54 protein-coding genes, 1 tRNA gene, 2 pseudogenes and 1 riboswitch (1 of these 58 running past the window's edge) are annotated in these 54,911 nt (G+C 68.1%); of the genes and pseudogenes, 27 read left to right on the top strand and 30 right to left on the bottom strand.

Annotated features, from left to right (window positions below; genetic code table 11):
• A protein-coding gene (gene pcp / locus Q0632_RS06900; protein ID WP_298926250.1) for a pyroglutamyl-peptidase I crosses the window boundary here: on the top strand, positions 1–447 show its 3' portion. 225 nt of this gene lie to the left of the window's left edge; only the last 447 of its 672 coding nucleotides appear in the window; its start codon lies off the left edge, out of view; its stop codon occupies positions 445–447.
• Positions 448–452: 5 nt separating this feature from the next.
• Here the strand turns inward: pcp and Q0632_RS06895 are convergent, their stop codons facing one another.
• Positions 453–1,124: a glutathione S-transferase gene (locus Q0632_RS06895; RefSeq protein ID WP_298926247.1), complete on the bottom strand. Its 672-nt coding sequence runs from the start codon at positions 1,122–1,124 to the stop codon at positions 453–455.
• Between the two features lie 93 nt (positions 1,125–1,217).
• Between Q0632_RS06895 and Q0632_RS06890 the strand changes: the two genes are divergently transcribed.
• The 6 genes from Q0632_RS06890 (at position 1,218) to Q0632_RS06865 (ending at position 6,275) form a co-directional block, all read left to right on the top strand.
• Entirely contained in the window at positions 1,218–2,069 is an 852-nt protein-coding gene (locus Q0632_RS06890; protein ID WP_298926244.1) for a 3',5'-nucleoside bisphosphate phosphatase, read from the top strand.
• Entirely contained in the window at positions 2,066–2,959 is an 894-nt protein-coding gene (locus Q0632_RS06885) for a DMT family transporter (RefSeq protein ID WP_298926241.1), read from the top strand. The genes Q0632_RS06890 and Q0632_RS06885 overlap by 4 nt, the downstream gene beginning before the upstream one ends.
• A gap of 12 nt (positions 2,960–2,971) precedes the next feature.
• Positions 2,972–3,607: an L-threonylcarbamoyladenylate synthase gene (locus tag Q0632_RS06880; protein WP_298926238.1), complete on the top strand. Its 636-nt coding sequence runs from the start codon at positions 2,972–2,974 to the stop codon at positions 3,605–3,607.
• 23 nt (positions 3,608–3,630) lie between these two features.
• Positions 3,631–4,299 (top strand): site-2 protease family protein, encoded by a 669-nt coding sequence (locus tag Q0632_RS06875; protein ID WP_298926235.1) that lies wholly within the window; start codon positions 3,631–3,633, stop codon positions 4,297–4,299.
• A 12-nt stretch (positions 4,300–4,311) separates the two neighbouring features.
• Positions 4,312–5,607, top strand: a complete 1,296-nt coding sequence (locus tag Q0632_RS06870) for a tryptophan--tRNA ligase (RefSeq protein WP_298926232.1) — start codon at positions 4,312–4,314, stop codon at positions 5,605–5,607.
• A gap of 74 nt (positions 5,608–5,681) precedes the next feature.
• Entirely contained in the window at positions 5,682–6,275 is a 594-nt protein-coding gene (locus Q0632_RS06865) for a LuxR C-terminal-related transcriptional regulator (protein WP_298926229.1), read from the top strand.
• On the opposite strand, the gene Q0632_RS06860 is transcribed toward Q0632_RS06865, so the two are convergent.
• Positions 6,254–7,672 (bottom strand): HAMP domain-containing sensor histidine kinase, encoded by a 1,419-nt coding sequence (locus Q0632_RS06860; RefSeq protein WP_298926226.1) that lies wholly within the window; start codon positions 7,670–7,672, stop codon positions 6,254–6,256. The genes Q0632_RS06865 and Q0632_RS06860 overlap by 22 nt on opposite strands.
• A 122-nt stretch (positions 7,673–7,794) precedes the next feature.
• On the opposite strand from Q0632_RS06860, the gene Q0632_RS06855 reads away from it, so the two are divergent.
• The 3 genes from Q0632_RS06855 (at position 7,795) to Q0632_RS06845 (ending at position 9,441) form a co-directional block, all read left to right on the top strand.
• The gene (locus tag Q0632_RS06855) at positions 7,795–8,019 is read left to right on the top strand and encodes a KGG domain-containing protein (protein ID WP_298926223.1); all 225 of its coding nucleotides are present in this window, start codon (positions 7,795–7,797) and stop codon (positions 8,017–8,019) included.
• Between the two features lie 154 nt (positions 8,020–8,173).
• Positions 8,174–8,494, top strand: a complete 321-nt coding sequence (locus Q0632_RS06850) for a hypothetical protein (protein WP_298926220.1) — start codon at positions 8,174–8,176, stop codon at positions 8,492–8,494.
• A gap of 8 nt (positions 8,495–8,502) precedes the next feature.
• The gene (locus tag Q0632_RS06845; RefSeq protein WP_298926217.1) at positions 8,503–9,441 is read left to right on the top strand and encodes a Ku protein; all 939 of its coding nucleotides are present in this window, start codon (positions 8,503–8,505) and stop codon (positions 9,439–9,441) included.
• Here Q0632_RS06845 and Q0632_RS06840 read toward each other — a convergent pair.
• The 3 genes from Q0632_RS06840 to serS form a co-directional block, all read right to left on the bottom strand.
• A complete protein-coding gene (locus Q0632_RS06840; protein WP_298926214.1) occupies positions 9,438–9,686 on the bottom strand; it encodes a hypothetical protein in 249 nt (82 codons plus the stop codon). The two genes, Q0632_RS06845 and Q0632_RS06840, sit on opposite strands and share 4 nt — an antisense overlap.
• A 113-nt stretch (positions 9,687–9,799) precedes the next feature.
• Positions 9,800–9,890, bottom strand: a tRNA-Ser gene (locus Q0632_RS06835).
• Positions 9,891–9,931: 41 nt separating this feature from the next.
• A complete protein-coding gene (gene serS, locus Q0632_RS06830; RefSeq protein WP_298926211.1) occupies positions 9,932–11,242 on the bottom strand; it encodes a serine--tRNA ligase in 1,311 nt (436 codons plus the stop codon).
• Between the two features lie 121 nt (positions 11,243–11,363).
• Here serS and Q0632_RS06825 point away from each other — a divergent pair, with 121 nt between their 5' ends.
• A complete protein-coding gene (locus Q0632_RS06825) occupies positions 11,364–11,663 on the top strand; it encodes a hypothetical protein (protein ID WP_298926207.1) in 300 nt (99 codons plus the stop codon).
• Between the two features lie 3 nt (positions 11,664–11,666).
• Here the strand turns inward: Q0632_RS06825 and Q0632_RS06820 are convergent, their stop codons facing one another.
• From Q0632_RS06820 to Q0632_RS06810, 3 genes are read right to left on the bottom strand one after another with little or no spacing between them, the layout of a single operon-like run.
• Positions 11,667–12,605, bottom strand: coding sequence for a threonine/serine dehydratase (locus Q0632_RS06820; RefSeq protein WP_298926204.1), 939 nt, complete (start codon positions 12,603–12,605; stop codon positions 11,667–11,669).
• The gene (gene ispH / locus Q0632_RS06815; protein ID WP_298926201.1) at positions 12,605–13,597 is read right to left on the bottom strand and encodes a 4-hydroxy-3-methylbut-2-enyl diphosphate reductase; all 993 of its coding nucleotides are present in this window, start codon (positions 13,595–13,597) and stop codon (positions 12,605–12,607) included. Before ispH ends, Q0632_RS06820 begins: the two co-directional genes overlap by 1 nt.
• Positions 13,594–14,082, bottom strand: a complete 489-nt coding sequence (locus Q0632_RS06810) for an FKBP-type peptidyl-prolyl cis-trans isomerase (RefSeq protein WP_298926198.1) — start codon at positions 14,080–14,082, stop codon at positions 13,594–13,596. The genes ispH and Q0632_RS06810 overlap by 4 nt, the downstream gene beginning before the upstream one ends.
• A 66-nt stretch (positions 14,083–14,148) precedes the next feature.
• Between Q0632_RS06810 and radC the strand changes: the two genes are divergently transcribed.
• Together radC and Q0632_RS06800 are read left to right on the top strand one after the other, a co-directional pair.
• Positions 14,149–14,826 (top strand): DNA repair protein RadC, encoded by a 678-nt coding sequence (radC, locus tag Q0632_RS06805; protein WP_298926195.1) that lies wholly within the window; start codon positions 14,149–14,151, stop codon positions 14,824–14,826.
• Between the two features lie 29 nt (positions 14,827–14,855).
• On the top strand, positions 14,856–15,470 hold the full coding sequence (locus tag Q0632_RS06800) for a Smr/MutS family protein (RefSeq protein WP_298926259.1): 615 nt from the start codon (positions 14,856–14,858) through the stop codon (positions 15,468–15,470).
• Here the strand turns inward: Q0632_RS06800 and Q0632_RS06795 are convergent.
• From Q0632_RS06795 to Q0632_RS06785, 3 genes are read right to left on the bottom strand one after another with little or no spacing between them, the layout of a single operon-like run.
• A complete protein-coding gene (locus tag Q0632_RS06795) occupies positions 15,445–16,446 on the bottom strand; it encodes a M48 family metalloprotease (RefSeq protein WP_298926192.1) in 1,002 nt (333 codons plus the stop codon). The genes Q0632_RS06800 and Q0632_RS06795 overlap by 26 nt on opposite strands.
• 24 nt (positions 16,447–16,470) lie before the next feature.
• The gene (locus Q0632_RS06790; protein ID WP_298926189.1) at positions 16,471–17,064 is read right to left on the bottom strand and encodes a LemA family protein; all 594 of its coding nucleotides are present in this window, start codon (positions 17,062–17,064) and stop codon (positions 16,471–16,473) included.
• Positions 17,065–17,117: 53 nt separating this feature from the next.
• Positions 17,118–17,522: a group II truncated hemoglobin gene (locus tag Q0632_RS06785; protein ID WP_298926186.1), complete on the bottom strand. Its 405-nt coding sequence runs from the start codon at positions 17,520–17,522 to the stop codon at positions 17,118–17,120.
• Between the two features lie 79 nt (positions 17,523–17,601).
• On the opposite strand from Q0632_RS06785, the gene Q0632_RS06780 reads away from it, so the two are divergent.
• Positions 17,602–19,557 carry a hypothetical protein gene (locus Q0632_RS06780; RefSeq protein ID WP_298926183.1) on the top strand — a complete coding sequence of 652 codons (1,956 nt, stop codon included), beginning with the start codon at positions 17,602–17,604 and terminating at the stop codon, positions 19,555–19,557.
• Here the strand turns inward: Q0632_RS06780 and mnmH are convergent.
• The 18 genes from mnmH to apbC form a co-directional block, all read right to left on the bottom strand.
• Complete coding sequence (gene mnmH / locus Q0632_RS06775) at positions 19,538–20,593, bottom strand: tRNA 2-selenouridine(34) synthase MnmH (RefSeq protein ID WP_298926179.1); 1,056 nt, start codon at positions 20,591–20,593, stop codon at positions 19,538–19,540. The two genes, Q0632_RS06780 and mnmH, sit on opposite strands and share 20 nt — an antisense overlap.
• On the bottom strand, positions 20,590–21,660 hold the full coding sequence (gene selD / locus Q0632_RS06770; RefSeq protein WP_298926176.1) for a selenide, water dikinase SelD: 1,071 nt from the start codon (positions 21,658–21,660) through the stop codon (positions 20,590–20,592). The genes mnmH and selD overlap by 4 nt, the downstream gene beginning before the upstream one ends.
• 33 nt (positions 21,661–21,693) lie before the next feature.
• On the bottom strand, positions 21,694–24,225 hold the full coding sequence (locus Q0632_RS06765) for an FtsX-like permease family protein (protein ID WP_298926173.1): 2,532 nt from the start codon (positions 24,223–24,225) through the stop codon (positions 21,694–21,696).
• Positions 24,225–25,262, bottom strand: a complete 1,038-nt coding sequence (locus Q0632_RS06760; RefSeq protein WP_298926170.1) for an MBL fold metallo-hydrolase — start codon at positions 25,260–25,262, stop codon at positions 24,225–24,227. The genes Q0632_RS06765 and Q0632_RS06760 overlap by 1 nt, the downstream gene beginning before the upstream one ends.
• Before the next feature lie 47 nt (positions 25,263–25,309).
• Positions 25,310–26,710: a C13 family peptidase gene (locus Q0632_RS06755; RefSeq protein ID WP_298926167.1), complete on the bottom strand. Its 1,401-nt coding sequence runs from the start codon at positions 26,708–26,710 to the stop codon at positions 25,310–25,312.
• A 35-nt stretch (positions 26,711–26,745) separates the two neighbouring features.
• Positions 26,746–27,597 carry a formate dehydrogenase accessory sulfurtransferase FdhD gene (locus tag Q0632_RS06750; RefSeq protein WP_298926164.1) on the bottom strand — a complete coding sequence of 284 codons (852 nt, stop codon included), beginning with the start codon at positions 27,595–27,597 and terminating at the stop codon, positions 26,746–26,748.
• 70 nt (positions 27,598–27,667) lie between these two features.
• Entirely contained in the window at positions 27,668–28,138 is a 471-nt protein-coding gene (locus Q0632_RS06745; protein WP_298926161.1) for a hypothetical protein, read from the bottom strand.
• A gap of 13 nt (positions 28,139–28,151) precedes the next feature.
• Positions 28,152–29,384 carry a formate dehydrogenase subunit gamma gene (locus tag Q0632_RS06740; protein WP_298926154.1) on the bottom strand — a complete coding sequence of 411 codons (1,233 nt, stop codon included), beginning with the start codon at positions 29,382–29,384 and terminating at the stop codon, positions 28,152–28,154.
• Positions 29,368–29,592 carry a hypothetical protein gene (locus Q0632_RS06735; protein ID WP_298926152.1) on the bottom strand — a complete coding sequence of 75 codons (225 nt, stop codon included), beginning with the start codon at positions 29,590–29,592 and terminating at the stop codon, positions 29,368–29,370. Before Q0632_RS06735 ends, Q0632_RS06740 begins: the two co-directional genes overlap by 17 nt.
• On the bottom strand, positions 29,589–30,206 hold the full coding sequence (fdh3B, locus tag Q0632_RS06730) for a formate dehydrogenase FDH3 subunit beta (protein ID WP_298926149.1): 618 nt from the start codon (positions 30,204–30,206) through the stop codon (positions 29,589–29,591). Before fdh3B ends, Q0632_RS06735 begins: the two co-directional genes overlap by 4 nt.
• A 12-nt stretch (positions 30,207–30,218) precedes the next feature.
• Entirely contained in the window at positions 30,219–33,212 is a 2,994-nt protein-coding gene (locus Q0632_RS06725) for a formate dehydrogenase subunit alpha (RefSeq protein ID WP_298926146.1), read from the bottom strand.
• Positions 33,213–33,236: 24 nt separating this feature from the next.
• A complete protein-coding gene (locus Q0632_RS06720; RefSeq protein ID WP_298926143.1) occupies positions 33,237–33,443 on the bottom strand; it encodes a twin-arginine translocation signal domain-containing protein in 207 nt (68 codons plus the stop codon).
• A gap of 122 nt (positions 33,444–33,565) precedes the next feature.
• Positions 33,566–34,183, bottom strand: coding sequence for a molecular chaperone TorD family protein (locus Q0632_RS06715; RefSeq protein ID WP_298926140.1), 618 nt, complete (start codon positions 34,181–34,183; stop codon positions 33,566–33,568).
• Positions 34,180–36,249 (bottom strand): 4Fe-4S binding protein, encoded by a 2,070-nt coding sequence (locus Q0632_RS06710; RefSeq protein ID WP_298926137.1) that lies wholly within the window; start codon positions 36,247–36,249, stop codon positions 34,180–34,182. Before Q0632_RS06710 ends, Q0632_RS06715 begins: the two co-directional genes overlap by 4 nt.
• Positions 36,176–36,793 carry a DUF3306 domain-containing protein gene (locus Q0632_RS06705; RefSeq protein ID WP_298926132.1) on the bottom strand — a complete coding sequence of 206 codons (618 nt, stop codon included), beginning with the start codon at positions 36,791–36,793 and terminating at the stop codon, positions 36,176–36,178. Before Q0632_RS06705 ends, Q0632_RS06710 begins: the two co-directional genes overlap by 74 nt.
• Positions 36,786–37,379 carry a DUF3305 domain-containing protein gene (locus Q0632_RS06700; protein ID WP_298926129.1) on the bottom strand — a complete coding sequence of 198 codons (594 nt, stop codon included), beginning with the start codon at positions 37,377–37,379 and terminating at the stop codon, positions 36,786–36,788. The genes Q0632_RS06705 and Q0632_RS06700 overlap by 8 nt, the downstream gene beginning before the upstream one ends.
• Before the next feature lie 21 nt (positions 37,380–37,400).
• Positions 37,401–38,624, bottom strand: coding sequence for a TolC family protein (locus Q0632_RS06695; RefSeq protein ID WP_298926126.1), 1,224 nt, complete (start codon positions 38,622–38,624; stop codon positions 37,401–37,403).
• 117 nt (positions 38,625–38,741) lie between these two features.
• The gene (gene apbC / locus Q0632_RS06690) at positions 38,742–39,830 is read right to left on the bottom strand and encodes an iron-sulfur cluster carrier protein ApbC (RefSeq protein ID WP_298926124.1); all 1,089 of its coding nucleotides are present in this window, start codon (positions 39,828–39,830) and stop codon (positions 38,742–38,744) included.
• Positions 39,831–39,903: 73 nt separating this feature from the next.
• On the opposite strand from apbC, the gene metG reads away from it, so the two are divergent.
• From metG to nadB, 6 genes are all read left to right on the top strand, one after another.
• Positions 39,904–41,940: a methionine--tRNA ligase gene (metG, locus tag Q0632_RS06685; protein WP_298926122.1), complete on the top strand. Its 2,037-nt coding sequence runs from the start codon at positions 39,904–39,906 to the stop codon at positions 41,938–41,940.
• Positions 41,940–42,140 (top strand): hypothetical protein, encoded by a 201-nt coding sequence (locus Q0632_RS06680; RefSeq protein WP_298926120.1) that lies wholly within the window; start codon positions 41,940–41,942, stop codon positions 42,138–42,140. The genes metG and Q0632_RS06680 overlap by 1 nt, the downstream gene beginning before the upstream one ends.
• Positions 42,141–42,156: 16 nt before the next feature.
• The gene (locus Q0632_RS06675) at positions 42,157–43,821 is read left to right on the top strand and encodes a SulP family inorganic anion transporter (RefSeq protein WP_298926117.1); all 1,665 of its coding nucleotides are present in this window, start codon (positions 42,157–42,159) and stop codon (positions 43,819–43,821) included.
• 44 nt (positions 43,822–43,865) lie between these two features.
• Positions 43,866–44,081 carry a DUF3460 family protein gene (locus Q0632_RS06670; RefSeq protein ID WP_298926111.1) on the top strand — a complete coding sequence of 72 codons (216 nt, stop codon included), beginning with the start codon at positions 43,866–43,868 and terminating at the stop codon, positions 44,079–44,081.
• A gap of 75 nt (positions 44,082–44,156) precedes the next feature.
• Positions 44,157–45,011, top strand: a complete 855-nt coding sequence (locus tag Q0632_RS06665; RefSeq protein WP_298926108.1) for a ScpA family protein — start codon at positions 44,157–44,159, stop codon at positions 45,009–45,011.
• 34 nt (positions 45,012–45,045) lie between these two features.
• Positions 45,046–46,665 carry an L-aspartate oxidase gene (nadB, locus tag Q0632_RS06660; protein ID WP_298926105.1) on the top strand — a complete coding sequence of 540 codons (1,620 nt, stop codon included), beginning with the start codon at positions 45,046–45,048 and terminating at the stop codon, positions 46,663–46,665.
• 36 nt (positions 46,666–46,701) lie between these two features.
• Here nadB and Q0632_RS06655 read toward each other — a convergent pair whose 3' ends face one another.
• Entirely contained in the window at positions 46,702–47,718 is a 1,017-nt protein-coding gene (locus Q0632_RS06655; protein WP_298926256.1) for a LacI family DNA-binding transcriptional regulator, read from the bottom strand.
• A 160-nt stretch (positions 47,719–47,878) separates the two neighbouring features.
• On the opposite strand from Q0632_RS06655, the gene Q0632_RS06650 reads away from it, so the two are divergent.
• The 7 genes and pseudogenes from Q0632_RS06650 to Q0632_RS06620 form a co-directional block, all read left to right on the top strand.
• On the top strand, positions 47,879–48,904 hold the full coding sequence (locus Q0632_RS06650) for a TRAP transporter substrate-binding protein (protein ID WP_298926102.1): 1,026 nt from the start codon (positions 47,879–47,881) through the stop codon (positions 48,902–48,904).
• 17 nt (positions 48,905–48,921) lie between these two features.
• Positions 48,922–50,811 (top strand): TRAP transporter large permease subunit, encoded by a 1,890-nt coding sequence (locus Q0632_RS06645; RefSeq protein WP_298926099.1) that lies wholly within the window; start codon positions 48,922–48,924, stop codon positions 50,809–50,811.
• An 11-nt stretch (positions 50,812–50,822) separates the two neighbouring features.
• Complete coding sequence (locus tag Q0632_RS06640; protein WP_298926097.1) at positions 50,823–51,374, top strand: VOC family protein; 552 nt, start codon at positions 50,823–50,825, stop codon at positions 51,372–51,374.
• Positions 51,375–51,377: 3 nt separating this feature from the next.
• Positions 51,378–52,655, top strand: a complete 1,278-nt coding sequence (locus Q0632_RS06635) for a ribulose-bisphosphate carboxylase large subunit family protein (RefSeq protein WP_298926095.1) — start codon at positions 51,378–51,380, stop codon at positions 52,653–52,655.
• A complete protein-coding gene (locus Q0632_RS06630; protein ID WP_298926092.1) occupies positions 52,655–53,986 on the top strand; it encodes a four-carbon acid sugar kinase family protein in 1,332 nt (443 codons plus the stop codon). Before Q0632_RS06635 ends, Q0632_RS06630 begins: the two co-directional genes overlap by 1 nt.
• 81 nt (positions 53,987–54,067) lie before the next feature.
• A riboswitch (TPP riboswitch) is annotated at positions 54,068–54,179 on the top strand.
• Between the two features lie 74 nt (positions 54,180–54,253).
• Positions 54,254–54,475 (top strand): annotated as a pseudogene (locus tag Q0632_RS06625) (phosphomethylpyrimidine synthase ThiC); the annotation flags it as partial.
• A 100-nt stretch (positions 54,476–54,575) separates the two neighbouring features.
• Positions 54,576–54,680, top strand: a pseudogene (locus tag Q0632_RS06620) (DNA-binding response regulator); the annotation flags it as partial.
• Between the last annotated feature and the right edge of the window lie 231 nt (positions 54,681–54,911).

Here is a 54,911-nt window from a genome sequence, read left to right as displayed (position 1 = left end):
GTGCTGGCCACCGGCCAGGCCGGCGGCCGCGCCGCGCTGTCGCTGGAGCGCGTGGCCATCAATGTCAACGACGCGCGCATCGCCGACAACGCCCTGGCCCAGCCGGTGGACACGCCGGTGGTCGATGGCGCTCCGGCCGCCTACTTCAGCAGCCTGCCGATCAAGGCCATGCTGGCGGCACTACAGCGGGAGGGCATCCGCTCGGAGGTCTCACAGACTGCCGGCACCTTTGTCTGCAACCACGTGTTCTACGGCCTGATGCACGAACTGGCCACCCAGCCGGCTCTGCGCGGCACGCGCGGCGGCTTCATGCACGTGCCCTGGCTGCCGCAGCAGGGCCAGCCATCGATGCGGCTGGAAGAAATCGTGCAGGGCTTGAAGCTGGCGATCGCCTGCGCGCTGGACACCATGGTCGACGTGCGCAAGCAGGCCGGCGCGCTCAACTAACCCAACTATCCGGTGATGCCGAACTCGCCGCCGCGCTCGATGGCGCGCTGGTAGGCCGGGCGACCGTGAATGCGGGCCAGGAAGTCCATCAGCCGGGGGCGGCTGTTGTTGAGGCCGCCGCGGGCGGCAGCCGCTTCCACCGGAAAACTCATCTGGATGTCGGCGGCGCTGAATTCGCTGCCGGCGAACCAGGCTGCGCCGGCGAGTTCGCCTTCCAGGTAGTCCAGGTGGCGCTCGATCTGCGGCTGGATGAAGCTCGCCTTGGCCTTGCCGGCAATGGCGTTGGCAATGGGCTTGACGAAGAAGGGCATTTTGGCCTTGCCGATCTGGTCGAACACCAGTTTGAGCAGCAGCGGCGGCATCAGCGAACCTTCGGCGTAATGCAGCCAGTAGCGGTAGCGCAGGCGCTCGGGCATGCCGGCCACGGGCGCGAGGCGGCCCTGGCCATAGCGATCGACGAGGTACTCGATGATGGCGCCGGACTCGGCCAGGGTCAGCTCGCCATCGCTGACGACCGGTGACTTGCCCAGCGGATGCACGGCCATCAGTTCGGGCGGCGCGAGCATGGTCTTGGGGTCGCGCTGGTAGAACTTGATCTCGTAAGGCAGACCCAGTTCCTCCAGCAGCCACAGCACCCGTTGCGAGCGCGAGTTGTTCAGGTGGTGCACGACGAGCATGGCGGTTCCTTTGCGGGTTTGCGCCGCATCGTAGCGGTAAGGACAAGCGGCCGCTGGCCCACGCCAAAAGGGCGGGCGGCCTAGAATCGGCCTGTGTCCATCCTCAACGCCGACCTGCACTGCCACTCCATCGTCTCCGACGGCACGCTCACGCCGGAAGAACTGGCCTCGCGCGCAGCGGCCAATGGCGTCGAGCTGTGGGCACTGACCGACCATGACGAGATCGGCGGCCAGCACCGGGCGGCGGCGGCGGCCCATGCCAACGGCATGCAGTACCTGACCGGTACGGAAATCTCGGTGACGTTCGCCAGCGAGACGGTGCACATCGTCGGCCTGGGCTTCGATCCCGACGACGCCGCCATGCTCCAAGGCCTGGACGACACGCGCGGTGGCCGCGGCGCCCGCGCCCGCGAGATGGCCGAGCAGTTGGCCAAGGTGGGCATCAAGGACGCCTACGAAGGCGCGCTCAAGTTCGTGGGCAATCCCAAACTGATCTCGCGCACCCATTTCGCCCGTTTCCTGGTGGAAGCCGGCCACTGCAAGGACACCAGCGAGGTCTTTCGCCGCTACCTCACCGAGGGCAAGCCCGGCTACGTGGAGCACCGCTGGGCCTCGTTGAAGGACGCGGTGCAATGGATCACGCGCGCCGGCGGCGTGGCCGTGATCGCCCACCCCGGCCGCTACAAGTTCAGCGCCAACGAGGAGTTCGCGCTGTTCAGCGAGTTCAAGGCCCATGGCGGGCGCGGCGTCGAAGTGGTGACCGGCAGCCACACGGCGGCCGAGTACGTGCGCTATGCCGAAACCGCCAAGGAATTTGGCCTGGCCGCCTCGCGCGGCAGCGACTTCCACAGCCCCGGCGAAAGCCACACCGACCTGGGCCGGCTGCCCTATCTGCCCGGCGGACTCACGCCGGTGTGGGACCTGCTGGCCGACCGCATCCTGTGAGCCGCGCCCCAGCGGCGCTGGCCGGCATCGTCCTGGTGGTCGCGGCCTGCGCCTGCTTTGGCGCGCTGGACACCACGACCAAGTTCGTCAGCAGCTTCGTGCCGCTGGTGATGGCCCTGTGGTGCCGCTATTTCTTCCAGGCCATGGCCACGACGGTGCTGGTGCTGCCGTCGCGCGGCATGGGCGTGTGGCGCACCAGGCACCCGAAGTTCCAGGTGCTGCGCGGTGTGCTGCTTCTGTCCAGCAGCCTGTTCGCCTTCGCCAGCCTGAAGTACATGCCGGTGGGCGAGTTCACCGCCATCGTCATGGTCACCCCCCTGGTCATCACCGTCCTGGCCGCCACCGTGCTCAAGGAAAAGGTCTCGGCCCTGCGTTGGTTGCTGGTGGCCGGAGGCTTCATCGGCACGGTGGTCATCATCCGGCCCGGCGGCGAGGCCTTCACCTGGGCCAGCCTGCTGCCCATCGGCCTGGTCGCCACCAACGCCTGGTTCCAGGTCATCACCAGCCGGATGGCGCGCACCGAGGACCCGGTGACCATGCACCTGTACACCGGCTGGGTGGGCACGCTGCTGGCCTCGATGGCCCTGCCCTTCGTCTGGACCAGCCTGCCGCACTGGTGGCTGTGGCTGGCCCTGGGCTTCATGGGCGCAATGGGCACCATCGGCCACTTCATGCTGATCCTGGCCTACCAGCGCACGCCCGCGGCCACCCTCACGCCCTTTCTCTACAGCCAGATCGGCTTTGCCATGCTGGGCGGCTGGCTGGTGTTTGCCCATGTGCCCGACGCCTGGTCGCTGGCCGGCATCGCCTTGATCGCGGTCTGCGGCGCCGCCGGCGCCTGGTTGACCGTGCGCGAGAGCCGGATGCGCGTGGAACCGCTGGAACCTTGATACTCACAGCCCATGGCCCAGTTCTTCGACGTCCACCCCGACAACCCGCAGGTGCGGCTCCTCAAGCAGGCGGTCGCCCTGCTGGCGGGCGGCGGCATCCTCGCCGTGCCCACCGACTCCAGCTACGCCCTGGCCTGCCACCTGGACGACAAGGCCGCGGCCGACCGGCTGCGCCAGATCCGAGGCTTCGACGACAAGCACCACCTGACCCTGCTGTGCCGCGACCTGAGCGAGCTTGCCAACTACGCGCGGGTGGACAACCGCCAGTACCGCATGCTCAAGGCCGCCACGCCCGGGCCCTACACCTTCATCCTGGAAGCCACACGCGAGGTGCCGCGCCGGCTCAGCCACCCGCAGCGCAAGACCATCGGGCTGCGGGTGCCCGACCACAAGGTGCTGCAGGAACTGCTGGCACTGCATGGCGGCCCGCTGCTGGCCACCACCCTGATCGCACCGGGCCAGAGCGAGCCGCTCAACGATGCGCAGGAAATCCGCGAGCGCTACGAACGCCAGGTGGCGGCCGTGGTCGACGCCGGCGCCTGCCCCTCGCAACCGAGCACGGTGGTCGACATGACGCCCATGGGCACGGGCGGCGATGCCGTGGTGGTGCGAGAGGGCCGCGGCGACGTCGCGGCTCTGGGCTTGTAGGACGGTCTGAGACAATTGCCCCGGTGGACACCTCCAACCTTATCCAAACGGTCCTGATCTACGCGCTACCGGTGCTGTTCGCCATCACCATCCACGAGGCCGCTCACGGCTACGTGGCGCGCTACCTGGGTGACAACACGGCCTACATGATGGGCCGCGTCACGCTCAACCCGATCAAGCACATCGACCCGCTCGGCACCATCCTGATGCCGCTGATGCTGTACTTCGCCACCTCGGGCGCCTTCCTGTTCGGCTACGCCAAACCGGTGCCGGTGAACTTCGGCCAGCTGCGCCGGCCCAAGCGCGACATGGTCTGGGTGGCGCTTGCCGGTCCGGTCTCCAACTTCATCCAGGCCATTTTGTGGGCGGCGGCCTTCACCGTGCTGGTGGGCACGGGCGTGAGCGAGCGCTTCTTCGTCGAGATGTGCAGGGCCGGCGTGACAGTCAACCTGGTGATGTGGGCCTTCAACCTGTTCCCGCTGCCGCCGCTGGATGGCGGCCGCGTCCTGGTCGGTCTCTTGCCCTGGAAGCAGGCACATCTGGTCAGCCGCATCGAGCCCTATGGCTTCTTCATCGTGATGGCCCTGGTGCTGATTGGCATCGTCGGCACCTGGTGGCTGCGGCCCCTGATGACCGCCGGCTATGCCGCGCTCGGCCTGCTGCTCACCCCCCTGAATCTCCTGTTTCGCTAGCGCACCACTGCCATGAGCACGCCCTCCCCTGTCCGTTTCCTCACCGGCATCACCACCACCGGCACGCCCCACCTGGGCAACTACGTAGGCGCCATCCGCCCCACGGTGCAGGCCAGCCGGCGCGCCGGCACCGAGAACTTCTACTTCCTGGCCGACTACCACGCGCTGATCAAGTGCGACGAGCCGGCGCGCATCCAGCGCTCCACGCTGGAGATCGCCGCCTGCTGGATCGCCTCGGGACTGGATCCCGACAAGGTCTTCTTCTACCGCCAGTCCGATGTCCCGGAGATCCCCGAGCTGACCTGGCTGCTCACCTGCGTCACCGGCAAGGGCCTGCTCAATCGCGCCCATGCCTACAAGGCGGCGCTGGACAGGAACGCTGCGGCCGGCGCCGACCCGGACACCGATGTCACTGCCGGCCTGTTCATGTACCCGGTGCTGATGGCGGCCGACATCATCATGTTCAACGCCCACAAGGTGCCGGTGGGCCGCGACCAGGTCCAGCACATCGAGATGGCGCGCGACATGGCCGCCAGCTTCAACCATCTGTATGGCGAGCACTTCGCCCTGCCCGAGGCGGTGATCGACGAGTCGGTGGCCCTGCTGCCCGGCCTGGACGGCCGCAAGATGAGCAAGAGCTACGACAACACCATCGCCCTGTTCGCGCCGCCCGCGCAGATCCGCAAGCAGATCGCCGGCATCGTCACCGACTCGCGCGCGCCGGGCGAGCCCAAGGAGACCGAGGGCTCGGCCCTGTTCCAGATCTACCAGGCTTTCGCCTCGGACGAAGAGACCGCGGCCCTGCGCAAGGCCTATGCCGAGGGCATTGCCTGGGGCGACGCCAAACAACTGCTGTTCGAGCGCATCGACCGGGAGATCACGCCCATGCGCGAGCGCTACCAGGCCCTGGTTGCCAATCCCGCCGAAGTGGAAGCCATCCTGCGCACGGGGGCCGAAAAGGCGCGCACCCGGGCAACGCCTTTCATGGCCGAACTGCGCCATGCCGTCGGCCTGCGCAACCTGGCTGCGCAAGCCGGCCCTGCCGCCAAGGACAAGGCGGCCAAGGCCACCCTGCCGGTCTTCAAGCAGTACCGGGAGGCCGACGGCAAGTTCTATTTCAAGCTGCTCGATGCCGACGGCAGCCTGCTGCTGCAAAGCGAGGGCTTTGATTCCGGCCGCGAGCCTGGCCAAATCATTGCCATGCTGAAAAAGCAGGACCCGGACGCCCTGGCCCGGATCGCGGCTTGGTGGCGCTCCGACAGGGACGCCGCCAGCGTGATGAAGCTCCTTGCGGAAGCCGGGAACTAAGGAGTTAGCACGAGCGTCCTAGTGCGTTCACGGGTATCCTTGCCATTCACTGATCGCTGAAAATGTCACAAGCTATGAGCCTTTATGTCATTGACGACCACCCGCTGATGCGCGAAGCGGTGGTGATGCTGCTGCGCCGCCTGCGGCCCGGCGCCAATGTGGTGGAACTCGACCGCCTGGGTGGCGTGGACGCCGCCGTCAAGCAGCACGGCCCGCCCGACCTGATCTGCCTGGACCTGAAGCTGCCTGACACCACCGGCACCTCCGGCGTGCACCAGCTCAAGCAGTTGTTTCCCGACACGCCCCTGGCCGTGCTGTCGGCCTCGCCGGCGGCAGACGCGGAAGAGCAGTGCGTCGAGGCCGGCGCCGACATCTACATCGAGAAGTCCTCAGGCGCCAGCGAGATCGGCAACGCCCTGCGCGCGCTGATGAACGTGGACAACGGCTTCGAAGAGCTGGCCCCCACCGACAACAAGCTGTCCAAGCGTCAGAAGCAGCTCATCGTCATGCTCGACCGCGGCCTGTCCAACCGCGAGATCGCCGAGGAGCTTGGCATCAGCGAGCACACCGTCAAGGTCCACCTCTGGCGCCTGTTCCGCCGCCTGGGCGTGAAAAGCCGCACCCAGACCATCCACTACGCCCGCACTCACGGCATGTTGGCCAGCTGAGGCGCGCCGACGGCAGCGGCGGCGAGCTCCGCCGCCTGCCTGTCGGTGGGATGCAGCATCAGCCGGAACACGGTGCCGCGTCCCGGCCGCGAGGCCAGGGTCAGCGCATGGCCCAGGATGCCGGCCAGGCGCGACACGATGTACAGGCCCAGGCCGAAACTGTCTTCGGTGCCGGCATGGGTCTGGACCTTGAAGAACTCCCGGAAGATCTCTTTCTGGTGCACCGGCGCAATGCCCACGCCTGTGTCCCAGACCTCGATGCTGCGGCCGCGCGCCGTCGCCCTGGAGGCCACCAGGACGCCGCCACGCTGCGTGTACTTGACGGCATTGGAGATCAGGTTGCCGACGATGCGCGTCAGCAAGATGGGATCAGACACCACCTCGCCCGGCACCACATGCACGCGGAACTCCAGACCCTTGGCTTCGGCCAGCGGGCGGTACTGCAGCTCCAGGTCGTGCAGCAGCTTGTCCAGCCGCACCGGCTCGATGTTCAGCTTGATCTTGCCGGAGTCCAGCCGCACCAGGTCGAACAGCGAATCGAACAGGGCGTTCACCGCCTTGGTCGACTCGACGATCTTGGGCGCGATCTCATCGACCAGTTCGGGCTCGCTGCCCAGCCAGTCGGCGTACAGGCCCAGCGCATGGACAGGCTGGCGGATGTCGTGGGCCGCGCTGGCCAGGAAGCGGTTCTTGATCTCGACCGCATCCAGCGCCGCCTGGGTCTGACGGGTCAGCGACTCGATCAGCCGATCGTTGCGGTATTGCAGCTCGAAGGCCTGCCTGTGCGTGCGGTGCAGGCGCAGACCGGCCTGGCGCAGCACCTGCCAGAAGATCAGCAACAGGGCGATCAACCAGTAGTGATAGAACGGCCCGTGAAACCGCAGCTCCACGCCGATGCGCCAGCACATCACGGCCAGCGCCGTCAGCGCCAGCACATTGAGGTAAGAGCGCATCGTCGCCAAATGGCTGGACAAGGTGTTGATCGCGAACATCGCCAGGCCCGCCAGGATCAGCCAGCAGATGAACTGGTCGGCCAGTGGCGAGCGGTCGAAGTACAGCAGGGTCGTCAGCCCCCAGACCAGGGCGCTGGCGGGCCAGATCAGCCTGTAGCGTGCCAAAAAGTCCAGGTGCTCCTGCGTCCCACCGCTGCGCACGTCCCGCGTGTAGATGCGGATGATGCCAAAGCGCACCAGCGCGACGCTCACGGCAGCCAGCACCCACAGCCCCAGGGCCAGGGGCGTGGCATCGGTCCACAGCACGCCGATGAACACCGGGATCAGGCCCAGCCCCGTCAATTGGGTGTTGCTGGCGGTTCGCATCAGGCTGCGCACCAGTTCACCCTCCACCCACTGGGCCTGCGCAGGCGTGGCGGCAGCGGAAGAGGTGTCCGGTTTCATGCGGCAAGTCTAGCGAACTGCCGAGCAACTTACTGTCTGTAGCGTTTGAAATGCACCGTTGTGGTCCGGGCAGGTCTAGCATTTGTTGTCGAGCTTTGCAGCCCCCCAGGAAGGACGACAACATGAACCCCATCCAAAGCACTCCCGATGCCGGCGCCGCCGGTGGCACCAAGCGCGGCCTGCGCGGCTTTGCCGCCATGGATCCGCAGCGCCAGCGCGAGATCGCCAGCCTGGGCGGTCGCGCCGCGCACCAGAGCGGCCACGCCCACGAGTTCACCACCGAGGAAGCGCGCGCTGCAGGCAAGAAGCGCCACCTGCGCCCGAACGCGCCGGGCACCGGCGGCTGAAGCCTGCCCGCTTTCGCTGTAGGACAGCGCGGGCCTTGCCTGCCCTCTTGCGCTGACAGAGCCGGTCTGCGGCAAGTCCTAGGATGGCCTCCATCCGGGACCCGCCATGCACCGATCCTCTTGCCCACCCTGCCCGCCGCGCCGGCCCTGCGTCATGGCTGAGACGCGCGTGCCCATCGACTCGCAGGCGCTGGCCTTGCGCCAGGCCAGCCATGCGCTGTGGCTGGCGACGCTGTCCCTGATGACAGCCTTCATGCACAACCAGGCTCCGGCGCACCGCTTGCTGCTGGCCCGCCGGATCGCGGCCAACCTGCACACATTGGGCCGCCAGGAGTGCATGGCCGACCGCTCGCGCCAGACCTTCGACAGGCTGTCCGCGCGCTGGTGGGCGCGCGCCGAATGTCTGGCACTGCAAGCGCAGCCGGAGCGCGCACAGCAGGGCCCGAGCCTCGCGGCCTGGCTACGGCTGCGTTGAGGGCACCCATGGCAACCACCTCCAAAGGCATGGCCAAGACGTCCACCCGGACCTTGTGGAAGGGCGCGATCACCTTCGGCCTGGTCCACATTCCGATCGCACTGTATTCGGCCACCGCCGAGAGCGACCTGAACTTCGACTGGCTGGACAAGCGCTCGATGGACCCTGTGGGCTACAAGCGCATCAACAAGAAGACCGGCCGGGAAATCGAGAAGGACAATATCGTCAAGGGCATCGAGTGGGAGGATGGTCACTACGTCATCCTCAGCGCCGAAGAGATCGCCGCCGCCTACCCCAAGACCACCCAGACCATCGAGATCGAGTGCTTCGTCGACGCCGATGAAGTGCCCTTCGTCTACCTGGAGCGCCCCTACTACGTGGCGCCGGCGGGGCGCGGCGACAAGGTCTATGCCCTGCTGCGCGAGGCGCTCAAGGAGACCAACAAGGTCGGCATTGCCACCGTGGTGATCCAGACCAAGCAGCACCTGGCGGTGCTCATTCCCTGCGGGCCGGCGCTGGTCCTGAACCTGCTGCGCTGGGGCGGCGAGATCCGCTCCTGGGAGGACCTGAAGCTTCCCCCCACCGGCACCAAGGCAAGCGGCCTGAAGGACAGCGAATTGAAGATGGCCAAGCAGCTGATCGCCGACATGTCGGCACAGTGGAGCGCCGACCGCTTCCGCGACAGTTTCCGCGAGGAGATCATGAAGCTGGTGCAGGCCAAGGCCAAGGCCGGCGAGACCGAAACCGTGACCAAGCTGGAAGACGCGCCGGCTGCCACCGGCGGGGCCGCCGTGATCGACCTGACCGAATTGCTCAAGCGCAGCCTGCAGGGCAAGGCCACAGCGTCAAAGAAGGCGCCGGTAAAACGCACAGAAAAGGCTGCAGGAGTCAAACCACCCGCGAAGAAGGCCGCGCCGGCCAAAGCCAGGACGCGGCGGGCAGCTTAGCCCAGCATGCCGGGAGCGGTGGCCAGTGCATCCGGGCTGGAGTGTGCCGTGACCTCGTTGTAGGCCTCGATCGCCCGGGCCACATCGTCCAGGCTGAGCGTCTCGCCCCAGGGCCGGCCATCCGGCTTGCACAGCAGGAACTCCTGGTGGTTGAAACTCAACGTCAAGCCCAGCTTGTCCGCCGTCCCCATCAGCTGGACGAAGCGAGTGACTACTTGCGGCTCTGTCATGACTACGCCTTTCATTCGAAAATTTTAAGGCGCAGCGTTTCGGACAGGTGTTACCTGATGCTGCAAGCGCACAAAGGGCACAACAAAGGCAAAGCCAAAGAAAAAGCCGCTGCAAGGCAGCGGCTTGATGGCGGAGCAGGTGGGATTCGAACCCACGGTACGGCATAACCGTACACCGGATTTCGAGTCCGGCGCATTCGACCACTCTGCCACCGCTCCTGTTTCGGTTCGCGTGGTGCGAAGCCTGAAATTCTAACCGATCAGGGCTGCAGGCTGGCGGCGCCGCCCATGTACGGCCGTAAAGCTTCCGGAACGGTGATGCTGCCGTCGGCATTCTGGTAGTTCTCCAGCACCGCCACCAGGGTCCGGCCCACGGCAAGGCCGGAGCCATTGAGCGTGTGCACCAGCTCGTTTTTGCCCTGGGCGGTCTTGTAGCGCGCCTGCAGGCGGCGCGCCTGGAAGGCCTCGCAGTTGGACACCGAGCTGATCTCGCGGTAAGTCGCCTGTGCCGGCAGCCAGACCTCCAGGTCGTAGGTCTTGCTGGCACCAAAACCCATGTCGCCTGTGCACAGCAGCATCACGCGGTAGGGCAGACCCAGCTTTTGCAGCACCGCCTCGGCGTGGCCAGTCATCTCCTCGAGCGCCTCGTAGCTCCTGTCGGGATGGCTGATCTGCACCATCTCGACCTTGTCGAACTGGTGCTGGCGGATCATGCCGCGGGTGTCGCGGCCGGCGCTGCCGGCTTCGGAGCGAAAGCATGGCGTGTGGGCGGTCAGCTTGATCGGCAACTCGGCCTCGGCCACGATCTCGTCGCGCACGAGGTTGGTCAGCGGCACCTCGCTGGTGGGGATCAGGTACAGCGCGGCGTTGTCGGGCGCGGCCTCGCCCTCCTGGCCGCCCTTCTTGGCGGCAAACAGGTCGCCCTCGAACTTGGGCAGCTGGCCCGTGCCGCGCAGGGATTCAGCGTTGACAACGTAGGGCACATAGCACTCGGTGTAACCGTGCTGCTGGGTCTGCACGTCCAGCATGAACTGGGCGAGCGCGCGGTGCAGGCGAGCCAGCGGGCCCTTCATCACGGTAAAGCGCGAGCCACTGAGCTTGACGCCGGCCTCGAAATCCAGGCCCAGCTTCTCGCCGATGTCCACATGGTCCTTGACGGCGAAATCGAACTTGCGCGGCGTGCCCCAATCGCGCACCTTGACGTTGCCATGCTCGTCGGCGCCCAACGGCACGCTCTCGTGCGGCAGGTTGGGCACGGCCAGCAGCAGGGCCTGCAGCTCAGGCTGGATCTGCTCGAGCCGCGCGGCGGAGGCATCGAGCTCGCCCTTGAGCGCCGCCACCTGGGCCATCACCGCGTCGGCGGATTCGCCCTTGGACTTGAGCTGGCCGATCTGCTTGGACAGCTGGTTGCGCTGCGACTGCAGTTCTTCGGTGCGGGTCTGGATGGCCTTGCGCTCGGCTTCCAGCGCGGTGAAAGCGTCCACGTCCAGGAAGGCCTGCGGCTTCTTGCGCGCCTCCAGCCGGGCCACGACCGAGGGCAGGTCTTTTCGTAACAGGGTGATGTCAAGCATCACAGCATTTTAGAGGGCGGCTTCGGGGCCGGCGCGGACAGGGCCACAGGCTGCGCGCTGACACGCCCGCCCCTTGGCTGCTTTTCACAATGGCTTCATCCAACCACCAAGGAGTTCCATCATGCGCAAGACCTCTTACCTCCTGGCCAGCCTGGCCGCTGCCGGCATGCTCAGTCTGACCGGCTGCGACGTGCAAAAGACCCAGGAAGGCAGCGTCACCGCTCCCAAGTACGAAGTGAGCAAGACCAAGGAAGGCGACGTCACCCTGCCCAAGTACAACGTCGACGCGCCCGACGTGAAGGTCAGCAAGGTCGAAAAGGAAGTGACCGTGCCCAAGATCACGACCGAAAAGGAAACCATCGCCCTGCCCAAGGTGGAGATCACCCCGGCGCCCGACAAGGACGATGGCCCGAAGAAGTAAGCCTCAACCGGCCAGCGTGGCCGGATCGAGATTGGCGCCGCACACCACCAGACAGACCTTCTCGGCGGCCCGTGGTGTGTAGGCGCCGCTTTGCACAGCCGCAAGGCCCAGGGCGGCCGCCGGTTCCACCGCCAGCCGCAACTGCTGCCACAAGGTCAGTTGCGCGTTGCGGATGGCCGCATCCGGCAGCAGCAGCACGTCTTTCACGTGCTGCTGCGTCACTTCCCAGGCGATCGCGCCGATGCGCTTGGCGCCCAACGAATCGGCGGCGAGGCCGCCCACCTGCACATCCACAGGTGCGCCCGCAGCGCGCGCCTGGAACAGCGTGGGCGCCAGTTCCGGCTCCAACGCCACCACGCGGCAGCGCTGCTCGAACCAGCCGGCGATGCCGGCAATCAGGCCGCCGCCGCCAACGCTGACCAACACGCTGTCGGGCAATCCGCCCTGGCGCTCTATTTCCTGCGCCAGCGTGCCGGCTCCAGCCACCACCTCGATCTGGTCGTAGGCATGGGTGAGCAAGGCGCCGCTTTGCTGCTGGCGCGCCAGGCAGGCTTGCAGCGCTTCAGCATATGCAGCACCAGTGACCACCACCGTGGCCCCGAGTTCGCGCAGCCTGGCCTGTTTGGCGGGGCTGGACACCATGGGCACGAAGACCTCGCAGGGCACACCCAGGGCTTGAGCGGCCGCGGCCGTGGCGATGCCGGCGTTGCCCCCTGATGCCACGATCACGCCGCTGGCAGGGATGGGGTTGGACAGCAGCCGGTTGAGCATGCCGCGGGCCTTGAAGCTGCCGCCGACCTGCAGGTGCTCGAGCTTGAGCCAGACCTCGGCGCAGGGCAGGCCCAGGCTGGACCCGGCCAGCTTCCACAGCGGTGTTTCACGCAAAAAGTGGCTGTAGCCCCCGCGGAATCTGCCCGAGGCGCTCTCAATTTCGGAGCGCATCAGCTCAGATGCCCCAGTTGGACGCCCTCGTCGAGCTTCAGGCCCTTGGGCAGCGGGAACTTCACCGTCTCAGAAATGCCGTCCATCTTGCGCACCGAGACCGCGCCCATGGCCTTGATCCGATCGATCACCTGGCGCACCAACAATTCGGGCGCCGAGGCGCCGGCAGTGAGCCCGACGCGGGCCTTACCGGCCAGCCATTCAGGCCGCAGTTCGTCGGCGCTGTCCACCATGTGGCTGGGCACGCCGAGCTTGCGCGCCAGTTCGGCCAGCCGATTGCTGTTGGAGCTGGTGGGGCTGCCCACCACGATGACCACATCCACCTGCGGCGCCATCAGTTTGACCGCGTCCTGGCGGTTTTGCGTGGCATAGCAGATGTCCTGCTGCTTGGGCTCGCGCACGCTGGGAAAGCGCGCGCGCACCGCGGCGGAGATCTGGGCCGCGTCGTCCACCGACAGGGTGGTCTGCGTCACCACGGCCAGCTTGGCGGTTTGCGCCGGCTGCACCTTGGCCACGTCCTCCACGTCCTCCACCAGGTGGATGCCGTGGTCCAGCTGGCCCATGGTGCCCTCCACCTCGGGATGGCCCTTGTGGCCGATCATGATGAACTCGTAGCCTTCCTTGGCCAGCTTGGCCACTTCCACGTGGACCTTGGTGACCAGCGGACAGGTGGCGTCGAAGATCTCGAAGCCGCGCGCGCGCGCCTCCTGCTGCACGGCCTTGCTCACGCCATGGGCTGAGAACACCAGGGTGGCGCCCACAGGCACATCGTTCAGGTCCTCGATAAAGACCGCGCCCTTGGCCTTGAGGTCGTTGACCACATAGGTGTTGTGCACGATCTCGTGGCGCACGTAGATGGGCGCGCCGAACTTCTGCAGGGCGCGCTCGACGATCTCGATCGCGCGGTCGACACCGGCGCAAAAGCCGCGCGGCTCGGCCAGCAGGATGTTGACCTCTTCGCTCGCGCTGTCCTTGGCTTGTTCCTGGCTCATAGCACGCCGATCACATGAACTTCGAAACTCACGCGCTGGCCGGCCAGCGGATGGTTGAAATCGAACAGCACTGCGTCGGCCTTGCCGTCGCCCTGGCCGTCCTTGCCCACCTGCTGCACCGAGCCGGCGTACTGGCCCAGGCCGTCGGGCGTGGGGAACTGCACCACGTCGCCGACCTTGTAGGTCTCGTCGGCGTCGCCCAGTTCGTTGAGCAGCTTGCGCGCCACCCATTGCAGCATCTGCGGATTGCGCTCGCCAAAGGCCTCGCCCTCGGGAATCTCGAAACTGGCGCGCGCGCCCTCCTCCAGTCCCAGCAGGCGCTGCTCCATGGCCGGTGACAGCTCGCCCGTACCCAGGGTCAGCGTGGCCGGCTTGTCGTTGAAGGTGTTGATGATGTCGCCGCCCGGACCGGCCAGGCGGTAATGCAGTGTGAGAAAGGAGCCAGGCTGCACACGGGGCACAGCTTGCGGCGAGGTGGAGGCCATGGAAGTCCCGATAAACTGGCCTCCATTGTAGAAACTCCCGCAGCCGCCTGCGGTGGACGCACGCCGATGTCCCTGAAAGACCTTCCCGCCGACGCCCAGCCGCGCGAAAAGCTGCTGGAACGCGGCGCGGCCGCGCTCAGCGACACCGAGCTGCTGGCCCTGCTGCTGCGCACCGGCACGGCGGGCCGCGGCGTGCTGCAGATGGCCCACGAAGTGCTGGAGCGCTTCGGCGGCATCGCCGGCCTCTTGCACACCAGCGCCGACGAACTCAAGGCCGTCAAGGGTCTGGGCGGCGACGCCAAGCGGGCCGAGCTGCTGGCCGTGCTGGAACTGGCGCGGCGCGCGCTGGCCCAGCAACTCAAGGAGCGCGAGGTCTTCAGCTCGCCCGGGGCAGTGATGCAATACCTGCAGCTGCACCTGGCGCGGCGCGAGCACGAAGTGTTTGCCGTGCTGTTCCTGGACGCGCAGCACCGCCTGCTGGCGCTGGAGGAGCTGTTTCGCGGCAGCCTGACCCAGACCAGCGTCTACCCGCGCGAGGTGGTGCTGCACGCGCTGCGCCACCAGGCCGCCGCCGTGGTGCTGGCGCACAACCATCCCAGCGGCACGGTCCAGCCCTCGCGCGCCGACGAGGCCCTCACGCAGACCCTGAAGGCGGCGCTGGCCCTGATCGACGTGCGTGTGCTGGACCACATCATCGTCGCGCCGGGCGCCGCGCTGTCGATGGCCGAAAAGGGCTTGCTGTGAAGGCGAAGTCCTTGCAGGACCTGCAGGCCATGCAGCGCCACCTGGCGCAGCAGCAGAAGCTGGCGGCGCAGCAGGAAGCCGCTCGCCGCGAGGCCGAGCGCCGCGCCCTGGCCGACAGGAACGTCTTCGCCACAGGGGTGGGCGCGGTCAAACCCATCAAGCAGCCGCCGCGGGTGCGGCTGGCCCCCGAACAGCCGCCGCCTATTCCCGTGCAGCAGCAGCTGGACGAGCAGCGCGTGCTGCTGGAGGCCATCAGCGACGAGTTCGACGCCAGCACCCTGCTGGACGTGGACGACGCGCTGAGCTTCCGGCGCCCGGGCATTGGCAGCGACGTGACGCGCAAGCTGCGCAAGGGCGACTGGAGCATCCAGCGCGAGCTCGACCTGCACGGCCTGCGCCGCGAGGACGCGCGGGAGGCGCTGGGCGCCTTCATCCGCGAAGCCCACAAGCAGGGCATCCGCTGCGTGCGTGTCGTGCATGGCAAGGGCCTGGGCTCGCCGGGCAAGATGCCGGTGCTCAAAGCCAAAGTGCAGGGCTGGCTGATCCAGAAGGACGAGGTGCTGGCCTTCGTCCAGGCCCGCGCCGACGAGGGCGGCGCCGGCGCCGTGGTGGTGTTGCTCAAGCCGTCTGGGCGTCCGGCCTAGCGGTCAGCGGCAAGGCCGGCATGGGCCGGCCGTACAGGCGCCGCACCCGCAGTTCCAGTGGCGGATGGGCATCGAACCATCTACCGCTTCCACCGCCCTCCCCCACCAGCAGCAGGTGCTGCGCCAACCGCGGCAAGGCCGGGCCGTCGCTGGCGTCGTGCCGGGCATCGCGCTGGCCCATGGCTTTGCGCAGCACACCGCCCAGGCCGTCGCGGCTGCGCGTCCATTGCACCGCGCGCGCGTCGGCAAGAAATTCACGCTGGCGCGCCACTGCCGCCTGCAGCCAGCGCCCCGCAGACCAGCCGAACGAGCCCATGGTCATGATGGCCCAGCCAAACAGCACGGCCACACCGCCTTGCTCGCGCAGCTCATCGCCGAAGCGCCAAACCAGTTCCAGCCCGCAGACCATGCCAGCCAGTTGCATGTTCAGCCGGGTGTCGCCCTCGTGGATGTGGCTGCATTCATGGGCCACCATGCCCTGCAACTCGTCGCGGGTTAGCCAGTCCAGCGCGCCCTGCGTCACGGCAACCACCGAATCCTCAGGATCCCAGCCGCAGGCGAAGGCATTGATCGCCTGGTTGCGTGGCAGCACCATCACCTCGGGACGCGGCATGTGCGCGGCAATGCAGACCTCGTCGACGATGTTGCACAGCCTCTGCTCGGCCGCGCTGCTGGCGGGCCAGGCCTCGCGCGCGCCGATGCGCCGGGCCAGCCGCTGCGCGCCACCGGCCATCTGCAGATTGGAGGTCTCGATCCACCAGCCGCCCAGGACCAGCAGCAGCGTCACGCCGACGTTCACAGCCAGGAACAGGCGCGGGAAGGGCAGATCGAAGGGCAACAGTGCGTCCAGCAGCAGCCAACACAGCACCAGCGCGGCGTGCACGCCGACCACGGTGGCCAGCACGGCCAGGCCAAACAGTGCCAGCAGGCGCCAAGTCTGGCCCCGGGCCTGGTCCTGGTGCTCGAAAAAACGCATCCCTCGCGTCGGCCGCCAGCCTGCTCAGAAGGCGACGCGCGGCGCCTCGCGCTCGGCGTCGCTCTGGGTGGCCTGCAGCATGGCCGCCGGCGCAAAGCCGGTCAGGCGCGCCACCAGCAGGTCCGGGAAGGCCCCGGTCGCGTCGTTGTAGGCCAGCACTTCATCGTTGTAGGCCTGGCGGGCGAAGCCGACGCGGTTCTCGGTGCTGGTGAGTTCCTCGCTGAGCGAGCGCATGCTGGCGTCGGCCTTGAGTTCGGGGTAGTCCTCGGCCACTACCAGCAGGCGGCCTAAGCTGCCACCCAGGGCCTGTTCGGCAGCGGCCAGGGCCTGCACGGCCTGCGCGTTGGCCGGGCGCTGGCGCGCCGTGTCAGCGGCGCCGACCGCGGCACTGCGCGCGCGCACCACAGCTTCCAGGGTGGCAGCCTCGTGGGCCAGGTAGCGCTTGGCCACTTCCACCAGGTTGGGCACAAGGTCGTGACGGCGCTTGAGCTGCACGTCGATCTGGCCGAACGCGTTGGCGATGCGGTTGCGCCGCTGCACCAGTGCGTTGTAGACAGCGATGGCCCAGACCACCAGCACGGCGATCAGCGCCAGGACAATCCAGCCTCCAGTAGACATGCGAGCCCTCCTTTGAATCGGAATCCGGCCATTATGGGACCGCCGGCACAGGCTCAGCCGTGGGTGTTGCGCATCCAGTCGGCGGTCTGGAAGAAGCTGGTCTTGAGCCGTTCGCGCAGGGCTTGCGGCACGCCGGTCTCGCCCATGGCCTGGTCCATGCAGGCCAGCCACTGGTCGCGCTCCTTGATGCCGATGGCAAAGGGCATGTGGCGCATGCGCAGGCGCGGATGGCCGAAGCGCTCGGTGTAGTGCTGCGGCCCGCCCAGCCAGCCGCACAGGAACCAGAACAGGTGCTGGCGCGCCTTCTCCAGGTGGCTGCCGTGCGCGGCGCGCAGTTCGGCGTAGGCCGGCTCCAGGTCCATCAGGTCGTAAAAGCGCTCGACCAGCGCCTTGACCTTGTCTTCGCCGCCTATCCATTCGAAGGGCGTGGCGAACTCGGGTTTCTCTTCGATCTGCATGGCCCGATTGTCCCACCCGGACCAAACCCCACGGCAGGGGCGGGCCGCGCTAAAGTGGTCTTTGCCAACGGGAGACTGCATGCACCGACTGATCCATGCTGCGGCGCTGGCCGCGACCGCCGTGCTGGCGCTGGTTTCCTGCGGCGGCGGCGGCAGCTCCGAGCCGCCCGCGCCCGGCCTCTACCCTGTCGCCGGCCGGCTCGCCGGTCCGCCGGCCAGCGATCTGCGCAACCCGCAGGGCATCACGGTGGACGCGGCAGGCAACGTCTATGTCTCGGACACGGACAACGACATGGTGCGCAAGATCACGCCCGCAGGAGTGATCAGCACGCTGGCCACCGGCCTGCAGATACCAGGCCATCTGGTGGTCGGGCCCACCGGCGAGCTGACCGTGGTCGAGGTCTGCGGCGTGCGCCGGGTCTCCATGGACGGCACGGTGTCGGACTTCCCAGGCAGCGCCGGCCTGCTCAACACCCTGGCGTTCGGCAGCGCGACCTGCTCCCAGGTGCCGCACTCGGGCGTGGCTTTCGATGCGGCGGGCAATCTGTATGCGTCGGACGCCCACAGCAACTACATCAACAAGGTGACGCCGGCCGGCGAAGTCAGCGTGCTGGCGGGCACCAAGCCCCCGGGCTTCTTCCAGATCGTCAGAGGCAGCGCGGACGGCACCGGCGCGGCTGCCAGCTTCAATGGGCCCGGCGGCACGGCCATCGACGCTTCGGGCAATCTCTATGTGGCGGAGGCCTACAACAACACCGTCCGCAAGGTCACGCCCGCAGGTGTGGTCACCACCATCGCCGGCGCAGCGCCGGCCACCGGCAGCACCGACGGGGTCGGCGCAGCCGCGCGCTTCAACCTGCCGCGCGGCATCGCCATCGACCCCTTGAACAATCTGTACGTCGCCGACACCTCGAACCACACCATCCGCAAGATCACGCCGGCAGGCCTGGTCAGCACCTTGGCGGGCACGCCGCAGGCGGCCGGCAACGCCGACGGTGTGGGCGCTGCGGCGCGCTTCACACGGCCGTCGGCCATCGCCTTCCATGGCGGTGAACTCTATGTCGCCGATGCCGGCAACAACGCTGTGCGCAAGGTCGCGCTGGACGGCACGGTCAGCACCTTTGCCGGGCTGCAGCCGGTCACGGGATTCGCCGACGGCAGCGGCAGCGCCGCCCGCTTCGACAACCCGCAAAGCGTGGTTGCCGACAACGCTGGCAACCTCTACATCGCCGACACCATGAACCACGCGGTGCGCAAGGTCACACCCGGCGGCGAGGTCAGCACCTTGGCCGGCAGCGCGGCCGAAGCAGGCAGCCGCGACGGCCCGGGCGCGCTGGCGCGCTTCCACTACCCCACCGGGCTGGTCCTGGACGGCAAAGGCGGCCTGTATGTCACTGACAACACACTGCCGCCCCAACAGGCAGAGACGACCTCCAGCTCCGGCACGGTCCGGCAGATCACGGCCGACGGCGTGGTACGCACTCTTGCCGGTGACCCTTCCCTGGCGGGCATGGTCAACGGACCGGCCAGCACGGCGCTGTTCAGGCGGCTTATGGGCTTGGCGCTGGACGGCAATGGAAATCTGTTCGTGGCGGACGCTGGCAACGGCGCCATCCGCAAGATCACGGCCGACGGCCAGGTCAGCACTTTCTTCGACAACCTGGCACCCCGCTGGCTGTCAGTCGATGCCGCTGGCAACGTCTATGCCTATCTGGGAGCGCTGTATTTCAAGATCAATCCGCAAGGTCAGGAAACCCTGATCTTGACCGGAGGCATCGCCAGCCAGGGCGCGTTTGTCTCCATCATGGACGCCGGTGGTGACTTCTGGGTGGGCGAGACCTGGGGCCACTTCGTGCAGCGCAAGAGCCAGTCCGGCGGCCCGGCCACCACGGTGGCCGGCGTTGCGTCCACGCCCGGCCTGCAACTGGGGCCCTTGCCCGGCCTGCTCTACAAGCCAGGCGGCCTGGCCTTCATCGACGCCAAGACCCTGGCCGTGCTCACGCCCGGCGGTGTGATCAAGCTGGTGCTGCCCTGAGCGCGCGCACGTCGCGCGCCACCGCCTCGATACCCTGGTCCGTCAAGTCGTCCGTCGCCACCGGCACGCGCTGGTCCCACTGCCGGAAATGCGCGCGCTGCGATTTGGCGTAGGCCGGGTCGTAGTGGCGCTGCGCCAGTTCGGCGAACAGGCTGCGCAGATCACCGGCCATGGCCATGGCCTGCCAGCCGGCAATGACCTCCTTGCCGTGCATTTCCTTGAGCATGCCCAGCTGGTCCGACAGCCATTGCGGCCGCTCGCCCAGGTAGGCGTAGTCGCGCAGCAGGTACTCCAGGCGGGCCGGGAAGCTGGCCTGCACCTCGATCAGGGGGCTGGCGCGCATGCGCTCGACCAGGGTCGGCGGCACGTTGATCTTGCCGATGCGACGGCTCTCGCCTTCCACATACAGGGGCCGCGCCGGGTCGACCCGTTCCAGCGCGGCGGCAACCTGGGTCTCGAAGGCGGTCTGCGAGGGCTGGGGCCGGTCCGGCAGCGCGCCCAGCAGCGAGCCCTTGTGGCAGGCCAGCCCCTCCAGGTCCAGCACCTGCTCGCCCTGCGCCGCCAGCGCGTGCAGCACCCGGGTCTTGGCGCTGCCAGTGGCGCCACAGACCACGGTGATGGGCAAGGTGGGCGCCAGTGCGTCGATCAGGTCGATAACGTGGCGGCGCCAGCTCTTGTAGCCGCCGGCCAGCTGCTGCGCGTCCCAGCCCACCAGGCGCAGCCAGGTGGTCATGGAGCCCGAGCGCAGGCCGCCGCGCCAGCAGTACACCAGCGGCTTCCAGTTGGCCGGCTTGTCGCCGAACTGCTCGCGCAGATGGCGCGCCAGATTGGCCGCGACCATGGCGCCGCCCACACGCCGCGCCTCGAAGGCGCCCTGCTGCTTGTACAGGGTGCCGACGATGCGCCGCTCCTCGTCATCGAGCACCGGGCAGTTGATGGCGCCCGGGATGTGGTCGATGGCGAACTCGCCCGGCGAGCGTGCATCGATCAGCATGTCGAAGCCGCCGCGGTCGGCGACACGCACCGGCGCCTTCATGGGCGCACAGCCAGGCCCGGCGCGCCCGCTTCCATGCGGCCCACCACGGCCGCATCGGCAAAGCCCTGCTCCCGGAAGATGGCCAGCACCTGGTCCACGGCTTCGGGCGCGCAGCTGACCAGCAGGCCACCGCTGGTCTGGGGATCGGACAACAGGGCCTGGGCCAGCGGCGGCAGCGCCGCATCGAGCTGCACCTCGCCGCCATAGCCGGCCCAGTTGCGCCCGGACGCGCCGGTGATGAAGCCTTGCGCCGCCAGTTCGGCCACGCCCTCGATCAGCGGCACGCGGCCCCAGTCCAGAACGGCGCGCAGGCTGGCGCCGCGCGCCAGCTCCAGCGTGTGGCCGGCGATGCCAAAGCCGGTGATGTCGGTCAGCGCATGCACACCGTCGAGCGCGGCCAGCGCCGTGCCCGGCGTGTTGAGCATGGTCGTGACCCGGACCAGGCGCTCATAGCCGGCGGCGCCGAGCTGCTCCTTCTTCAGCGCGGCCGACAGCACGCCCACGCCCAGCGGCTTGCCCAGCACCAGCACGTCGCCGGCACGGGCGTCGCGGTTGCGCCGCACCCTGTCCGGATGCACCAGGCCCAACACCACCAGGCCGTAGATCGGCTCGACCGAGTCGATGGTGTGGCCGCCGGCAATCGGGATGCCGGCCGCCTTGCACACTGCGTTGCCGCCGCGCAGCACCTCGCCGATCACGGCCACAGGCAGCGAGTTGACCGGCATGGCGACGATGGCCAGGGCCAGGATGGGCTTGCCGCCCATGGCATAGACGTCGCTGATGGCATTGGTGGCGGCGATGCGGCCAAAGTCGTACGGGTCGTCGACGATGGGCATGAAGAAGTCGGTCGTCGCGACCAGGGCCTGTTCGTCGTTGAGCTTGTAGACAGCAGCGTCATCGGCCGTCTCGATGCCCACCAGCAACTCGGGCGGGATGATGCCGCCGGCGCTGCCCTTGAGGATCTCGGACAGCACACCCGGCGCGATCTTGCAGCCGCAGCCGCCGCCGTGTGAAAAACTGGTCAGGCGCAGCGGCGCCGGGGAGGAGGTGGTGGTCGGGGATGCCATCCCCCTATTGTCGCGCCCTCTTCCGGGGCCGGTTTACTCGGCGGCGCGGCGCAGGGTGTCCACCACCGGCCGCGTCAGCACCTCGCGCAGGCCCCACCAGCCGGCCGCCAGCGCCAGTGCAGCGCCGGCCAGCGCGCCCAGCAGCGGCACCAGGGGCGAGGCCGTCCAGGTGAAGTCGAACACCCAGCGCGCCAGAGCCCAGCCCACCACGGAGGCCACGATGCTGGCCAGGAAGCCCGCCAGCAGGCCGACACCGGCCAGTTCGGCGCGCTGCACCTGGCGCAGCAGGCTGGCACGCGCGCCCACGGCCCGCATGATGGCGAACTCGCGTGCCCGCTCTTCGCGCGTGGCCGTCACCGCTGCGAACAGCACGACCACGCCGGCCGCCAGGGTGAAGCCGAACAGGAACTCGATGGCGCGCACCACCTTGTCCAGCACGCCCTGGATCTGGTTGATGGTGCTGGTCATGTCGACGTTGGTGATGTTGGGGAAGGCCCGCACCAGGGCGTTGTCGAACCCCTTGCCGTCGGGCGCGCGGAAGGCGCTCATGAAAGTCACCGGCACGTCGGCCATGGCGCTGACCGGGTAGATGACAAAGAAATTCGCCCGCATCGAGCCCCAGTCCACCTTGCGCAGCGATGTGATCCTGGACTCGGCCTGGATGCCGCCGATGTCAAAGCGCAGGCTGTCGCCCAGCTTCAGGCCCAGGGTCTTGGCGATGCCCTCTTCCACGCTGATGGCGCCTGCTTCTTCAGCCTGCCAGCGGCCGGCCACCACCGCGTTGTGCGGCGGCTGGACAGCGCTGTGCGAGAGGTTGAACTCGCGGTCGACCAGGCGCTTTGCGCGGTCCTCCGTGTAGTCATCGGGCGCCACTGCCTTGCCGTTGACCGCCACCAGGCGGCCACGGATCATGGGGTACCAGTCGAAGCGCTGCACACCGGCCTCGCGCAGCGCCTGCTGGAAGGCCTGGTTCTGCTCGGGCATGACGTTGATGACGAAGCGGTTGGGTGCGTCCGGCGGCGTGGCCTGGCGCCAGCTGGCGATCAGGTCGGTGCGCAGCAGCACCAGCAGCACCAGGGCCAGCAGGCCCACGGCCAGCGCGCTGACCTGCACCACCGCATAGGCCGGCCGCGCCGAAATCTGGCGGGTGGCCAACACCAGCCAGCGCGGCGCGGTCGCCTCGTTGACCGCCAGCCGCAAGCCCTTGACGGCCAGCCAGCTGAGCGCGGCAAACAGCAGCACGGCGCCGGCAAAACCGCCCACCGCGATGGCGCCCAGCAGCAGGTCGCTGCTGGCGGCCAGCAGCAGCACGGCAAAGCCGGTCACGCCAATGGCCAGCACCGCGGCCGAGGCCGGCCGCAGGTTGCCGACGTCACGCCGGATCACCCGCAGCGGCGGCACCTGGGCCAGCTGCAGCACCGGCGGCAGGCCGAAGGCAAACAGCAGGGTCAGGCCCATGCCCAGGCCGAACGCCACGGGCCAGAAGCTGGCGGCCGGCAGGGCCGCTTCCACCAGGCCGGCCAGCAGCAGCACAAAAACGAAATGCACGCCGTAGCCGATGGCCACGCCCAGCGCGCTGGCGGCCAGGCCGATCAGGGCGAACTCGAAGGCATAGCTCCAGGCGATGGTCCGCTGGCTCTGGCCCAGCACGCGCAGCATGGCGCAATCGTCCAGGTGGCCGGCTGCAAAGCCGCGCGCCGCCAGCGCCACCGCCACTGCGCTGAGCAACGCCGACAGCAGGGCCACCAGGTTGAGGAATTTCTCGGCCCGGTCCAGGGTCTGGCGCATCTCGGGGCGGCCGCCCTCGAGCGACTCGACGCGCAGGCCGCTCACTTCACGCTTTTTCGCCTCCTGCGCCGCCCAATCGGCAAAGGCGGCCACGTCGCGGTCCTTGCCGGCGACGGCGAAGCGGTAGGAGATGCGGCTGGCCGGCTGGATCAGGCGGGTCGCCGGCAGGTCGGCGGCGTTGACCATGACCCGCGGCGCGAAGCTCATGAAGCCGCCGCCGCGGTCGGGCTCGAGCACGATGATGCGGCTGATGCGCAGCCGGGCATCGCCCAGCAGCAACATGTCGCCGGCCTTCAGGCCAATGGCTTCCAGCAGCGGTGCGTCGACCCAGGCCTCGCCGCGGGCCGGCACCTCGCGGGTCACGGCGCCCGGCGTCTCGGGGGCCGTCGCCACGGTCAGGTTGCCGCGCAAGGGATAGCCCGGCGAGACCGCCTTGAGCGCCACCAGCTTGCTGGCGCCGCCCTGGGCCTCGCTGGCCCGGCCCATGGTGGGGAAACCCAGCGTGACCGTGCTTTGCAGGCCCAGCGCACGGGCCTTGTCCATGAAGGCCTGGGGTGTGGGGTTGTCGCTGGAGACCACGGCGTCGCCGCCCAGCAGTTGGCGGGCATCACGCGCCAGCCCGCCCTTGAGTCGGTCGGCAAAAAAGCCGACGGCGGTGAGCGCGGCCACGGCCAGCGTCACCGCCACGATCAGCAGACGCAGCTCGCCGGCGCGCAGGTCACGCCACAGGGTGCGCCAACCCAGCTGCCAGAAAGAAATGCCGCCGGCCTTGTCCATCAACGCAGCTTAGCCCACCACAGCGCGTTGCTGCGCGGCTGGCCCACGCTCATCACCTCACCGATCACAGGTGTGGCCAGGTCGATGCCCTTGGCGGACGCCAGCGCAGCCAGCCGGTCCATGGGCTCGCGCCAGGGATGGAAGGCCAGGTCGAAGGTGCTGTTGTGCACGCTGTACAGCGTCTTGGCTTTCAGGTCCTCGAACGCGCGGATGCTTTCCTCCGGCGTCATGTGCACCTGCGGCCAGTCCTTGTCATAGGCGCCATTCTCGATCAGCGCCAGGTCGATGCCGGGGAAGCGCTCGCCGATCTGGCGGAAGCCCGGGAAGTAGCCGCTGTCGCCGCTGTAGAACACCAGACGGCCGCCGGCGCGGATCAGCCACGAGGCCCACAGCGTGGCGTTGCGGTCGGTCAGGCTGCGGCCCGAGAAATGCTGGGACGGCGCGGCCGTCAGCTGCACGCCACCGTGCGTGGCAGCCTGCCACCAGCCCAGCTCCTGGATGCGCTCGGCCGGCACCTGCATGGACTGCAGCCGCGCGCCCACGCCGGTGGGCACGTAGTAGCGCTGCACCTTCAGGGCCAGCGCCTCGATGGTGGCGCGGTCCAGGTGGTCGTAGTGGTCGTGCGAGAGGATCAGGCCCTCGATGGGCGGCAGGTCGGCCAGCGCGATCGGCGAAGGATGGAAGCGCCGCGGTCCGGCCCACTGCACGGGCGAAGCGCGCTCGCTGAAGACCGGGTCGATCAGCCAGTACTTGCCCTCCAGCTTGAGCAAATGCGAGGAATGGCCCAGCCGCACGATGTGCACGCCCTTGGGGTCCAGCGCGTCCAGCGCCGCGCGGGTCAGCGGCTGCACCGGCACCGGATCGACCGGCACCGTCCCCACCTTGGATTCGGTCAACACCCGCCACCAGATCTTCATCGGGCTCTGCGCCGGCGCGATGTCGGCGTTGGCCATGTTCTGGAAACCATCGGAGGTGCTGCAACCGGCCAGCGCGAGCAGGCAGGCAAGGAGCGAATGGCGCGGCCGCAGGATGTTCATGGCTGCGACCTTAGCCGCAAAGAGTTAAGCCTGGATGAGCCTGAACCCTAGCGGCTGTCCAGCCGCTGCTGCAGCGCCTGCAGCACGGGGCGGATCTTTTCGCCCACGCTGATCTGCGGGTTGGAAAAACCGTCGTCCTTGCCGGCGTCGATCTCGCGCTGGCGGATCAGCGGCACGGCGGCAGCAAAGGCCTGCTCGAAGGAATGCGTCTTGCGCAGTTGCTCGTCGAATACGGCGCGGCCGAAGAAGGTGAGTTCGGACAGACGCCCGCAGCCATATGAGGTGTGGGTGGCGTCGGCGGCGGTCATCAGCAGGGTGCTGTCGCCCGACAGCGGGCCGACCCAGCCGCCGGAATAGCAGGCCGAAATGGCGATCACGCGGTTGCGGATGCCGGCCTTGTCCAGGGCCTGGCGCAGCTCGCCGGGGCTGACCGTGCCCACCTCCAGCGGCCAGTGCGCGGCCGCCAGCTGGTAGTCGCTGGCGCCGTGCGAGGTCAGGTAGACCACCAGCACGTCGTTGTCGCGGTCCATGCGACCGGCCAGGGCCTCGATGGCGCGCTCCAGATTCAGCGGTGTCGCCCAGGGATGGGTCTGGACGGTGTCGACGTGGTTGACCAGGTGCAGCACCCGGCCCTGGGCGTCGAAGCGCTCGGCCAGCAATCGCGCCACCATGCTGCTCTCGCGCAGGAAGACGTCCTCGCGCGCATAGGGCGCGAAGACCAGGCCGTAGACCTCGGCCACGCCGGGCCGCTCGGGCGCCAGTTCGGCCACCGACTTGCTCCACAGCGCCTGCTGCGCCTCGAAGGCCTCCTGGCTGAGCTCCAGCCGCGGCGGATCGGGCTCGCCGCTGGTGTCGGCCTGCCAGGGACGGTCGGGGAACTGCCAGACCATCACCGCATACACAGCCACCAGCCCCAGGCCCAGCCAGACCAGGCGCGGCCAGGGCGCGCCGAACTGGCGGCCCAGGCGCAGCGACACGGCGATGGTCCAGGCCCACAGCCCCAGGTACAGGCCCCAGGCCGCCCAGGCCTGGCCCAACCAGTCCGGCGCTGCATCCTGGCCCTGGACGATGCCCAGCGCCAGCGACACCAGGGTGGCGGGCAGCAGGCCGGCGGTCCACAGCAGGAACCAGGCGGCCAGGCCCGGCGACCGCTGCGACCCAGCGGCGGGCAGCGCCCACCAGGCCAGGAACAAGATGGCGGCCGTGCTCCACCAGGGCGCCAGCCAGCCGCGCAGGTCGAAACTGGCCGGGCCGGGGATCTCCAGCCGTCCCAGGCCGATCTCCAGCAGGGCCACCAACGCCACCACGGCGGCCAGTTGCAAAGGCGTCGGCAAGGCGGTGGCGACACGAGCGGGCAGGAAGATGCTGGCGCGCAGGCCTTCGCCCAGCCAGGTGCGCAGCGGCAGGCGCGTGGCTGCCGCTGGTTCAGAAGATATGGATTCCGTCATGGCCGGCCATCATGCCAGCGACGCCGCAGGCAAGCTCAGGCGGCGCGCAGCTTGGGTCCCGCCAGGCCGGGCTGCAGCTGCAGGCGCTCGGGTGCGGTGTAGCACAGGAAGCGCTTGTTGGTGGCGCGGCCGATGGCGCACAGGCCCAGTCGCTGGGCGATCTGGTGGCCCATCTGGGTGATGCCGCTGCGCGAGACCACGATGGCCACGCCCATCTGCGCCGACTTGATCACCATCTCGCTGGTCAGCCGCCCGGTCGTGTAGAACACGAAGGGCTCGCCGGCGCGCGGCATGAGGGCGTCGGGGTTCAGCCACATCCAGCCAGCAATCGTGTCGATGGCGTTGTGGCGGCCCACGTCCTCGACAAACAGCAGCATCTCCTCGCCACGAAACAGCGCGCAGCCATGGACCGAGCCGGCCGACTTGTACGTGCTCTCCTGCAGCCGGATGACGTTGACGATGCCATAGAGCTGCGCTTGCGTGAGCGTGCCTTCGGGCAGGGCGATGGAATCGACCTCGTCCATCAGACCACCGAACACACTGCCCTGGCCGCAGCCTGTGGTCACCACGCGGCGCGAGGTGCGCTCCTCGATGCGGTCGATGCCGGCGCGGGTCTTGACCGCGGCCGAGTTCACGTCCCAGTCCACGGTCACCGACTCGACCTCGTCGACAGATTGCACCAGACGCTGGTTGCGCAGGTAGCCCAGCACCAGCCACTCGGGCCGGGCGCCCAGGGTCATCAGCGTCACCAGTTCGCGCTTGTCGACGTAGACCGTGAGGTCGCGTTCGGCCGGGATGGAATGGCTTTCCTGCTCGCCGTGCTCGTTGAGGGTGGCGATCTCTTGGGTCAGCGGCGCGCGCGCCTCGGTCAGGACTGGCAGGGACATGGCGGGAAGGCTACCGCAAAAAAGCAGACGCCGGCGCCGCAGGGCGGCACCGGCGTCCCTGACAGAAGGCTCAGGACTTCTTGGCCGGGTCCATCGCAGCCGCAGGCGTCTTGGTGCTGGGCGGGCTCGATGCCGTGCCGGGCGGCGAATGCGCGCCCGAAGCCTCCAGGGGCTTTTGCTCGGGCGGGGTGTAGGCAAATGGACCGGGGTCGGTGCAGGGCGCGATCACCGGCGCGGCTGCGACCGGTGTGCCTGCGGCGGAAGCGGCCGCCACGGGCGCTGCAGGAGCCGTCGGCGCCGCTGCCTTGGCATCCTTGAGGTCCTTGGCCGGCACCATGCCGGCCGTCTTGCGGTACTGCGCGGCCACCTTGTCCTGCGCCTTGCACAGCTGCCAGTTGTCGACCTTGCCCTGCCAGGCGGTCTTGGCCGCGGCTTCCGCCGCCTTGGCCTTGGCCGCGTCGTCCAGCACGGGCGCCGGGATCTTGGCCGCTGCCAGGCCGCAGGCGGCCACCAGGACGGCGGGAATCAGGAAGTGCTTCATCGCATGAATCCTCTCAGGCGGGACGCACGTTGTCCGTGGCGTCGGGGATGGAAGACGGCGGCTGGCTGCGCTGGGCGGGGATCTTGCCGGCCTTGATGTCCTCGTACCAGTAGGCGTGGTGTTCCTTGGCCCAGGTCTCGTCCACGTAGCCGCTGCGCATGGCGCTGTAGGCGCCGCGCATGCCCAGCGTGCCCAGGTAGATGTGGCCGGCGAACAGGCACATCATCAACACCGTGGCCACGCCGTGGACCATGTTGGCGATCTGCATGGTGGCGCGCTCATAGACCAGGCCGGGGATGAGCTTGTCCAGCACCAGGCCCGAGGCGACGACGATGCTGCCCAGCAGGAACACGCCGCCCCAGAAGATGGCTTTCTCGCCGGCGTTGAAGCGGTTGGACGGCGGCTCGTGGGACGTCTTGCCCAGCAGTCCGCCGGCCTTGAGCAGCCAGCCCAGGTCGCCGCGCTGCGGCCAGTTGTCGCGCAGAAAGGTCAGGAAAACGATGACCAGCGACACGGTGAACAGCGGGCCGGCGAAGTTGTGCGCGGTCTTGAGCAGCCAGGTCAGCCAGCCGAACAGCGTGCCGCCCATCACCGGCAGCAGGAAGAACTTGCCGAAGGCCATCACCAGGCCGGAGATCGCCAGCACGCTGAAAGCGATGGCATTGCTCCAGTGCGCGGCCCGCTCGAAGGGCGTGAAGCGCTCGATCTTGCGGCCGGTGTCGGCGCCGTGCTGGCCGATGGTGCCCCTGGTGAAGTAGAAGATGGCGATCGCCAGCAGCACGATCAGGAACAACGAGCCGCCGTAGGGAATGATCCAGTTGTTGCGCACCTGGCGCCAGGCCTCGCCGGCATTGGTCAGGCGCGAGCCCGGGTACTGGACGAAGCCCTGGATCAGGTTGCCGGCCTCGGGAGCCTCGCTCTTGGGCAGGCTGGAATAGCCCTCGACGCCCGAGCCCACCGCGCGCCACATCGGCGCGTTGTTGCCCGGCTGCACCTTGGTGCGCTCGCCGTTGCTCTGCTGCATGTACTTCGGGTCTTTGTCGGCGTCGGGCTTGACCTCCGGCTTGACCTCGAAGATGTTCTGGCCCTGGATGCCGCCTTGCGGCGCTGGAGCAGCTTGCGCGGCCGGCGGCGGGTTCACCGGCTCGACCTTCAGGCGGTCCTGCGCCGAGGCCCCGAATGCTACAAAAACAGTAGCAATCAAGGCAGCAAAGACGGGGGCCAGTGCCTTAATTGACCTTGACATAGTCGTTTTGCCCATTTTGCGCCCGGGTCTTGAGCTGCTGCTCCCAGCTGATCTTGTCGCCCGGCTTCCAGCCCGGCGCCACGAAGGGCATGCCTGTGCCCTGGAAGGAGGCCGTGTCCTGCTTGCCGCCGCTGTCCAGCGTCTGCGGCTTCTCGGTGCAGGCGGCCAGTGCCAGCACGGTGCCCATGGCCAACAGGGCGCGCCTCATGACTTGGCTCCACCGGGCTGGCCGGCCTGCTTGGACCCGTAGGCCGTGCCCCAGCCCCAGACCTCGGCGCCCTTGCCGCGCTTGACCACGCGGTTGCGGAAGATGTCGGCCACCACGTCGCCGTCGCCGGCCAGCAGGGCCTTGGTCGAGCACATCTCGGCACAGGCCGGCAGCTTGCCTTCGGCCAGCCGGTTGCGGCCGTACTTCTCGAACTCGGCCTGCGAGCCGTTGGCCTCCGGGCCGCCGGCGCAGAAGGTGCACTTGTCCATCTTGCCGCGCACGCCGAAAGTGCCGGCCGAGGGGAACTGCGGCGCGCCAAAGGGGCAGGCATAGCTGCAGTAGCCGCAGCCGATGCAGGTGTCCTTGTCGTGCAGCACCACGCCCTCGTCGGTGCGGTAAAAGCAGTTGACCGGGCACACGGCCATGCAGGGGGCGTCGGAGCAGTGCATGCAGGCCACCGAGATCGACTTCTCGCCCGGCACGCCGTCGTTGAGGGTGACGACGCGCCGGCGGTTCACGCCCCAGGGCACCTCGTGCTCGTTCTTGCAGGCGGTGACGCAGCCGTTGCACTCGATGCAGCGCTCGGCGTCACAGACAAATTTCATTCTTGCCATGGTGTTCTCCTCTTACGCTGTCGCTTTTTCGATGTTGCAGATCGTGGTCTTGGTCTCTTGCATCATCGTCACGCTGTCATAGCCGTAGGTCGTCGCCGTGTTGACCGCCTCGCCGCGCACCACCGGCGCCGCGCCGTTGGGGTAATAAGCCAGCATGTCGGCGCCCTGCCAGCGGCCGGAGAAGTGGAAGGGCATCCAGACCGTGTCCGGCCCGACCCGCTCGGTCACCATGGCCTGCACGTTGAGCTTGGCGCCGGTCGGGCTGTGCAGCCAGACCCGCTCGCCGTTGCGGATGCCGCGCGCGGCCGCTGCCTTGGGGTTGATCTCCACAAAGGCTTCCTGCTGCAGCTCGGCCAGCCAGGGATTGGAGCGGGTTTCCTCGCCACCGCCCTCGTATTCGACCAGCCGGCCGGACGTGAGGATGAGCGGGAATTTCTCCGCCACCTTGTCGGCCACGTTCTTGTCCTGGATGGTCTTGTACAGCGTGGGCAGGCGCCAGAAGGCCTTTTTGTCGTCGTGCGAGGGGTACTTGGCCACCAGGTCGGGCCGCGTGCTGTAGATCGGCTCGCGGTGCTGCGGGATGCCATCCGGAAAATTCCAGACCACGGCGCGCGCCTTGGCGTTGCCGAAGACGTGGCAGCCATGGTTCTTCATGGTCACGCGGATGATGCCGCCGGAGTTGTCGGTCTTCCAGTTCTTGCCCTCGGCGGCGGCCTTCTCGGCATCCGTCAGCTCGTCCCACCAGCCCAGCTTCTTGAGCAGCACATGGTCGAACTCCGGATAGCCGGTGGTGATGTCGGCGCCCACGGAGTGCGAGCCGTCCTCGGCCAGCAGGTTGACGCCGCCCCGCTCCACGCCGAAGTTGGCGCGGAAGTTGCCGCCGCCGTCCATCACGTGCTTGCTGGTGTCGTACAGATTGGGCGAGCCCGGGTGCTTGAGTTCCGGCGTGCCAAAGCAGGGCCAGGGCAGGCCGAAGTAGTCACCGCTCAGGTCGTAGCCGGTCTCCTTGTCCTTGCCGCCCTTGGACTTGAGCGTCTTGACGTCGAAGTTGCCCATGTTGCGCATATGGGCCTTCAGGCGCTCCGGGCTCTGGCCGGTGTAGCCGATGGTCCACATCGACTTGTTGATCTCGCGCAGGATGTCCTCGGGCACGGGCTCGTCCAGGCCCTTGACCTTCTGCATCTTGTAGTTCTTGACCAGCTCCTTGCCGAAGCCCATCTTGTCGGCCAGCTGGTACATGATCATGTGGTCACTGCGGCTTTCCCACAGCGGCTCGATCACCTTCTCGCGCCACTGGATGGAGCGGTTCGACGCGGTGCACGAGCCACTGGTCTCGAATTGGGTGGCGGCCGGCAGCAGGTAGACAGCGCGGTTCGGGTTGAGGTCTTCCGGCTTGCCGGGCATGGCCGCCATCGCCGCCGTGGCCGACGGGTAGGGGTCGATCACCACCAGCAGGTCCAGCTTGTCCATGGCCCGCTTCATCTCGATGCCGCGGGTCTGCGAATTGGGCGCATGGCCCCAGAACACGACCGCGCGCAGGTTGGAGTCCTGGTCGATCATCTCGTTCTTTTCCATCACGCCGTCGATCCAGCGCGACACCGTGATGCCCGGCTTGGTCATCATGCCGGGATTGGCGAACTGCTTCTTGATCCACTCGTAGTCGACGTCCCAGGCCTTGGCGAAGTGGCGCCACGCGCCTTCGGCGAGGCCGTAGTAACCGGGCAGCGAGTCCGGATTCGGGCCCACATCGGTGGCGCCCTGCACGTTGTCATGGCCGCGGAAGATATTGGCGCCGCCGCCGGACACGCCGACGTTGCCCAGCGCCAGCTGCACGATGCAGGAGGCCCGCACGATGGCATTGCCGATGGTGTGCTGGGTCTGGCCCATGCACCACACCAGGGTGGACGGCCGGTTCATGGCCATCATCTGCGCCGCCTTGAAGACCGTGGCCTCGGGCACGCCGCAGGCCTCTTCCACCTTGTCGGGCGTCCACTTGGCCAGCACGTCCTTCTTGACGTCTTCCATGCCGTAGACCCGGTCGTTGATGTACTTCTTGTCTTCCCAGCCGTTGCTGAAGATGTGATAGAGCATGCCGAACAGGAACGGGATGTCCGAGCCCGAGCGGATGCGGATGTACTCGTCGGCCTTGGCTGCCGTGCGCGTGAAACGTGGGTCGACCACGATCATCTTGCAGCCGTTTTCCTTGGAGTGCAGCATGTGCAGCATGCTCACCGGGTGCGCCTCGGCGGCGTTGGAGCCGATGTACAACGCGCACTTGCTGTTTTGCATGTCGTTGTACGAATTGGTCATGGCGCCGTAGCCCCATGTGTTGGCCACACCGGCCACCGTGGTCGAGTGGCAGATCCGGGCCTGGTGGTCGCAGTTGTTGCTGCCGAAGAAGCTGACGAACTTGCGCATCAGATACGCCTGCTCGTTGTTGTGCTTGGACGAACCCACCCAATAGACCGAGTCCGGACCGCTGCTCTTGCGCAGCTCCAGAATCTTGGCACTGACCTCGGACAGGGCTGTGTCCCAGCTGATGCGCTCGTACTTGCCGTTGACCAGCTTCATCGGGTAGCGCAGGCGGAACTCGCCGTGGCCGTGTTCGCGCAGCGCCGCGCCCTTGGCGCAGTGCGCGCCCAGGTTGATGGGCGAATCGAAGACCGGCTCCTGGCGCACCCAGACGCCGTTCTCCACAACCGCGTCGACGGCGCAGCCCACCGAGCAGTGGCTGCAGACCGTGCGCTTGACTTCGATCTTGCCCTGGCCAATGCCCGGCCCCTTGCCGTCGGCGGCGCGCGCCTTCTTCACCAGCGTCAGGCTGGAGGCGGCGATGCCCACGCCCACACCCAGCCCGGAGCGGCGCAGGAAGACGCGCCGGTCCATGGTGGGCAGCGCTGTCGACAGGCCGCGCTGCAGGCTGTGGACAAAGGGGGAACGTGCAGCCTCGGAAAGGCGCGCGGAGGCGCCGGCCTGGGCGGCACCCGTTTTTTTGGTCAATAGCATGGGGACTCTCCTCGCGGACAGGAGTTAGATGCGGGTCGTTTTGTAGTACTGCTTGACGTGGTCCGTCAGCTGGTAGCCGCCGCCTCGCGCGGGGGGCTCCTTGGTCTGGGCCGCCGGGACGGCGGCCTGCTGGGCTTGGGGCAGCGCAACGACGGCTGCTGCTGCGGCGCCGGCGGTGGCGGCGCCAAGAACGAATCCGCGGCGTGATGGTTTTGGCTGGCTTTCCGTCATGGATGTCTCCGTTGGATCGCGGGGCTATGAACTGCTTTGCATACTCTAGACGAGTGCACCGCGCGTCGCAATCGTTTGCATGCAAAAACGACAGTGCAAACCTAGGGGAAAACGCGGGGGCTTCACGTCAACATGTCGAAGCCCTGCGCTTCAACGCTGGCGAAGGCGCGCGTGAAGCCGGCAAGTGCTGCGTAAAAGCGTGCTTTGGGCTGCATCTCTATTGCATCGCACAACGCGGTGACCCAGGGCTGCAGATGCGCCGCGAAGAAGTTGCGTTGCCGCGTGAGATTGGCCACTGCCACGTCGTCGCCGGCGATCAGGTAGCGCATCACCTCGCACAGGTAGGCCACATGGTCCTCCGTTTCCGGCATGGCTTCGTCGCGCTCCAGACCGAGCGCAGCGAGCTCGGTGCGCAGACGGGCCACCGGCTTTTCATTGAGGAAGCCGCTGAGGTAGTGAGAACCAAACAGGTACACCTCGGGCTTGCCGACGCCGCCGAACAGCGCATCGTATTCGCGCGCGATTTCGGCGTCGCCCATTGCGCGCGCCACGCCCACCAGTGCACGCCAGGGCTCTTCGAGAAAGCCGCCGGCCGCCGGCGCTTCGGTGGCCGCGACACGCAGCGCCTCCAGCAGTTGTGGCGCAGGCACGGCGTAGTACAACTGGGCCAGCAGGCCGTAGATCTCGGCACGCGCCGTCTCTTCGTCCAGCGCTGATGACACGGGAATCTGTTGGTTCATAGGTCGGTGATCTTGGCTTCGTTCTGCGCCGAATAAATGTCGATCACGCGGCAGTCGCCGCACATCTTCAGGCGTTCCAGGGCCTGGCCCTGGAACATGGAGTGGCCGGCGAGCTTGCCCAGCATGGCCTCGATGGCCTTGAGCGTGCCGAAGGGCTTGCCGCAGCGCACGCAGCCATAAGGCTGGCTTTCGTTGAGCACGCGTGCCTCCTTGCGCGCCGGCGTCAGCAGCAGGCGCGGCTGCAACGTGATCGCATCTTCCGGGCAGGTGCTGGCGCACAGGCCGCACTGCACGCAGTTCTTCTCGATGAAGCGCAGCTGCGGCAGCTGCGGGTTGTCCTGCAGCGCGCTGGCCGGGCAGGCGCTGACGCAGCTCAGGCACAGAGTGCACTTGTCCTTGTTCACCGCTATCGTGCCCAGGGGCGAGGCGGCGGGCAGCGCGATCGCCTCGGGCCGCGCCGGCGCATGTTCGACCAGATGGTCCAGCGCCATCTCCAGCGTGCCGCGCTTTTCCTGTCCGACGGCAAAGCGCGCCGGCGTGGCCGGTCCGCCCTGGCGGGTTTGCGCCAGGGCCTGCAAGGCACGGTCCAGATCCGCCGGCGCATCCGCCCACAGCAGCTGAAGGTGGCTGCCGGTGTAGCCCAGGCCGTTGAGGATGGTCTGGGCCACGTCCATCTGCGCCTTCACGCCTTCGATGTACTGCGGCGCCTCTTCCCGGGTGACCAGCACCGCGACCTGTCTGGCGCCCAGGGCGATGGCCGACAGCCACAGGTCGATGCCGGTGCTTGCTGTGTGCCACACGGCCACCGGGATCACGCGGGCCGGCACACCCTGGGCCTGGCCCAGCTGCGCGGCGCGGCCCAGGTCCTGCACCAGGGCCTGGCCGCGCTCCTGGCTGTGCAGCAGCAGCGCCGCGTCCTTGCCGCCCGCGCCGGCATAGGCCGACAGCAGGGTCTTGAACTTCAGGCCCTGCTCGTTGGCCCGCGGATAGGTGTAGGTCAGCGCGCCCGTGGGACAGACCGTGGTGCAGGCACCGCAGCCCACGCAGAGATTGGGATTGACCTTGATTTGTTGCCGGCTCTTGTCGCTGCTGATGGCCAGGGCCGAACAGATCTCGATGCAGGCCTTGCAGCCCACCGTTTCGTTGCGGCTGTGGGCGCAGAGCTTTTGCTTGTAGTTGAAGAATTTCGGCTTGTCGAACTCGCCCACCAGCTCACGCAGCTTGAGCAAGGTGGCCAGCTCGCGCCCATCCCAATGGAAGTAGCCCTGCGGCGGCGCGTGCTGCGCGAAGGCCGGGGCGGCGCGCAAATCCAGCACCAGGTCGAAGTTCTCGGTCGCGGCCTGCGGTGTGCGGCCAAAATCGATGGCGCCGGCGGCATCGCAGGCCTTCACGCAGGCGCGGTGGCTTTGGCATTTGTCCATGTCGACCTGGTAGTCCAGGCCGATCGCGCCTTCGGGGCAGGCTGCCACGCAGGCATTGCAGCGGGTGCACAGGTCCAGGTCGATCGGGTTGCCCTGCGACCACTTCAGTTCGAAAGCGCCCAGCCAGCCGGCCAGGCTATCGATGCGTCCGCCCAGCACCGGGTAGCGCCGCTCCTGCGCGCCGGCGCCGCCCTGGGCGAACAGCGTCACGTCCAGCACGTCGGCCAGCATGGCGGCGGCGCGCTCGGCATCTTCGAGTGGGCCGATCACCAGCAGGCGGCCGCTGCTCTTGTAGGTCACGGTGACCACCGGCTCGGGCTCGGGCAGGCGGGCTGCCGCCAGCAACGCGGCCATCTTGGGCATGGCCTGGGCAGCATCGCGGCTCCAGCCGCCGGTCTCGCGGATGTTGACGAAGCGCACCGGTGAGACGGCGCCCTCGGTCTGCGTCCCGAGTTCGGCGAACAGACGCTTTTCCTGGGTGCAGGCGACGACCACTTCATCGCCCGAGCGGATCGCCTGCTGGAAGGCGCCGGCTTCGCGGCGGCACAACGTGCTGTGCAGGGTCAGCGGTTCACCGAGGGCCGCCCCCAGGGCCTTGGCCTGGAGGGGCATTGTCTTGTTGCAGTCGCAGATCAGGGTCGGCATGGTCGGTGTGGCTGGCCGATGGCGCTGGGCCATCGGGCTGGCTAGGAAATTCATTGCATAGCTCCGACTGTGCCATGACAGCGGCAGCGGGCGTATCCGCATGTTCCCCAGCATCGCCGGGCTGCGGCTTGTCCTTGTCTTCGTCGTCGAACAGGCCCAGGAACTGCGCGCTGGCCATCTGCCGCAGCCAGGCCGCGGGGATGGGGTCGGGCTTGGAGTAGTCGTCGATGTAGGTGTCCAGGCCGTCCATGATGTTGTAGTGCGGATCAGCGAACAGCTTCTTCATCGCGGCGTTCTTGACCTGCGGGTCGACACCGCGGCCGACGAAGGCCGAGAAGTCGGATTCGGGCGTCAGCGCCTTCACGTCGTCCAGCGTGGGCGGTGGAGGCAGGGGGGTTTCTGGCTCTGCAATACCCTGGGTCCCCGCCTGCGCGGGGATGACAGCCTGCGGCTGCGCGGCTGGCTCGGGCTCCGGCGGCAGCGGCTTGCCCGCCTCGGCATCGCGCTTGCGGCGCGACCAGCGGCCCAGGAAGCCGTCAGCCATCGGAGCCCCCGCCGAATTTCTTTTGCGTCGACACGGCAGCCGGGTTGCCGAAGCGGTCCTGCAGGGGCTGGAAGCTGACAGGCCGCTGGCGCTTCTTGGGTTCGATGACGTAGTGCTCGGCGACAAAGGCGCGCATCCACTCCACCACGTGCGCCGGCGCGCTAACCTGCTCCACCGTCTCCTGCGCATCCAGCCAGCGGCCGGCGTCGTGGTAACTCAGCGAAACCATCACCGGCCGCGGCATGGGTTCGTCGGCCAGGCTGGCTTCCTCCTCCATGCGCCAGAGCACGAACCAGCAGGGCGCCTGGGTCGTGACATTCAGGTGGTAGCCCTCGGCATCGTCGCGGAACAGCTCCACCAGAAAGTCCGGGTGCAGCCAGCGCTCCTCGTCATCGCTTTTGAACAGCAGGCGCGGCTGCTCACCGAATGCGGCTTCGTGCGGCACGACCTCGGCCAGCGACCAGCGCCAGGGCTGCCAGCGGTTGTTGATGCGCTCGCGGCGCATGACCACGGCCACCTGCACGGCGGGACGCCGCGCGGCCTGCGCAGCGCTGACTTGAAAGGCCGAAGCTGCTGCGGGAGTCATGCGGTGATGGTAGCGCGCGGCTCAATGCGCCGTGGCGTTGGACACCACAGGCGCGGCCGCCGGTGCGGCCGGCAGGCCGCCCAACATGGCATTGAGGCGTGCCATTTCGGCCTCATCGAGCCGGCCCGCCGCGGCCTTGAGCTGCAGGCCCTGCACCACGGCCTCGATGCGCGCCTTGAACCAGTCACGCTCAGCCGAGTAGAACTGCTGCACTGCGGCCAGGACGTCGGTGCGCAGCCGGGCACCGGCACGCAGGCCGGCCTGCAGGCCCTCCAGCGTCCGCCGGCCGGCCCGGGCCGCATCGGACAACGCCTGCGAGCGCGCCAGCCCCTGGACCACGCCGCTGAAGGCCTGCTCCGCCTGGGCCGCGGCCTGGCCACGTACCACGGCCAGTTCGGCCTCCGAACGCTCCTGCAAGGCCTGCGCCTCGCGCAGGCGCGACTCGGGTGCGTTGTCTTCCAAGGGCACCGTGAGCACAAAGCCCAGTTGCGCGGAGCGCGCGCGCACTGCCATCTCGGCCGGCGTGGACAGGCTGCCGTCGCTGAAGATACGGGAGCGGTTGGCGGTGATGTCGACGCTGGGCGAGCCGTTGTCGCGCTGGTGCTCCACCTCCTGCACCGCCGCTTCCAGACTTGCCTTGTGCAAACGCACGCGCGGATTCGATTCGCTGGCCAGCGAGGTCCAGAACACCGGATCGGCAGGCTCGGGCGACCACAGCGCGGCGTCCATGCGCAGCCCGTCGAGCTGCTCGGGCATGCGGCCGGCGATCTTTTCGAGTTCGGCGCTGCGCAGCTCCAGCTCGCGCATGGCGGCCACGCGCTGGGCGCGGGCGGCGTCGAAGCGCACGCGCGCCTCGCGCACCTCGGCCTCGCTGCCCACCCCCATCTCGGTGCCACGCTGCACCGTACGCAACTGCTGCGCCATGGCATTGAGCTGGGCCAGGGCCAGATCGGCGCCCTCGCGCGCGGACAAGGTGTCGAAATAACTGCGCGCGACGCGCAGGGTCAGTTCCTGTTCGGCGAGCCGGAAGCGCTCTCTGGCCACCTGCAGGTGGGCCTGAGCCTGTTCCGAATTGGAAGCGAACAGGGTGGCGCGCTGCTGGGCCAGTTGCATGGTCTGCCGTGCGGCCAGAAAGGCGGGGTCACGGACCTGGGCGGCGCGCCAGACGGCCATCAGGTTGTCGGCATGCGCTGCGCCAGCCGACGCCAGGCAGGCCACGGCCAGCAACACGGATGCAATTTTCAATACGGAAGTTTTCATCCGGACCACCCGACGCTCCCAAGACGCCGCCTTCGCTAGGGTAGCAGTGCCGCGGCCTTTTGGGCAGGGGGTAGTGCGCGGATCGGACCGGTGGCGCTCAGTTCAGGTGTCCTTGCTGACCGTGATGGTCGGGAACCTGGCGGAGAAGTCCTTGGCCTTGGCGGCGATCTTGATCGCCACCTGGCGCGCCACGGCCTTGTAGATGGCGGCCACGCTGCCGTCGGGGTCGGCCACCACGGTGGGCTTGCCGCTGTCGGCCTGCAGCCGGATGTTGATGTCCAGCGGCAGCGCGCCCAGGTAGTCCATCTTGTAGTCGTCGGCCATGCGCTTGCCACCGCCTTCGCCGAAGATGTGTTCGGCATGGCCGCACTGGCTGCACACATGGACCGCCATGTTCTCGACGATGCCCAGGATGGGCACGCCGACCTTCTCGAACATCTTGATGCCCTTGCGCGCGTCCAGCAAGGCGATGTCCTGCGGCGTAGTGACGATCACCGCGCCGGTCATGGGCACGCGCTGGCTCAGCGTGAGCTGGATGTCGCCCGTGCCCGGCGGCAGGTCGACGATCAGGTAATCCAGCTCCTTCCAGTTGGTCTGGCGCAGCAGCTGCTCCAGCGCCTGGGTGGCCATGGGGCCGCGCCAGATCATGGCCTCGTCCTGGTTGACCAGGAAACCGATCGACATGACCTGCACGCCGTGGTTCTCCATCGGCTCCATGGTCTTGCCGTCCTCGCTTTGCGGCCGGCCCTCGATGCCCATCATCATGGGCTGGCTGGGGCCATAGATGTCGGCGTCGAGCAGGCCGACGGCGGCGCCCTCGGCGGCCAGCGCCAGCGCCAGGTTGGCGGCCGTGGTGCTCTTGCCCACGCCGCCCTTGCCCGAGGCCACGGCGATGATGTTCTTCACGCCCGGCAACAGGGCCACGCCGCGCTGGGCCGCATGGGCGACCACCCTGGTGTGGATGGTGGCCGAGACGTTGGCCACGCCGGCCACGCCCTTGGCGGCGGCCACCAGGGCGGTGCGCAGCGCCGGGATCTGGCTTTTGGCGGGATAACCGAGTTCGACCTCGAAGGCGACGTCAGCGCCCGTGATCTGCAGGTTCTTGAGGGCCTTGGTGCTGACGAAGTCCTTGCCGGTGTTGGGATCGATGACGCCCGCCAGGGCGGCGAGCAGCTGTTCTTGGGTGGCCATGGGGAAATGTGTCTCCTGTCCCGTCCAGTGTAGCCAGTCCAACTAAAATCTCCGGCTCCCCCGGAAAGTCCCCATGCCCGCACAGCGCCAGCTTTTTGTCACCACCGCCCTGCCCTACGCCAACGGCAAGTTCCACATCGGCCACATCATGGAGTACATCCAGGCCGACATCTGGGTGCGGCACCAGCGCATGCAGGGCAGCCAGGTGCACTTCGTCTGCGCCGACGACGCCCACGGCGCGCCTATCATGATCGCCGCCGAAAAGGCCGGCAAGACGCCGCAGGAGTTCGTCGCCGACATCGCCGCCGGCCGCAAGGAGTACCTGGACGGTTTTTCCATCGCCTTCGACAACTGGCACAGCACGGACGCGCCTGAGAACCACGAGCTGGCGCAACAGATCTACCGCGACCTCAAGGCCAGCGGCCTGATCTCCAGCAAGACCATCGAGCAGTTCTATGACCCGGCAAAGGGCATGTTCCTGCCCGACCGCTTCATCAAGGGCGAGTGTCCCAACTGCCACGCCAAGGACCAGTACGGCGACAACTGCGAGGTCTGCTCCAAGGTCTACAGCCCCACGGACCTGATCAATCCCTACTCGGCCCTGTCGGGCGCCGCGCCGGTGCTCAAGAGCTCGGAGCATTTCTTCTTCAAACTGTCCGACCAACGCTGCCTGGATTTCCTCAAGCAATGGACCACCAGCGGCGCCGTCCAGACCGAGGTGCTCAACAAGATCAGCGAGTGGCTCACGCCCGACGCCGACGGCAACACCGCCATGGGCGACTGGGACATCAGCCGCGACGCGCCCTACTTCGGCATCGAGATCCCGGACGCGCCGGGCAAGTACTTCTATGTCTGGCTGGACGCGCCAGTGGGCTACCTGGCCTCGCTGAAGAACTACCTGGGGAAGATCGGCGTCGATTACGACAGCTTCATCGCCAACCCCGATGTGGAGCAGTACCACTTCATCGGCAAGGACATCATCACCTTCCACACCCTGTTCTGGCCGGCGATGCTGCATTTCAGCGGCCGCAAGGTGCCCAACAAGGTCTTCGTCCACGGCTTTCTCACCGTCAACAACGGCGAGAAGATGAGCAAGAGCCGCGGCACCGGCCTGGACCCGCTCAAGTACCTGGGCCTGGCCATGAACCCGGAGTGGCTGCGCTACTACCTCGCGGCCAAGCTCAATGGCCGCAACGAGGACATCGACTTCAACCCGGAAGACTTCATGGCCCGGGTCAACGCCGACCTGATCGGCAAGTACGTCAACATCGCCAGCCGCGCCGTCAAGTTCGTGCCTGGCGGCACGCTGGTCGCCTCGCCGGCACTGGCGGCCGTCGATGCCGCGGCGCTGGCGCAGAGCGTCAAATCGCTCTACGAGTCGCGCGACTACGCCCGTGCGCTGCGCGAGATCATGGCGGCGGCCGACCTGGTCAACACCGCCTTCGACGCCGCCGCGCCCTGGAAGCTGACCAAGGAAGGCAAGGCCGATGAAGCCGCCGCCGTCGGCAGCTACTGCCTGGAGATGTTCAAGCTGCTGACCGCCTGCCTCAAGCCTGTACTGCCGCAGCTGGCGGCGCAGGCCGAGGCCTTCCTGCAATGCGCGCCGCTCGATTGGGACAACGCCGCCACGGCGCTGGGCACCGGCCACACCGTGGGCAAGTACGAGCACCTGATGCAGCGCGTCGACGTCAAGCAGCTGGACGCCCTGTTCGAGCCCCCGGCCGAGCCGGAACCCGAAAAGACCCTGCCCGGCGGCGAGGAACTGGCCCCCACCATCTCCATCGACGACTTCACAAAAATCGACCTGCGCATCGCAAAAATCGTCAACTGCGAGGCCGTCGAAGGCTCGACCAAGCTCCTGCGCCTGACGCTGGACGTGGGCGAGGGCAGGAACCGCAACGTCTTCTCCGGCATCGCCTCCGCTTACAAACCGCAGGACCTCATCGGCAAGCTCACCGTGATGGTCGCCAACCTGGCGCCGCGCAAGATGAAGTTCGGCGTCAGCGAGGGCATGGTGTTGGCTGCGAGCCACGCCGATGAGAAAGCGGCGCCCGGCATCCATATACTGGAACCCTGGCCCGGCGCCCAACCGGGCATGAAGGTGCGCTGATGCTGCGGCTTGCCACGGTTCTCGTCCTGCTGTCCTCCAGCTTGCTGGGTGGCTGCGCCGTGGTGGCCGTGGGCAGCACGGCGGTGAGCGTCGCCGCCAGCGGCGTGGGCCTGGCGGCCGATGCCGCCGTCGGCACGGTGCGGCTCACCGGCAAGGCCATCGGCGCCACCGCCGATCTGGTCCTCCCCAGCAGCAACTGAAAGAGACGAGCCGGCGATGCACCTGCCGGCCGCCCTCGCACCCTTCCATCCCCGCCTGCTCTCGGCCCTCAAGGGCTACCAGCGCGAACGCTTCGCGCGCGACCTGGGGGCCGGCATCACCGTGGGCATCGTCGCCCTGCCGCTGGCCATGGCGTTTGCCATCGCCTCGGGCCTCAAGCCCGAGGCCGGCCTGTGGACGGCCATCATCGCGGGGCTGTTGATCTCCCTTCTGGGCGGCTCCAGCGTGCAGATCGGCGGCCCGGCCGGCGCCTTCATCGTCATCGTCTACGGCATCGTCGAGCGCTACGGCCTGCCCAATCTGCTGATCGCCACGGCCTGCGCCGGCGTGCTGATGTTTGCCATGGGCCTGCTGCGGCTGGGCCGGCTGGTGCGCTATGTGCCGGTCAGCATCGTGGTGGGCTTCACCAACGGCATCGCCGTGCTGATCGCCTGCTCGCAGATCAAGGACTGGCTGGGCCTGGACATCGCCAGGATGCCGGCCGACTTCTTCACCCAGCTCAAGGTGATGGCCCAGCACATGGAAAGCTTCAACGCCTATGCTTTTGCCCTGGGCACGGTCAGCGTGGCCGGCCTGTTCCTGTGGCCGCGGCTGTGGAGCAACCGCTCGCCCATCCAGGCCGCGCTGGATCTGCCGGGCCTGCGCCAGGCGGCGCGCATCAATGCCCGCATGCCCGGCCCCATCGTCGCCCTGGCCAGCATGACGCTGTTCGCCTGGGCGCTCGACCTGCCGGTGGAAACCATAGGCTCGCGCTTTGGCGCCATCCCGCAGGGCCTGCCGGCCTTCGCCCTGCCCGAGTTCTCCTGGGAGACGGTCAAGCTGCTGCTCACCCCCACCCTGACCATCGCCCTGCTGGGGGCTGTGGAGTCCCTGCTGTGTGCCAGGGTGGCCGACCAGCTGAGCCACCTGCCCCGCCATGACCCCAACCAGGAGCTGATGGCCCAGGGCCTGGCCAACTTCATCACGCCGTTTTTCGGCGGCATGCCGGCCACCGGCACCATCGCCCGCACCGTCACCAACGTTCGCTCCGGTGCTACCAGCCCGGTGGCCGGCATCGTCCACGCCGCCACGCTGGCCGTCATCGTGCTGGCAGCCGCGCCGCTGGCCCTGCACGTGCCGCTGGCGGTGCTCGCCGGCATCCTGCTGTACGTGGCCTGGAACATGGGCGAGTGGAAGGAGTTCGTCCGACTGGGCCACTACAGCCGGCACCACCGCCTGCTGATGCTGGGCACCTTCTTCCTGACCGTGGTGTTCGACCTCACGGTGGCCGTGCAGGTCGGCCTGCTGCTGGCCTGCATCCTCTTTGTGCGGCGCATGAGCTCGCTGTTCAGCGTGGAGCGCATGGTCGACCCCGACCCGGCCGTGCTGCACTACCGGCTGTACGGGGCCTTGTTCTTTGGCGCCGTGGCGAAGATCGACCTGCTGGTGCAGGCAGTGGAAAACGGCCAGTCCGCGCCAGAGGTGGTGCTGGACGCGCTGCAACTGGTGCACCTGGACAGCTCCGGCCTGGACGCCTTGCGCCAGTTGCACCGCGCCGTTCTGCTGCGCGGCGGCACGCTGCGCCTGGAGAACCTGCAGGAGCAGCCGCGCCACACCATGGAGCGGGCCGGTTTCGACCAGGAACTGGAAACTAGCCAGCCCTCGGCCCACGCCGCGATCTGAGCGCCCCCCCAGGGCCGTAAAATGCCCGCAAAGGCCCCAAACCCATGTCCCTCCTGATCAAGATCTTCCGCCGCCCCGACTACAGCTCGGACGTCACCCAGTTCATCGACCAGCTCAAGACCGCCCAGCCCGACCTGGAAGCGCGCCAGCGGGCCGGCCGCGCCATCTGGTGGGACAAGAGCCTGGACCGCCAGGCCCAGAGCGAGTGGAAAGACGCGCGGGTGCCGCAAAAGCCCTACGTCTACGGCAGCGGCAGTTGAGCCTTTTTCAGGGGTAAATCAAGCTCCAGCCCCTGCGGGATGGACGTCTCATGCTCCTGAATCCATAGCAATTCCATGAGCGACAGCACCGACACCACGCTTCCCGAGCCGGCCGCGCCCGTGCTCCAGGCCATGCCCCAGGTGGTGGACCAGGTGGCGCTGGCCCGCCTCTATGGCGAGCCGCTGTTCGCCATGCCGACCGACCTGTACATCCCGCCGGACGCGCTGGAAGTGTTCCTCGAGGCCTTCGAGGGGCCACTGGACTTGCTGCTGTACCTGATCCGCAAGCAGAACTTCAACATCCTGGACATCCCCATGGCCGGGGTCACGCGCCAGTACCTGGTCTATGTGGAACAGATCCGCGACCGCAACCTGGAACTGGCGGCCGAGTACCTGCTGATGGCGGCGATGCTCATCGAGATCAAGTCGCGCATGCTGCTGCCGCCCAAGAAGGTGGCCGAGGGCCAGGAGCCCGAAGACCCGCGCGCCGAGCTGGTGCGCCGCCTGCTCGAGTACGAGCAGATGAAGCTGGCGGCCGCCCGCCTGAACCAGGTGCCCCAGGTCGGCCGCGACGTGCTGCGCGCCCAGGTCTACATCGAGCAGTCCCTGCAGCCGCGCTTTCCCGACGTCAACGTGGTCGACCTGCAGGAAGCCTGGCGCGACATCCTCAAGCGCGCCAAGCTGGTCCAGCACCACAAGATCACCCGTGAGGAACTGTCGGTGCGCGAGCACATGAGCATCGTGCTCAAGCGGCTGCAAGGCCGCAAGTTTGTCGAGTTCGAGGAGCTGTTCGAGCTCACGCGCGGCGTGCAGGTGCTGATCGTCACCTTCATCGCCATGCTGGAACTGGCCAAGGAAACCCTGATCGAACTGACCCAGGCCGAGGCCTACGCCCCCATCTACGTCCGCCTGGCCTACGCCCCCGCCTGAGCCCCGAGGCGCAGGCGGCTGAAAGTTGTTTTTCATGACCCCTGTGAATCCCATCGCCCAAGACTTTGATGTGCTGATCGTCGGCAGCGGCCTGGCCGGCCTGTCGGCCGCCCTGCACCTGGCGCCCACCCACCGCGTGGCGGTGCTGACCAAGCGCGCCATGAGCGACGGCTCCAGCGGCTGGGCCCAGGGCGGCATCGCCGCCGTCATGGGCGAAGGCGACACCTTCGACTCCCACGTGGACGACACCCTGGTGGCCGGCGCCGGCCTGTCCGACCCGCAGGCCACGCGCTTCGTCGTCGAGCACGCGCCCGAGTCCATTGAATGGCTGCGCCAGCTGGGCGTGCCCTTCTCGCAGGAAGACGGCCACCTGCACCTGACGCGCGAGGGCGGCCACAGCGCCCGGCGCATCGTCCACGTCACCGACGCCACCGGCGCCGCGGTGCAGCGCACGATGATCGAGCAGGTGCGCAAGACGCCCAACATCACCATCCTGGAACACCACACCCTGGTCGACCTGATCACCGGCAAGAAATTCGGCAGCCGCTCGGCCAGCGGCGGCCTGCCGGTGGACCGCTGCCTGGGCCTGTACGCCCTGGACGAGCGCACCGACGAGGTGGTGACCTTCACGGCGCCGCACACCATCCTGGCCACCGGCGGCGCCGGCAAGGTCTACCTGTACACCACCAACCCCGACACCGCCACCGGCGACGGCATCGCCGCCGCCTGGCGCGCCGGCTGCCGGGTGACGAACATGGAGTTCATCCAGTTCCACCCGACCTGCCTGTACCACCCGCACGTCAAGAGCTTCCTGATCACCGAGGCGGTGCGCGGCGAAGGCGGCCAACTCAAGCTGCCCGATGGCACGCGCTTCATGCCGGCGCACGACGCGCGCGCCGAGCTGGCGCCACGCGACATCGTCGCCCGCGCCATCGACTTCGAGATGAAGAAGCACGGCCTGGACTGCGTCTACCTGGACATCTCGCACCAGCCGGCGGCCTTCATCCTGGAGCACTTCCCCAATGTGCATGCGCGCTGCCTGGAACTGGGCATCGACATCACCAAGGAGCCGATTCCGGTGGTGCCCGCCGCCCACTACACCTGCGGCGGCATCCACACCGACCTGCTGGGGCGCACCGATCTGACCGGCTTGCATGCGATTGGCGAGACGGCCTACACCGGCCTGCATGGCGCGAACCGCCTGGCCAGCAACTCGCTGGTCGAGTGCATGGTGTTTGCCCGCTCGGCCGCCCACGACATCCTGGACACCCCGCTGCCGCCACCGCCCCTGGTGCCGGCCTGGGACGAGAGCCGCGTCACCGACGCCGACGAGTCGGTGGTGATCTCGCACAACTGGGACGAGCTGCGCCGCTTCATGTGGGACTACGTGGGCATCGTGCGGACCAACAAGCGCCTGGAGCGTGCCCAGCACCGCATCCGCCTGCTGCAGGAAGAGATCCAGGAGTTCTATGGCGCCTTCCACGTCACGCGCGATCTGCTGGAGCTGCGCAACTTGGTGACGGTGGCAGAACTGATCGTCAAGTCGGCCCAGGCCCGCCACGAGAGCCGGGGCCTGCACTTCAGCCGCGACTACCCGGCCGCGGCGCCCGATCCCCAGCCCACCGTGCTCACGCCCCCGGGCCTGGGAGACTGAGCACCCGGCGGCGCGGGCGCGGCCCACTGCCCGCACTCAGGGCAGGTTCTCGCGGAAGATCACCTGGCTGCGCACCTGCTCCACACCGCTGTGTGGCTCGCGGCCATCGCGCAGGTTGGCGAAGATACGCACGCAACTCATTACAGCGCCCTGCGGGTTCTGCGTGATCACCGCATCCAGGGTGCCGTCGATCAGGAGCGCGCGCGTGTCGGGGGTCAGGCCATGGCCGATGAAGATGGGCTTGCGCGCCAGCCCAGCCTCGTGGATGGCCCGGCCTATGCCCTCGGCGCCGCCGCCGATGTTGTACAGGGCCGCCAGGTCGCCGTGCTGCTCGAACAGCGCGCGGGCCTGCTGGCGGTTCTTTTCCGCATCGTCATGCCCTTCGCGCAGGCCCACCACCTGCACGCCGGGGTACTGCTCCTGGAACAGGTGCAGAAAGCCCGCCTCGCGCTCCTCATGGGCCCGGTAGCTCAGTGAGCCGGCGATCATCGCCACCTTGGCGCGGCGTGTGGCCGGCCCCATGAAGCGGGCGATCAGGTAGGCGGCCGTGCGGCCCGCAGCCCGGTTGTCCAGCCCCACATAGGCGGCCCGGCGCGAATTCGACAGGTCCGAGATCAGGGTCACCGTCGGCACGCCCTGCTGCGCGAGTTCGGCCACCGCCTCGCGCACCACCGGGTGCTCCAGCGCCATGAAGGCGATGCCGTCGGCCTTCTTGCCATGGCGCAGCAGCTGGTGCGCCAGCGCCTCGGGATTGAACGCCTCGATGTACTCGGCCTGGCAGCGCACATGGAACGGCGCCCAGTGCTCCTGCGAGTAGCCGATCAGGTCGCCCAGCATGCGCAGGAAGCGGTTGCTGCCTTCGGGGATGAGGAAGGACAGGCGCAGCGGCTTGGGCGCCATGGCGCTCCAGGCCTGGGCCTGGGCCACGTAGCCCAGCTCGGCGGCGGCCTGCAGCACGCGCTGCACGGTCGAGGCCCGCACGCCGCTGCGGCCATGCAGCACCCTGTCCACGGTGGCCAGCGACACCTGGGCGCGCTGCGCGACCTGGTCCATGCGGGGAAGACTCACTGCAGCACCTTGAAAAGCCCTCAAAACACATCAATCCACCGGTTTGACGCACCGGCTCGCCCCACCTACTCTACCGCCAGCCAAGGCTCGGGACAATGGCCAGGCCTCAGAAGACCTCAGATCACATCAAAACTCCGGAGACAACATGAACCGCATCACCTCTTCCCGCCGCACCGTCCTGCGCCAGTTCGGCGCCCTGCCCGCCGCCGCCATCGCGGCCAGCCTGCCCAGCTTCGCCCACGCAGCGGAGTTCTCGCTGAAGTACGGCAACAACCTGCCGGTGACGCACCCGCTGAACGTGCGCGCGCAAGAGGCGGCCGATCGCATCGCCAAGGAGAGCAAGGGCCGGGTCGAGATCAAGATCTTCCCGAACAACCAGCTGGGCGGCGACACCGACATGCTGGCCCAGGTGCGCTCGGGCGGCATCGACTTCTTCACCCCCTCGGCCCTGGTGATCGCCACCCTGGTGCCGGTGGCCGCCATCAACGCCACCGGTTTCGCCTTCAGCGACTACAACCAGGTCTGGGGTGCGATGGACGGCAAGGTCGGCGCCCATGTGCGCGCCGCCATCGGCAAGATGCGCCTGCACGCCTTCGAGAAGATGTGGGACAACGGCTTTCGCCAGATGACCAGCAGCAAGGGCCCGATCAACACCGCCAAGGACATGGACGGCCTGAAGATCCGCGTGCCGGTCAGCCCCCTGTCGATCAGCATGTTCAAGGGCCTGGGCGCCTCGCCGGCCAGCCTGCAGTTCAGCGAGGTGTACTCCGCCTTGCAGACCAAGATCGTCGATGCGCAGGAGAACCCGCTGCCCATCATCCAGGTGGCCAAGCTGTTCGAGGTGCAGAAGAACTGCTCGCTGTCCAACCACATCTGGGACGGCTTCTGGTTCATCGCCAATGGCCGCACCTGGGAGAGCCTGCCGGCCGACCTCAAGACCATCGTGTCCAAGGCCATCAACGACGCCGGCATGCAGCAGCGCGAGGACATCAAGAAGCTCAACGAAACCCTGGTGACCGACCTGTCGGCCAAGGGCCTGGTGTTCAACAAGGCCAACCCCGACAGCTTCCGCGCCAAGCTGCGCGAGGCCGGTTTCTATGGCGAGTGGAAGGGCCGTTTCGGCGACGAAGCCTGGGGTCTGCTCGAGCAATCGGTGGGCAAGCTGGCCTGACGCGCGGAACGCTGGCCATGCATTCCTCTTTCGCGCAGGACGCGGTGCCGGCCGAGGCGCCCTCCCGCAACCCTTTGAGCGCCTGGGCGCGCCGCCTCGATAGCGGTCTGGGCGCCACCGTGGAGACCGCCGCCGCGGGCCTGGTGCTGGTGGAGATCTTCGTGCTGCTGGCCGGCGTGATCGCCCGCTATGTGTTCCACAAGCCGCTGATCTGGTCGGACGAACTGGCCTCGGTGCTGTTCCTCTGGCTGTCCATGCTCGGGGCTGTGGTGGCGCTGCGGCGCGGCGAGCACATGCGCATGACCGGCCTGGTCAACCGCGCCAGCCCGGCGACGGCGGCGCTGCTCGAAGCGCTGGCGCTGACCATCCCGCTGGCCTTCCTGGCCCTGGTGATGTGGCCGGCCTTCGAGTACGCCTACGAAGAGATGCCGGTGGTCAGCCCGGCGATGGAACTGAGCAACGCCTGGCGCGCCAGCGCGATTCCCATCGGCCTGGGCCTGATGGGCGTGGTCGCCCTGCTGCGGCTGTTCCGCTTCCACCAACTTCGCCACATCGCCATCGCGGTGGGTGCCACCGTCGCCGTGGCGCTCGTGTTCTGGCTGCTCGGGCCGGTGCTGGCGCCGCTGGGCAAGATCAACCTGATCATCTTCTTCGTCATCCTGGTGGCCGCCTGCGTGTTCTCCGGCGTGCCGATCGCGTTCTCCTTCGCGCTGGCCACCTTTGCCTACCTGGGGCTGACCACCAGGACGCCAATGCTGGTGATGGTGGGCCGCCTGGACGAGGGCATGTCGCACCTGATCCTGCTGGCCGTGCCGCTGTTCATCTTCCTGGGCGCGCTGATCGAGATGACCGGCATGGCCAAGGCCATGATCCAGTTCCTGGCCAGCCTGCTGGGCCATGTGAAAGGCGGCCTGTCCTACGTGCTGATCGGCGCGATGTACCTGGTCTCGGGCATCTCGGGCTCCAAGATCGCCGACATGGCGGCCATCGCGCCGGTGCTGTTTCCGGAGATGAAGAAACGCGGCGCCAAGCCGGGCGACCTGGTGGCCCTGCTGTCGGCCACCGGGGCGCAGACCGAAACCATTCCACCGTCCATCGTGCTGATCACCATCGGCTCGGTCACCGGCGTGTCCATCGCCGCGCTGTTCACCGGCGGCCTGCTGCCGGCCGTGGTGGTGGGCGCCTTCCTGTGCGCCGTGGTGGCCTGGCGCTACCGCGCCGACGACCTCTCGGGCGTGCGGCGCTATGGCAAGGCCGAAATCGGCAGGTTCCTGCTGGTGGCCCTGCCAGCGATCGCCCTGCCTTTCGTCATCCGTGCCGCAGTGGTGGAGGGCGTGGCCACGGCCACCGAGGTCTCGACCATCGGCATCGTCTACTCGGTAATCGTCGGCATCTTCATCCACCGCCAGTTCGACTTGAAGCGCCTCAAGCCCATGCTGGTGGAGACCGCCTCGCTCACCGGCGCCATCATCTTCATCGTCGGCTGCGCCACCGCCATGGCCTGGGGCCTGACCCAGTCGGGCTTCTCGCAAGACCTGGCCAACGCGATGAAGAACATGCCCGGCGGCGCCATCGGCTTCATGGTCATCTCCATCGTGGCCTTCGTGGTGCTGGGCAGCGTGCTCGAGGGCATCCCGGCCATCGTGCTGTTCGGCCCCCTGCTGTTTCCCATCGCCAAGGCCGTCGGCATCCACGAGGTGCACTACGCCATGGTGGTGATCTTCGCCATGGGCATCGGCCTGTTCGCCCCGCCATTCGGCGTGGGCTACTACGGCGCCTGTGCCATCAGCAAGATCCATCCCGACGAGGGCCTGCCCCACATCGGCGGCTACATCCTGGCACTGCTGGGCGGCCTGGCCGTCGTGGCTGCCATCCCATGGATTTCCATCGGCTTCCTGAAGATTTAAGGACAACAGACATGAGCAGATTTTTCGGCGAGATCCGCCAGGTGGCCTACCTGGTTCCCGACATCGAGGCAGCCATGGACTACTGGGCCAACACGCTGGGCGTGGGCCCCTGGTTCTACAACCCAAAGGTGCCGATCAAGAACTACAGCTACCGCGGTGAGCGCTACGAGCCGCACAACTCGGTGGCCCTGGCCAACGCCGGCGGCCTGCAGGTCGAACTGCTGCAGGTGCGCAACGACGTGCCCTCGATGTACCGCGACTTCATCCAGGCCGGCCATGAGGGCGCGCAGCACTTCGCCTACTGGACCGAGAACTTCGACGCCGACCTGCAGCGCGCGCTGGACGCCGGCTTCAAGGTCTGCATGGGTGGCGAGGTCGGCGAGAACGGCCGCTTCGTCTACTTCGAGGACGGCCAGCATCCCGGCCGCCATCCGGGCACGGTGGTGGAGCTGTCGGAAGTCGCCGGCCCCAAGGGCAAGCTGTTCAAGATCATCCGCGAGGCCTCACAGGGCTGGGACGGCAAGGACCCGGTGCGGCCCTTTCCCGACCTGGCCACGCTGTAAGCCATGACCGCTGACCGCTACGAAGCCAGTTACCTGATCGAGACGCCGCTAGAGCCCGCACACGTGGCCGAGGTGCTGGCTGGCGAACAGTCCTGCGGTACCTTTGCCCGCGTCGAGGGGGAGACCGATGCCCTGCGCGAGCGGGCCCGCGCCACGGTCGAATCCATCGAGCTGCTGGACGCGGCCGACGCGCCCAGCCTGCCCAACGGCTGGATGCAGCGGCGCGGCATGTTCGACAAGCCGCAGACCTGGCAGCGGGCGCGGCTGCGCGTGAGCTTCCCGGTCGCCAACGTGGGCGCCAACCTGCCGACGCTGGCGGCCACCGTGTCGGGCAATCTGTTCGACCTGGGCGAAGTGACCGGCCTGCGGCTGGAGTCGCTCAAGCTGCCAGCCTCCTACCGCAAGCAGTTCGACCTGCCGGTGCAAGGCATAGCAGGCACGCGCAAGCTCACCAGCGTGCAGGGCCGGCCGCTGATCGGCACCATCATCAAGCCCAACGTGGGCCTGTCGGCCGAGGAGACCGGCGAACTGGCGGGCAAGCTGTGCGCCGCCGGGGTCGACTTCATCAAGGACGACGAGGTCTGCGCCGACCCGGCCCACGCGCCGCTGGCCCAGCGGGTCAAGGCCGTCATGCGTCGCGTGCGCGCCCACCAGGACAAGACCGGCAAGCTGGTGATGGTGGCCTTCAACATCAGCGACGAAACCGACGCCATGCGCCGCCATGCTGACCTGGTGCAAAGCGAGGGCGGCAGCTGCGTGATGGTCAGCCTGAACTGGTGCGGCTATTCGGCGGTGCAGACCCTGCGCCGCCACACGCAGCTCGCGCTGCACGGCCACCGCAACGGCTACGGCGCCCTGTCGCGCCATCCCCTGCTGGGCTTCTCTTTCCAGGCCTGGCAGACGCTGTGGCGGCTGGCCGGTGTGGACCACATGCACGTGCACGGTCTGCAGGGCAAGTTCTCGCAGACCGACGACGAGGTGATCGAGTCGGCGCGCGACACGCTGGCACCGCTCACTGACGGCATCGACGACCGCGTGCTGCCGGCCTTCTCCAACGGCCAGTGGGCGGGCACCGTGCCGGCCACATGGGACAGCGTGCGCAGCAACGACCTGCTGTTCATGTCCGGCGGCGGCATCCTGGCCCACCCGGACGGCGCGGCCGCCGGCGTCGCCAGCCTGCAACAGGCCTGGGACGCGGTGCAGCAGGGCGAGACGCTGGCGCAGCGCGCCACGCGTTCACCAGAACTGCGGCGTTCGATCGACTTCTTCGGCAAGAAGTGATGGCGGCTCCGCTGCTCGCCTGGTACGGCGACGACTTCACCGGCGCCACCGACACCTTGGCCACCCTGCACCAGGCCGGTCTGCGCGCCCTGCTCTTTCTCGGCGTGCCGGATGCGGCCCGCCGTCAGGCAGCGGCGCAGGCCCTGGGCGGGCCACTGCAGGCCGTCGGCATTGCCGGCGCCGCGCGGGCCATGGACCCGGCCGCGATGGAAGCGGAGCTGCAGCCCGTGGGCGCGTTCTTCGCTTCGCTGCGCGCCCCTGTGCTGCACTACAAGGTCTGCAGCACGTTCGACAGCGCACCGGACATCGGCAGCATAGGCAAGGCCGTACGGGTGCTGCGGCGCCACGTGGCCAACCCCCTGGTGCCCATCGTCGGCGGCCAGCCCAGCCTGGGGCGCTACTGCTCTTTCAGCAACCTGTTCGCGGCAGCGGGGCGCGGCGGCGCGGTGGAACGCATCGACCGCCATCCCACAATGAGCCGCCATCCCGTCACGCCCATGGCTGAAGCCGACCTGCGCCGCCATCTGGCGCTGCAGGCTCTGGCGCCGGTGGCGGCCATGCACGCGCCGGCCTGGCTGCAGGACGCGCAGCAGCAGCGCACCCAGCTGGCACAACTGGGTGCGGCGCAGCCTGCCGCCGTGCTGCTGGACCTGACTGACGACGCACAGCTGCCGCACATCGGCCGCCTGCTGTGGGAGCAGGCCTGCCTGCAGCCACTGCTGGCCGTGGGGCCGAGCAGCGTGGCCCAGGCCCTGGCCGCGCACTGGCTGGCCAGCGGCACGATCGCCGGTGCAACCAGCGCCGCTGCGCCTCTGGAGCCGGCCGGCGCGCCGGTGTTCACCTTCGCCGGCAGCCTGTCGCCCGTCACGGCGGCCCAGGTGCGCGCGGCCCGCTCCTACCAGCCGCTGGCCCTGTCGGCCAGCGCCTTGCGTGAACCGGGCGGCCAGGCGCAAGCGGTGCGCCAGGTCTGCGCTGCCCTGCAGGCAGGCCGCCATGTGCTGGCCTTCACCGCACCGGCCGACGGCCAGGTGCCCGACACGCGCGATGCCACGGCCGTCGCGCAGGCCAGCGCCCAGTTGGTGCGCGCCGTCGTGCTGGAGCGGGCGCAGGCTGGACAGCCGCTGGCACGCGTCGGCATCGCTGGCGGCGACACATCGAGCCATACCGCGCTGGCGCTCGGCCTGTGGGGCCTGTCCTGCCGCGCCACCCTGGGCGCCGGCGTCACGGTCAGCACGGCGCACAGCGACGACCCCGCGCTCGACGGCATGGCCCTCATGCTCAAGGGCGGCCAGATGGGTGGGCAGGACGTGTTCGAGCGCCTGCTGGGCTGAGGGCGCAGGCGCGGTGGCGGCTTGACCGCCATCAAGAACAGCGCAAATAGCCCTTGCACACCTGCACCAGCGGCTACACTCCCCCTCGCTCCGGGGTGCGAGCGGCCATGTGGCCGTGTCGCTGAGATGGCAAGACCAAACCCGTGAACTTGAACCGGTTCGTACCGGCGTAAGAAGAGCTGCCAGGCTTTTGGCCCCCCCACGGGCCCACCGTCCTGCCACACCTTTCGGAGCACCTGTGCCGCGGCACGCCGAAAGGATGGCTTGATGAACGCTCCCGACAAACTCGCCCAGCTGCTGACGCTGACCCGCGAGCCCTTCCCCGCCTCGCGCAAGATTCACGTCCCCGGCCAGCAGCATCCCGGCCTGCGCGTGCCCATGCGCGAGGTCCAGCTGTCCAACGGCGAGACGGCCACCCTGTACGACACCTCGGGCCCTTACACCGAACCCGATGCCCTGATCGACGTGCGCCGCGGCCTGGCCGGCGTGCTGCCACAGCACGCGCCGCCGCAGGCCGGGCGCGAAGTCGGGCCAGCCCGCCTCCTGGTCGCGCACGGTGAAGGCCCCGGCCGTGCCGGGCCGCGCCGGCCCCTGCGACGTGCTGGTGCTCGACATCAACCTGCCCGGCCGCAGCGGCCTGGACGTGCTGCACGTGCTGAAGGACGAAGGCACGGCGCTGAAGGTGCTGGTGGTGCGGGGCTGAACTGGCGCGACGGCAGCCGCCAACGCCACCGGATTTCGCAAAAGCCCAAAACACGACCGGCTCGCCGCGCCCGTCGCTATTGGGTTTTGGCCGCATGCCTCGCGCAAGCCACGTCATTGCTGCGCTGCGGGCCGGTGCTGTTGAAGGAAGCTGCCGTCGGACGTGGGGCTGGGTGGGTGCGCATTGACTGCTGTGCCGGCGCCTGCGTGGGCGCGGAGCGTC

This window comes from uncultured Ramlibacter sp. (genome assembly GCF_936925435.1).
In the GTDB taxonomy this organism is placed as follows: domain Bacteria; phylum Pseudomonadota; class Gammaproteobacteria; order Burkholderiales; family Burkholderiaceae_C; genus Ramlibacter.
The sequence above is the reverse complement of the archived record's forward strand: the minus strand, read 5'-3'. Positions and strand labels throughout refer to the sequence as shown.

Coding starts and splice junctions, on each gene's coding strand:
- nadB (WP_298926105.1), top strand. CDS start 45,046: ATGACCCCTGTGAATCCCATCGCCCAAGACTTTGATGTGCTGATCGTC.
- Q0632_RS06760 (WP_298926170.1), bottom strand. CDS start 25,262: ATGAACATCCTGCGGCCGCGCCATTCGCTCCTTGCCTGCCTGCTCGCG.
- Q0632_RS06790 (WP_298926189.1), bottom strand. CDS start 17,064: ATGTCTACTGGAGGCTGGATTGTCCTGGCGCTGATCGCCGTGCTGGTG.
- Q0632_RS06670 (WP_298926111.1), top strand. CDS start 43,866: ATGTCCCTCCTGATCAAGATCTTCCGCCGCCCCGACTACAGCTCGGAC.
- Q0632_RS06640 (WP_298926097.1), top strand. CDS start 50,823: ATGAGCAGATTTTTCGGCGAGATCCGCCAGGTGGCCTACCTGGTTCCC.
- Q0632_RS06755 (WP_298926167.1), bottom strand. CDS start 26,710: ATGACGGAATCCATATCTTCTGAACCAGCGGCAGCCACGCGCCTGCCG.
- ispH (WP_298926201.1), bottom strand. CDS start 13,597: ATGAGCCAGGAACAAGCCAAGGACAGCGCGAGCGAAGAGGTCAACATC.
- Q0632_RS06705 (WP_298926132.1), bottom strand. CDS start 36,793: ATGGCTGACGGCTTCCTGGGCCGCTGGTCGCGCCGCAAGCGCGATGCC.
- Q0632_RS06800 (WP_298926259.1), top strand. CDS start 14,856: ATGCAGCGCCACCTGGCGCAGCAGCAGAAGCTGGCGGCGCAGCAGGAA.
- Q0632_RS06645 (WP_298926099.1), top strand. CDS start 48,922: ATGCATTCCTCTTTCGCGCAGGACGCGGTGCCGGCCGAGGCGCCCTCC.
- Q0632_RS06720 (WP_298926143.1), bottom strand. CDS start 33,443: ATGACGGAAAGCCAGCCAAAACCATCACGCCGCGGATTCGTTCTTGGC.
- Q0632_RS06840 (WP_298926214.1), bottom strand. CDS start 9,686: ATGAAAGGCGTAGTCATGACAGAGCCGCAAGTAGTCACTCGCTTCGTC.
- metG (WP_298926122.1), top strand. CDS start 39,904: ATGCCCGCACAGCGCCAGCTTTTTGTCACCACCGCCCTGCCCTACGCC.
- Q0632_RS06865 (WP_298926229.1), top strand. CDS start 5,682: ATGAGCCTTTATGTCATTGACGACCACCCGCTGATGCGCGAAGCGGTG.
- Q0632_RS06765 (WP_298926173.1), bottom strand. CDS start 24,225: ATGGACAAGGCCGGCGGCATTTCTTTCTGGCAGCTGGGTTGGCGCACC.
- Q0632_RS06825 (WP_298926207.1), top strand. CDS start 11,364: ATGCGCAAGACCTCTTACCTCCTGGCCAGCCTGGCCGCTGCCGGCATG.
- Q0632_RS06880 (WP_298926238.1), top strand. CDS start 2,972: ATGGCCCAGTTCTTCGACGTCCACCCCGACAACCCGCAGGTGCGGCTC.
- Q0632_RS06850 (WP_298926220.1), top strand. CDS start 8,174: ATGGCTGAGACGCGCGTGCCCATCGACTCGCAGGCGCTGGCCTTGCGC.
- Q0632_RS06785 (WP_298926186.1), bottom strand. CDS start 17,522: ATGCAGATCGAAGAGAAACCCGAGTTCGCCACGCCCTTCGAATGGATA.
- Q0632_RS06845 (WP_298926217.1), top strand. CDS start 8,503: ATGGCAACCACCTCCAAAGGCATGGCCAAGACGTCCACCCGGACCTTG.
- mnmH (WP_298926179.1), bottom strand. CDS start 20,593: ATGAAGGCGCCGGTGCGTGTCGCCGACCGCGGCGGCTTCGACATGCTG.
- Q0632_RS06810 (WP_298926198.1), bottom strand. CDS start 14,082: ATGGCCTCCACCTCGCCGCAAGCTGTGCCCCGTGTGCAGCCTGGCTCC.
- Q0632_RS06715 (WP_298926140.1), bottom strand. CDS start 34,183: ATGAACCAACAGATTCCCGTGTCATCAGCGCTGGACGAAGAGACGGCG.
- Q0632_RS06650 (WP_298926102.1), top strand. CDS start 47,879: ATGAACCGCATCACCTCTTCCCGCCGCACCGTCCTGCGCCAGTTCGGC.
- fdh3B (WP_298926149.1), bottom strand. CDS start 30,206: ATGGCAAGAATGAAATTTGTCTGTGACGCCGAGCGCTGCATCGAGTGC.
- Q0632_RS06745 (WP_298926161.1), bottom strand. CDS start 28,138: ATGAAGCACTTCCTGATTCCCGCCGTCCTGGTGGCCGCCTGCGGCCTG.
- Q0632_RS06700 (WP_298926129.1), bottom strand. CDS start 37,379: ATGACTCCCGCAGCAGCTTCGGCCTTTCAAGTCAGCGCTGCGCAGGCC.
- Q0632_RS06855 (WP_298926223.1), top strand. CDS start 7,795: ATGAACCCCATCCAAAGCACTCCCGATGCCGGCGCCGCCGGTGGCACC.
- apbC (WP_298926124.1), bottom strand. CDS start 39,830: ATGGCCACCCAAGAACAGCTGCTCGCCGCCCTGGCGGGCGTCATCGAT.
- Q0632_RS06665 (WP_298926108.1), top strand. CDS start 44,157: ATGAGCGACAGCACCGACACCACGCTTCCCGAGCCGGCCGCGCCCGTG.
- serS (WP_298926211.1), bottom strand. CDS start 11,242: ATGCTTGACATCACCCTGTTACGAAAAGACCTGCCCTCGGTCGTGGCC.
- Q0632_RS06655 (WP_298926256.1), bottom strand. CDS start 47,718: ATGGACCAGGTCGCGCAGCGCGCCCAGGTGTCGCTGGCCACCGTGGAC.
- Q0632_RS06735 (WP_298926152.1), bottom strand. CDS start 29,592: ATGAGGCGCGCCCTGTTGGCCATGGGCACCGTGCTGGCACTGGCCGCC.
- Q0632_RS06750 (WP_298926164.1), bottom strand. CDS start 27,597: ATGTCCCTGCCAGTCCTGACCGAGGCGCGCGCGCCGCTGACCCAAGAG.
- Q0632_RS06630 (WP_298926092.1), top strand. CDS start 52,655: ATGGCGGCTCCGCTGCTCGCCTGGTACGGCGACGACTTCACCGGCGCC.
- Q0632_RS06635 (WP_298926095.1), top strand. CDS start 51,378: ATGACCGCTGACCGCTACGAAGCCAGTTACCTGATCGAGACGCCGCTA.
- radC (WP_298926195.1), top strand. CDS start 14,149: ATGTCCCTGAAAGACCTTCCCGCCGACGCCCAGCCGCGCGAAAAGCTG.
- Q0632_RS06675 (WP_298926117.1), top strand. CDS start 42,157: ATGCACCTGCCGGCCGCCCTCGCACCCTTCCATCCCCGCCTGCTCTCG.
- Q0632_RS06780 (WP_298926183.1), top strand. CDS start 17,602: ATGCACCGACTGATCCATGCTGCGGCGCTGGCCGCGACCGCCGTGCTG.
- Q0632_RS06860 (WP_298926226.1), bottom strand. CDS start 7,672: ATGAAACCGGACACCTCTTCCGCTGCCGCCACGCCTGCGCAGGCCCAG.
- Q0632_RS06820 (WP_298926204.1), bottom strand. CDS start 12,605: ATGCGCTCCGAAATTGAGAGCGCCTCGGGCAGATTCCGCGGGGGCTAC.
- Q0632_RS06795 (WP_298926192.1), bottom strand. CDS start 16,446: ATGCGTTTTTTCGAGCACCAGGACCAGGCCCGGGGCCAGACTTGGCGC.
- Q0632_RS06710 (WP_298926137.1), bottom strand. CDS start 36,249: ATGCCGACCCTGATCTGCGACTGCAACAAGACAATGCCCCTCCAGGCC.
- Q0632_RS06680 (WP_298926120.1), top strand. CDS start 41,940: ATGCTGCGGCTTGCCACGGTTCTCGTCCTGCTGTCCTCCAGCTTGCTG.
- Q0632_RS06895 (WP_298926247.1), bottom strand. CDS start 1,124: ATGCTCGTCGTGCACCACCTGAACAACTCGCGCTCGCAACGGGTGCTG.
- selD (WP_298926176.1), bottom strand. CDS start 21,660: ATGGCATCCCCGACCACCACCTCCTCCCCGGCGCCGCTGCGCCTGACC.
- Q0632_RS06870 (WP_298926232.1), top strand. CDS start 4,312: ATGAGCACGCCCTCCCCTGTCCGTTTCCTCACCGGCATCACCACCACC.
- Q0632_RS06725 (WP_298926146.1), bottom strand. CDS start 33,212: ATGCTATTGACCAAAAAAACGGGTGCCGCCCAGGCCGGCGCCTCCGCG.
- Q0632_RS06740 (WP_298926154.1), bottom strand. CDS start 29,384: ATGTCAAGGTCAATTAAGGCACTGGCCCCCGTCTTTGCTGCCTTGATT.